Annotated in this window: 58 protein-coding genes, 1 tRNA gene, 1 riboswitch and 1 other annotated feature (1 of these 61 running past the window's edge); of the genes, 6 read left to right on the plus strand and 53 right to left on the minus strand. The window is 54.5% G+C overall.

Annotated features, from left to right (window positions below; translation table 11 throughout):
• Window positions 1–59: 59 nt before the first annotated feature.
• The 14 genes from BLT01_RS08230 to BLT01_RS08295 all read right to left on the minus strand — a co-directional run bounded on the left by BLT01_RS08230 (window position 60) and on the right by BLT01_RS08295 (window position 13489).
• Window positions 60–1049 (minus strand): nuclease-related domain-containing protein, encoded by a 990-nt coding sequence (locus BLT01_RS08230; protein WP_176765092.1) that lies wholly within the window; start codon window positions 1047–1049, stop codon window positions 60–62.
• A gap of 111 nt (window positions 1050–1160) precedes the next feature.
• Window positions 1161–1961: a septum site-determining protein MinD gene (minD, locus tag BLT01_RS08235; protein ID WP_092096959.1), complete on the minus strand. Its 801-nt coding sequence runs from the start codon at window positions 1959–1961 to the stop codon at window positions 1161–1163.
• 1 nt (window position 1962) lies between these two features.
• Window positions 1963–2634: a septum site-determining protein MinC gene (locus BLT01_RS08240; protein WP_092097195.1), complete on the minus strand. Its 672-nt coding sequence runs from the start codon at window positions 2632–2634 to the stop codon at window positions 1963–1965.
• 27 nt (window positions 2635–2661) lie between these two features.
• Window positions 2662–3186: a rod shape-determining protein MreD gene (mreD, locus tag BLT01_RS08245; RefSeq protein ID WP_092096962.1), complete on the minus strand. Its 525-nt coding sequence runs from the start codon at window positions 3184–3186 to the stop codon at window positions 2662–2664.
• Window positions 3183–4100, minus strand: a complete 918-nt coding sequence (gene mreC / locus BLT01_RS08250; protein WP_092096965.1) for a rod shape-determining protein MreC — start codon at window positions 4098–4100, stop codon at window positions 3183–3185. The genes mreD and mreC overlap by 4 nt, the downstream gene beginning before the upstream one ends.
• Window positions 4101–4118: 18 nt before the next feature.
• On the minus strand, window positions 4119–5135 hold the full coding sequence (locus BLT01_RS08255) for a rod shape-determining protein (RefSeq protein WP_092096968.1): 1017 nt from the start codon (window positions 5133–5135) through the stop codon (window positions 4119–4121).
• A gap of 372 nt (window positions 5136–5507) precedes the next feature.
• Complete coding sequence (radC, locus tag BLT01_RS08260; protein ID WP_092096971.1) at window positions 5508–6203, minus strand: RadC family protein; 696 nt, start codon at window positions 6201–6203, stop codon at window positions 5508–5510.
• The gene (locus tag BLT01_RS08265; RefSeq protein WP_092096974.1) at window positions 6200–6805 is read right to left on the minus strand and encodes a Maf family protein; all 606 of its coding nucleotides are present in this window, start codon (window positions 6803–6805) and stop codon (window positions 6200–6202) included. The genes radC and BLT01_RS08265 overlap by 4 nt, the downstream gene beginning before the upstream one ends.
• Window positions 6806–6898: 93 nt before the next feature.
• Window positions 6899–7561: a hypothetical protein gene (locus BLT01_RS08270; RefSeq protein ID WP_092096976.1), complete on the minus strand. Its 663-nt coding sequence runs from the start codon at window positions 7559–7561 to the stop codon at window positions 6899–6901.
• Between the two features lie 87 nt (window positions 7562–7648).
• Window positions 7649–8404 carry a prepilin peptidase gene (locus tag BLT01_RS08275; RefSeq protein ID WP_092096979.1) on the minus strand — a complete coding sequence of 252 codons (756 nt, stop codon included), beginning with the start codon at window positions 8402–8404 and terminating at the stop codon, window positions 7649–7651.
• 45 nt (window positions 8405–8449) lie between these two features.
• A complete protein-coding gene (locus tag BLT01_RS08280; RefSeq protein WP_092096982.1) occupies window positions 8450–8809 on the minus strand; it encodes a hypothetical protein in 360 nt (119 codons plus the stop codon).
• Entirely contained in the window at window positions 8799–10493 is a 1695-nt protein-coding gene (locus BLT01_RS08285; protein WP_092096984.1) for a GGDEF domain-containing protein, read from the minus strand. The genes BLT01_RS08280 and BLT01_RS08285 overlap by 11 nt, the downstream gene beginning before the upstream one ends.
• Window positions 10494–10511: 18 nt before the next feature.
• Window positions 10512–12215, minus strand: coding sequence for a GGDEF domain-containing protein (locus tag BLT01_RS08290; protein WP_176765093.1), 1704 nt, complete (start codon window positions 12213–12215; stop codon window positions 10512–10514).
• 89 nt (window positions 12216–12304) lie between these two features.
• Entirely contained in the window at window positions 12305–13489 is a 1185-nt protein-coding gene (locus BLT01_RS08295) for a bifunctional folylpolyglutamate synthase/dihydrofolate synthase (protein WP_176765094.1), read from the minus strand.
• 75 nt (window positions 13490–13564) lie between these two features.
• Between BLT01_RS08295 and BLT01_RS08300 the strand changes: the two genes are divergently transcribed.
• Both BLT01_RS08300 and BLT01_RS08305 read left to right on the plus strand, forming a co-directional pair.
• On the plus strand, window positions 13565–14431 hold the full coding sequence (locus BLT01_RS08300) for an ATP-grasp domain-containing protein (RefSeq protein ID WP_092096993.1): 867 nt from the start codon (window positions 13565–13567) through the stop codon (window positions 14429–14431).
• Window positions 14428–15225: an ATP-grasp domain-containing protein gene (locus BLT01_RS08305; protein ID WP_092096996.1), complete on the plus strand. Its 798-nt coding sequence runs from the start codon at window positions 14428–14430 to the stop codon at window positions 15223–15225. The genes BLT01_RS08300 and BLT01_RS08305 overlap by 4 nt, the downstream gene beginning before the upstream one ends.
• A 92-nt stretch (window positions 15226–15317) precedes the next feature.
• Here BLT01_RS08305 and BLT01_RS08310 read toward each other — a convergent pair whose 3' ends face one another.
• Together BLT01_RS08310 and BLT01_RS08315 are read right to left on the minus strand one after the other, a co-directional pair.
• On the minus strand, window positions 15318–16355 hold the full coding sequence (locus BLT01_RS08310) for a nuclease-related domain-containing protein (protein ID WP_092096999.1): 1038 nt from the start codon (window positions 16353–16355) through the stop codon (window positions 15318–15320).
• A 282-nt stretch (window positions 16356–16637) separates the two neighbouring features.
• Window positions 16638–19292, minus strand: coding sequence for a valine--tRNA ligase (locus BLT01_RS08315; protein WP_092097002.1), 2655 nt, complete (start codon window positions 19290–19292; stop codon window positions 16638–16640).
• Window positions 19293–19339: 47 nt separating this feature from the next.
• Window positions 19340–19561, minus strand: a binding site (T-box leader).
• Between the two features lie 64 nt (window positions 19562–19625).
• Between BLT01_RS08315 and BLT01_RS08320 the strand changes: the two genes are divergently transcribed.
• Window positions 19626–19817 carry a hypothetical protein gene (locus BLT01_RS08320; RefSeq protein ID WP_092097005.1) on the plus strand — a complete coding sequence of 64 codons (192 nt, stop codon included), beginning with the start codon at window positions 19626–19628 and terminating at the stop codon, window positions 19815–19817.
• Here the strand turns inward: BLT01_RS08320 and BLT01_RS08325 are convergent.
• The 16 genes from BLT01_RS08325 to BLT01_RS08400 form a co-directional block, all read right to left on the minus strand.
• A complete protein-coding gene (locus BLT01_RS08325) occupies window positions 19776–20519 on the minus strand; it encodes a hypothetical protein (protein WP_092097008.1) in 744 nt (247 codons plus the stop codon). The genes BLT01_RS08320 and BLT01_RS08325 overlap by 42 nt on opposite strands.
• A gap of 449 nt (window positions 20520–20968) precedes the next feature.
• A complete protein-coding gene (gene hemL, locus BLT01_RS08330; protein WP_092097010.1) occupies window positions 20969–22261 on the minus strand; it encodes a glutamate-1-semialdehyde 2,1-aminomutase in 1293 nt (430 codons plus the stop codon).
• 1 nt (window position 22262) lies between these two features.
• On the minus strand, window positions 22263–23243 hold the full coding sequence (gene hemB, locus BLT01_RS08335; protein ID WP_092097012.1) for a porphobilinogen synthase: 981 nt from the start codon (window positions 23241–23243) through the stop codon (window positions 22263–22265).
• Window positions 23240–24004 (minus strand): uroporphyrinogen-III synthase, encoded by a 765-nt coding sequence (locus BLT01_RS08340; RefSeq protein ID WP_092097014.1) that lies wholly within the window; start codon window positions 24002–24004, stop codon window positions 23240–23242. The genes hemB and BLT01_RS08340 overlap by 4 nt, the downstream gene beginning before the upstream one ends.
• Window positions 23997–24926, minus strand: a complete 930-nt coding sequence (gene hemC, locus BLT01_RS08345) for a hydroxymethylbilane synthase (protein WP_092097016.1) — start codon at window positions 24924–24926, stop codon at window positions 23997–23999. The genes BLT01_RS08340 and hemC overlap by 8 nt, the downstream gene beginning before the upstream one ends.
• A 22-nt stretch (window positions 24927–24948) precedes the next feature.
• The gene (locus BLT01_RS08350) at window positions 24949–25779 is read right to left on the minus strand and encodes a cytochrome c biogenesis protein (RefSeq protein ID WP_092097018.1); all 831 of its coding nucleotides are present in this window, start codon (window positions 25777–25779) and stop codon (window positions 24949–24951) included.
• 85 nt (window positions 25780–25864) lie between these two features.
• Window positions 25865–27226: a glutamyl-tRNA reductase gene (gene hemA, locus BLT01_RS08355; protein ID WP_092097020.1), complete on the minus strand. Its 1362-nt coding sequence runs from the start codon at window positions 27224–27226 to the stop codon at window positions 25865–25867.
• A gap of 406 nt (window positions 27227–27632) precedes the next feature.
• Complete coding sequence (gene yihA / locus BLT01_RS08360; protein ID WP_092097022.1) at window positions 27633–28217, minus strand: ribosome biogenesis GTP-binding protein YihA/YsxC; 585 nt, start codon at window positions 28215–28217, stop codon at window positions 27633–27635.
• Window positions 28214–30538, minus strand: a complete 2325-nt coding sequence (gene lon / locus BLT01_RS08365) for an endopeptidase La (RefSeq protein ID WP_092097024.1) — start codon at window positions 30536–30538, stop codon at window positions 28214–28216. The genes yihA and lon overlap by 4 nt, the downstream gene beginning before the upstream one ends.
• Window positions 30539–30661: 123 nt before the next feature.
• Complete coding sequence (gene clpX, locus BLT01_RS08370; RefSeq protein WP_092097026.1) at window positions 30662–31933, minus strand: ATP-dependent protease ATP-binding subunit ClpX; 1272 nt, start codon at window positions 31931–31933, stop codon at window positions 30662–30664.
• Between the two features lie 168 nt (window positions 31934–32101).
• On the minus strand, window positions 32102–33388 hold the full coding sequence (gene tig, locus BLT01_RS08375; protein WP_092097028.1) for a trigger factor: 1287 nt from the start codon (window positions 33386–33388) through the stop codon (window positions 32102–32104).
• Between the two features lie 101 nt (window positions 33389–33489).
• Window positions 33490–34467: a tetratricopeptide repeat protein gene (locus tag BLT01_RS08380; RefSeq protein WP_092097030.1), complete on the minus strand. Its 978-nt coding sequence runs from the start codon at window positions 34465–34467 to the stop codon at window positions 33490–33492.
• A 211-nt stretch (window positions 34468–34678) separates the two neighbouring features.
• Window positions 34679–35269, minus strand: a complete 591-nt coding sequence (locus BLT01_RS08385) for a biotin transporter BioY (RefSeq protein ID WP_092097032.1) — start codon at window positions 35267–35269, stop codon at window positions 34679–34681.
• On the minus strand, window positions 35266–36588 hold the full coding sequence (bioA, locus tag BLT01_RS08390; RefSeq protein WP_376739649.1) for an adenosylmethionine--8-amino-7-oxononanoate transaminase: 1323 nt from the start codon (window positions 36586–36588) through the stop codon (window positions 35266–35268). The genes BLT01_RS08385 and bioA overlap by 4 nt, the downstream gene beginning before the upstream one ends.
• Window positions 36589–36641: 53 nt before the next feature.
• Entirely contained in the window at window positions 36642–37331 is a 690-nt protein-coding gene (gene bioD, locus BLT01_RS08395; RefSeq protein WP_092097036.1) for a dethiobiotin synthase, read from the minus strand.
• 198 nt (window positions 37332–37529) lie between these two features.
• The gene (locus tag BLT01_RS08400; RefSeq protein WP_092097038.1) at window positions 37530–38684 is read right to left on the minus strand and encodes an IscS subfamily cysteine desulfurase; all 1155 of its coding nucleotides are present in this window, start codon (window positions 38682–38684) and stop codon (window positions 37530–37532) included.
• Between the two features lie 101 nt (window positions 38685–38785).
• Between BLT01_RS08400 and nadC the strand changes: the two genes are divergently transcribed.
• Together nadC and nadA are read left to right on the plus strand one after the other, a co-directional pair.
• Window positions 38786–39658: a carboxylating nicotinate-nucleotide diphosphorylase gene (gene nadC, locus BLT01_RS08405; RefSeq protein ID WP_092097041.1), complete on the plus strand. Its 873-nt coding sequence runs from the start codon at window positions 38786–38788 to the stop codon at window positions 39656–39658.
• Entirely contained in the window at window positions 39642–40748 is a 1107-nt protein-coding gene (nadA, locus tag BLT01_RS08410) for a quinolinate synthase NadA (protein ID WP_092097043.1), read from the plus strand. The genes nadC and nadA overlap by 17 nt, the downstream gene beginning before the upstream one ends.
• A gap of 74 nt (window positions 40749–40822) precedes the next feature.
• Here the strand turns inward: nadA and BLT01_RS08415 are convergent, their stop codons facing one another.
• From BLT01_RS08415 to BLT01_RS08475, 13 genes are all read right to left on the minus strand, one after another.
• Window positions 40823–41839: a ThiF family adenylyltransferase gene (locus BLT01_RS08415; protein ID WP_092097045.1), complete on the minus strand. Its 1017-nt coding sequence runs from the start codon at window positions 41837–41839 to the stop codon at window positions 40823–40825.
• Window positions 41836–42603 (minus strand): thiazole synthase, encoded by a 768-nt coding sequence (locus BLT01_RS08420; protein WP_092097047.1) that lies wholly within the window; start codon window positions 42601–42603, stop codon window positions 41836–41838. Before BLT01_RS08420 ends, BLT01_RS08415 begins: the two co-directional genes overlap by 4 nt.
• 4 nt (window positions 42604–42607) lie before the next feature.
• Window positions 42608–42814, minus strand: coding sequence for a sulfur carrier protein ThiS (gene thiS, locus BLT01_RS08425; protein ID WP_092097049.1), 207 nt, complete (start codon window positions 42812–42814; stop codon window positions 42608–42610).
• Window positions 42802–43425 (minus strand): thiamine phosphate synthase, encoded by a 624-nt coding sequence (locus BLT01_RS08430; RefSeq protein WP_092097051.1) that lies wholly within the window; start codon window positions 43423–43425, stop codon window positions 42802–42804. The genes thiS and BLT01_RS08430 overlap by 13 nt, the downstream gene beginning before the upstream one ends.
• Before the next feature lie 81 nt (window positions 43426–43506).
• A riboswitch (TPP riboswitch) is annotated at window positions 43507–43615 on the minus strand.
• Window positions 43616–43796: 181 nt separating this feature from the next.
• Window positions 43797–43870 (minus strand) — tRNA-Arg (locus BLT01_RS08435).
• Window positions 43871–43928: 58 nt separating this feature from the next.
• A complete protein-coding gene (locus BLT01_RS08440; protein WP_092097053.1) occupies window positions 43929–44450 on the minus strand; it encodes a metallophosphoesterase in 522 nt (173 codons plus the stop codon).
• The gene (locus tag BLT01_RS08445; RefSeq protein ID WP_092097056.1) at window positions 44447–45052 is read right to left on the minus strand and encodes an XTP/dITP diphosphatase; all 606 of its coding nucleotides are present in this window, start codon (window positions 45050–45052) and stop codon (window positions 44447–44449) included. Before BLT01_RS08445 ends, BLT01_RS08440 begins: the two co-directional genes overlap by 4 nt.
• 112 nt (window positions 45053–45164) lie before the next feature.
• On the minus strand, window positions 45165–45662 hold the full coding sequence (locus tag BLT01_RS08450) for a MarR family winged helix-turn-helix transcriptional regulator (protein ID WP_092097059.1): 498 nt from the start codon (window positions 45660–45662) through the stop codon (window positions 45165–45167).
• A 70-nt stretch (window positions 45663–45732) separates the two neighbouring features.
• Complete coding sequence (locus BLT01_RS08455; RefSeq protein ID WP_008301013.1) at window positions 45733–45957, minus strand: helix-turn-helix domain-containing protein; 225 nt, start codon at window positions 45955–45957, stop codon at window positions 45733–45735.
• An 84-nt stretch (window positions 45958–46041) separates the two neighbouring features.
• Window positions 46042–46503 carry an acyl-CoA thioesterase gene (locus tag BLT01_RS08460; protein WP_092097062.1) on the minus strand — a complete coding sequence of 154 codons (462 nt, stop codon included), beginning with the start codon at window positions 46501–46503 and terminating at the stop codon, window positions 46042–46044.
• A 201-nt stretch (window positions 46504–46704) separates the two neighbouring features.
• Window positions 46705–47505: a succinate dehydrogenase iron-sulfur subunit gene (gene sdhB / locus BLT01_RS08465; protein ID WP_092097066.1), complete on the minus strand. Its 801-nt coding sequence runs from the start codon at window positions 47503–47505 to the stop codon at window positions 46705–46707.
• A gap of 25 nt (window positions 47506–47530) precedes the next feature.
• Window positions 47531–49279 carry a succinate dehydrogenase flavoprotein subunit gene (sdhA, locus tag BLT01_RS08470; RefSeq protein WP_092097069.1) on the minus strand — a complete coding sequence of 583 codons (1749 nt, stop codon included), beginning with the start codon at window positions 49277–49279 and terminating at the stop codon, window positions 47531–47533.
• A gap of 53 nt (window positions 49280–49332) precedes the next feature.
• A complete protein-coding gene (locus tag BLT01_RS08475) occupies window positions 49333–49938 on the minus strand; it encodes a succinate dehydrogenase cytochrome b558 subunit (protein WP_092097072.1) in 606 nt (201 codons plus the stop codon).
• A 244-nt stretch (window positions 49939–50182) separates the two neighbouring features.
• On the opposite strand from BLT01_RS08475, the gene BLT01_RS08480 reads away from it, so the two are divergent.
• The gene (locus tag BLT01_RS08480) at window positions 50183–50599 is read left to right on the plus strand and encodes a DUF2507 domain-containing protein (protein ID WP_092097075.1); all 417 of its coding nucleotides are present in this window, start codon (window positions 50183–50185) and stop codon (window positions 50597–50599) included.
• Between the two features lie 58 nt (window positions 50600–50657).
• Here the strand turns inward: BLT01_RS08480 and BLT01_RS08485 are convergent, their stop codons facing one another.
• The 8 genes from BLT01_RS08485 to BLT01_RS08520 all read right to left on the minus strand — a co-directional run.
• A complete protein-coding gene (locus BLT01_RS08485) occupies window positions 50658–51029 on the minus strand; it encodes a DnaJ family domain-containing protein (RefSeq protein WP_092097078.1) in 372 nt (123 codons plus the stop codon).
• A 12-nt stretch (window positions 51030–51041) separates the two neighbouring features.
• A complete protein-coding gene (gene uvrC / locus BLT01_RS08490; RefSeq protein ID WP_092097081.1) occupies window positions 51042–52856 on the minus strand; it encodes an excinuclease ABC subunit UvrC in 1815 nt (604 codons plus the stop codon).
• A gap of 60 nt (window positions 52857–52916) precedes the next feature.
• Window positions 52917–53231 (minus strand): thioredoxin, encoded by a 315-nt coding sequence (trxA, locus tag BLT01_RS08495; RefSeq protein ID WP_092097083.1) that lies wholly within the window; start codon window positions 53229–53231, stop codon window positions 52917–52919.
• A 195-nt stretch (window positions 53232–53426) separates the two neighbouring features.
• Window positions 53427–54404 carry an electron transfer flavoprotein subunit alpha/FixB family protein gene (locus BLT01_RS08500; protein ID WP_092097086.1) on the minus strand — a complete coding sequence of 326 codons (978 nt, stop codon included), beginning with the start codon at window positions 54402–54404 and terminating at the stop codon, window positions 53427–53429.
• A 35-nt stretch (window positions 54405–54439) separates the two neighbouring features.
• On the minus strand, window positions 54440–55213 hold the full coding sequence (locus BLT01_RS08505) for an electron transfer flavoprotein subunit beta/FixA family protein (protein ID WP_092097089.1): 774 nt from the start codon (window positions 55211–55213) through the stop codon (window positions 54440–54442).
• A gap of 23 nt (window positions 55214–55236) precedes the next feature.
• Window positions 55237–56010: an enoyl-CoA hydratase gene (locus BLT01_RS08510; RefSeq protein ID WP_092097092.1), complete on the minus strand. Its 774-nt coding sequence runs from the start codon at window positions 56008–56010 to the stop codon at window positions 55237–55239.
• A gap of 16 nt (window positions 56011–56026) precedes the next feature.
• Window positions 56027–56614 carry a TetR/AcrR family transcriptional regulator gene (locus BLT01_RS08515; protein WP_092097095.1) on the minus strand — a complete coding sequence of 196 codons (588 nt, stop codon included), beginning with the start codon at window positions 56612–56614 and terminating at the stop codon, window positions 56027–56029.
• A 92-nt stretch (window positions 56615–56706) separates the two neighbouring features.
• A protein-coding gene (locus BLT01_RS08520; RefSeq protein ID WP_092097098.1) for a long-chain-fatty-acid--CoA ligase crosses the window boundary here: on the minus strand, window positions 56707–57671 show its 3' portion. Its footprint extends 733 nt past the window's final position; only the last 965 of its 1698 coding nucleotides appear in the window; its start codon lies off the right edge, out of view; the stop codon is at window positions 56707–56709.

Here is a 57671-nt window from a genome sequence, read left to right on the forward strand (position 1 = left end):
GGCGAACCCTTGAGGCAAATCCGAAGGCCATATTGCAAACGGCCGACCCTTGCAGCAGCTTACCTACGATAGAGTAGATGTTTGATAAAGGGTTCCAATAATGATAGATCTGACTTGACTCGATATTGTTTGTTTCTCTTGTTTTCATTTATGGTGGAGAATTTCTCTTGCAATAGGCGGTTTGCAAGGTAAATGTTTGGGAGTTTCATCAAATCCTTCAATATCTTACTGGTTACTACCTCCCCATAAATCACCCGATATTCCTGCAGTGTCGCAAGATGGGCGTCGGCGGAATCGGAATTACACTTTTTGCAGATCCATTTTCCGTGTCCGCGCTCCATCCCGATTTTAAAGCAGGATGGGCACCGGACACCGAAATCGATGTCATCGTCTGTAAGGTTGTACCATTTAAAATACTGGTCCTGTTTTTCCCGGGACAGAAGGCTGAGCGTATCCACGATAAACTGCAAGTCCGTCCGTTTTAATACGGCCCGGTTCTCCTTTTCCAGTTTCTCGATGTGTCCCGGCAGCCGGTCGACGGGGAATATGGGTTTACTGGCGGGGCCTTGGATAATCAGTCCGTTATAGCTTGCGAGCACGATGGCGCCGTGGACCCTCACCGGCAATTCAATGGATGCGAGAAAGCGTTCCGTCGCTGCAATCGAACGGTTCAGTTGGTCTTCGGGATTTCGCATGCCTTCGCGCACACCGTTTTTAATCCGGTAAAATTGTCCGGTGTCTTCGTCAAAGTAGAGTTCACCGGTCATGTTCTTGACTTCGACTGCCAACACGAATGCCGGGTGGAGCACCAGCGTATCCACCTGAACCCGCTTTCCGCCGGCCGGCACCATCACATCCTTGAGAACCATGGGCTTGTCCTTCAGCGTTGCCTCTTCCATATAAAAATCGGCTTTTTTCTCTCCGGCGTAACCGGCCAGACGCATGTCGAGGTCCTCTTTTATCCGTCCGTAAGACGGATGCCCGGTCCGCACCCTCGACTCAATAACGGCCATAGCGGCCAGCCGTTCCTGCACAACGCGCTTCCCCATCCCCATTGCCTCCTTTCATAATAAAAACCCCCATCCGCACGCCTAAACAGGCATGTGATGGGGGTCACATTGTCGAATTTTCTTCTATCCGCTCGATTTCCCGGGAAACGATCATTTCGAGAAAAGAGATTTCAACTTGCCGAAGAGCCCTTTTTTCTGTTCGTCCATGGACATGAGCGGCACCGACTCGCCAAGGATCCGGCGGGCGATGTTACGGTAGCCCGTCGCAGCGCGGTTGGCCGGATTGAGGACGACCGGCTCGCCTTTATTGGATGAAGAGATGACGTTCTCGTCATCCATGACGATGCCGAGGAGATCGATCGACAAGTGGGTCGTGATCTCGTTCACATCGAGCGCTTCGCCGGAGTCCATGAGATGGCGCTTGATCCGGTTGATGATCAGCTTGGGCGCTTCGATGCCCTCTTCCTGCTCCAACAGGCCGATGATCCGGTCGGCGTCGCGCACGGCGGAGATTTCCGGCGTGGTCACGACGATGGCTCGATCAGCACCCGCGACCGCGTTCTGGTAGCCTTGCTCGATGCCGGCCGGGCAGTCGATCAGGATGTAATCGTATTCGCGTTTCAGATCGGTGACGAGCTCCTTCATTTGCTCCGGCGATACAGCCAGCTTGTCCGCTGTCTGTGCCGCCGGGAGAAGGAACAGCCGGTCCTCAAAGCGCTTATCTTTCACAAGCGCCTGGTTGACACGGCAGCGTCCTTCCACCACATCGACAAGATCATAGATGATCCGGTTTTCAAGGCCGAGTACGACGTCCAGGTTCCGGAGGCCGATGTCCGTGTCAATCAGGCAGACTTTCTTGCCTTGAAGGGCCAATGCAGTTCCCAGGTTGGCGGTCGTCGTCGTCTTGCCGACGCCCCCCTTCCCCGATGTCACAACGATGGCTTCTCCCACATTAGCTTCCTCCCTTGAATGTAGATAAATTCGGCCTCAGGATGCGGAGCTCCTGAAGTCGGTCGATGGCGATGAAGCCGTTCCGGTGGATGTAGGCACATTCCATTTCCGGACGTTCGGACAGAATCGTCAGTTCATCTGTCATCGTCTCCACTTTATCGGCGATCATCAGATGCGTCGCTTCCAGCCAGGAAGCCGCGATGACCGCGTCAAGATTGCCCCCGGCGCCGGCATGGGCAATGCCCTTCAGCCGTCCGAGGACGAAAATATTTCCGTTCGCGATGGCCTTCCCGTTCGGATTCACGTCACCGATGATGACGAGATCTCCCTCTGCCTGCACAACCTGCCCGGAACGCACGATTCCGACGAACGTCTCGGACTGGTTTTCCTTGATGAGTCGATTGCACTCTTCCACCCGGATGACGTCGCCCTGAACTTTCGTTACTCGGAGATGGGGAGATTTCTGGACACAGTTGATGAGCTCCTTTACCTGCTCATCGGTACAGTACCGGTTGCCGAGGTGGAGCTGGATCTCCGTCGTCCCCTCGAGCGCTTCCTCCCGGACTTTCTGCTCCAATTCCGATAGCAGTTCGGAATAGGCGCATTGGTCGTCAAGGCGCAACACGAGGCCCGACTTCGTTCCTTTGATCATGACAAGCTGTTTTTTAGTCACTTGCGTCACCCCAATTCTCCTCCATGCTTACAACATACCTTCCCTCTTCTGGATGCTCCGCCGGTTGGCAAGCGATTTGAACACCCAGCCCAATAGGACGAGGAACACCGAGTTGGCAATCATCGTCGGCACGAGGCGTGTCGCGGCAAACTCTCCGAATGGCATCCCGATGAACCCGATCATCGTGAAGAAACCGTACAGCGCCGTTTCAAGCACTGCCACGAGGAGAAGCGTGATCAGCGTGACGACGATGATGTGCTGATGGATATGCCTGACGGCCCAGATGGCCAGCAGGCAGACGGCCGGGTACAGGAAGGCGTATAGACCAATAATATCAATGTGAAATAGATCGTACAAGAGTCCGAAAATGATTGCGTACATCAGGGCACGCTGCCGGTTGTAATACACCCCGACAAAGATCAGGAACATGATCAGAAACCGGGGGATCAGATAGTAGTACACCCCGCCGATTTCAACCGGCGAAAACAAGCCGAACACCGGTTCCAAATAGAATAAAACGACGGCGACAAATGGAATCAGGAGCCGCGTCATGACCCGTCCCCGTCTTTCCCGCCATCCGCCGTTTTATCCTTTGCCTCGTCCGTGTTGCCGGCATCAGAGCCGTCGACTTCCGTCGATTTCCGTTTTGCGACGATGACATGCTCCAGCATCGCAAAATCGGCAGCGGGCTTGATGTGTGCCTGCTTCGTCAGACCGAAGTCATCCGTCGTCACCTCTGTGATTTCCCCGATCAGAAGCCCTTTCGGGAAGATGCCGCCGAGACCGGAAGAAATGACTTTTTGGCCTTCCTTGATCTCGAATGAGGCATCGATCCTCCGGAGAATCAGCTCACGGCGCTCGGTATCATACCCTTCGATCAATCCGAACGCCTCCGTCTTTCCGACAACGAGCGCGGAAACCCGGTAAGCCGGGTCCTGCGTCGCAAGCAGCTGGACCGTGGACGTGAACGGCGTCGTCAGGATGACTTTTCCGATCAGGCCTTGGGACGTCATGACCGCCATGTTCTTTTCTATGCCGTGGGTTTCACCGCGGTCGATGACAATTTTCTCTTCCCACTGGTCGGGGTTTCTTGCCAAGACCGACGCGTGGATCGGTTCGAAGCCCCGGAGATCGTCCTCTTTGCCGACAATGTCCTTCAGCCGCTCATTCTCTTTTCGGACATCACTAAGTTCTGCCTGGACGGCTGCATACTCAACGAGCCGTTCGCGCAGGCGCTGGTTCTCCTCATAGGTGTTCAGAAGTGAATCCACATCGTCGATCAGGTCCGTTATGTAGTGCGCAGGCTTCGAAAACAACTGCTGTCCGAAGCCGACGACATCTTTCACGATCTGTTCGGGCAAGTTCGCATGATCGCGGTCCCTGAGCGAGAAGAAGATCAGGGCGACCAGTACGATGACACCGACGAGGAGAAGGATCAGCCGTTTGTTAGAGAAAAACTGCGGCATGCTGCCTTCACTCCCGTATTATCTGGCTTGCTGTTTCTTGATGACATCAAAGTTATCGAGCGCCTTGCCGGTGCCGATCGCCACACAGTCAAGCGGGTCTTCAGCGATGGAAACAGGCATGTTCGTTTCTTCTGCGATGACTCTGTCAAGATTGGCGAGAAGCGCGCCGCCGCCCGTGAGCACGATCCCGCGCTCCATGACGTCCGCGGACAGTTCAGGCGGTGTGTGCTCGAGGGTCTTTTTCACGCCGTCGATAATGGCCGTGATGGATTCCTTGAGCGCTTCCGCGATTTCTTCCGAAGAGATTTCGATTGTCTTCGGAAGGCCGGTCAGCAGGTCGCGTCCGCGAATCTCCATCTTTTCCGGCTTCTCGGTGACTGTGGCGGAGCCGATTTCGATTTTGATCTGTTCAGCCGTACGGTCACCGATTGTCAGATTGTAGGTTTTGCGGATATACGAAATGATTGCCTGGTCCATGGCGTCGCCGCCGACGCGGATCGATTCGCTCGTCACGATGCCTCCGAGCGAGATGACAGCCACTTCCGTCGTCCCGCCCCCAATATCGACGACCATGCTTCCTGTTGGTTCCCAAACTGGAAGACTCGCGCCGATGGCTGCCGCAAACGGCTCTTCGATCGTGAAGGCGTCTTTTGCGCCTGCCTGGCGGGAGGCGTCGATCACGGCACGCTGTTCGACCGATGTGATGCCGTATGGTACACAGATCATGACGTTCGGCTTTTTCCATGTGCCGCCTGATGCTTTTTGTGCTTCGCGCAGGTAATACTGGATCATGGCGGTCGTCGTATCGAAGTCCGCGATGACGCCGTCCTTCATCGGACGAGTGGCGACGATCGAGCCCGGTGTCCGGCCGATCATGTTTTTCGCGTCGTTCCCGACCGCGACAATCTCTCCTGTTTTGACGTTCTTCGCGACGACTGACGGTTCGCGGAGAACAATCCCCTTGCCTTTGATGAAAACCAGTGTATTTGCTGTGCCGAGGTCAATCCCGACATCTTTTGATCCGAGTCCAAACACGCTATTAATCTCCCTTTCTGCGCGGCCGTTAGTGTTGCCGGTTTGAAATCATACACATCATTATAACGGATAGCGCGAGAAAGTGACAATCTTATGTGAAGCTATTACGCATAATAGTTTAAAGTAAGTATATTCTTGCTTCGGTCAGGTTGCATGTGGGTTGATTTTCACTTCAGGCCCCCGTGTACCGCGGCCCGGCGCAAACCTCCGCAACTCCATCTGACAGGTCTCGCCTGACCGCCCTTCTCCCCAGGAAAGAGAAACTTCCCCGAATCCGCATCTCACGAAGGATTTCGAGGAGTCTCGGCCTTCCCCCAATGAAAAGCCGTCACAGCAGAACGCTCTTTCACAGCTCTCCGTGTTCCCAAGCCTTCAAATAAAGTCTCCTTCTTTCAGGCTGAGGAATTTATGGTCTCCGATGATGATGTGGTCGAGGAGATCGATGCCGACAATTCTGCCGGCTTCGGCGAGTCGTTTGGTGACTTCGATGTCTTCCGGGCTCGGGGCCGGGTTGCCGCTCGGGTGGTTATGGGCACAGATGATGGAGGCCGCGGAACGCTTGACCGCTTCCCGGAACACTTCCCTCGGATGGACGATCGAAGAGTTCAGGCTTCCGATAAAGATAGTCCGGCTGTGGAGCACTTCGTTTTTCACGTTCAGGAACAGCACGACGAAGTGCTCCTGGTTCAGGTTCGACATGTCCGGCATCAGGTAAGCCGCTGCGTCTTCTGGCGAGCGGATGACGTAGCGTTCCGTCGACTGCTTTCGGGTCAGACGCTTGCCGAGCTCGACCGCGGCCAACAGCTGTACCGCCTTCGCCTCTCCTATGCCTTTTACCGATGTCATTTCCTCAATTGTCGCATGCTGCATGTCCTGGATCCGGTCGAAAAAAGCCAGCACCCGGTTGGCAAGCTGGAGGACCGATTCCTGCCTGGTTCCGCTCCGGAGCAGAATCGCGATCAGTTCCTGGTTGGACAGGCTTTCGGCGCCCTGGTGAATCAGCCGCTCCCTCGGCCGGTCGGCGATATGGAGCTCGCTGATCTTCGGCACATACAGGTCCGTCGTCAAAGCCCGTCCCCCTTCCCGGCGGAGATCACTCCCATCTCATCCAGCACCTCGAACATATCTGCAATCGGGAGCCCGACAACGGCGTAATAGTCTCCCCTGATTCCCTTCACAAACAGGGCGCCGCCGGATTGGATGCCGTATGCACCGGCCTTGTCCATCGGGTCGCCGGAGTCCACATAGCGGTCGATCAACCAATGCGGGGCCTCCCGGAATTCGACGTCTGTGGTGACCGAGAATGTGCGCTCCAGTTCCCCGTCCGTCACGCAGACCCCCGTCGAGACGCTATGGACAGAACCGCAAAGCGACTCGAGAAATGCCTTCGCTTCTTCCCTGCCGGACGGCTTCCCGTACGCCCGTCCCTCCTGATGGACGACCGTGTCCGCTCCGATCACCACCGCTCCGGGTTCACGTTCCGCCACGTCCCGCGCCTTCAGCGCGGCTAGCCGTTCCGCATAATTTGCCGGGTTTTCCCTCTGACGGATCGGCGGTTCTTGCACTTGCGGTTTCCGGACAATGAACGGGATGCCCGCCACGCCCATGAGCTCGCTTCTTCTCGGCGATCCCGATGCGAGGACCACCTGACGGTTCGTCTTGAATTCCATTTGCCACTCCCCCTAAACGGTTTGTTCCCATCATAGCCGAGAGGGAGAAAATAGAGAAATCCGCACTTTCCAATTTCAAGCACGGAAACCGGCTTAAAATTCAATTTTGAGGCACTCGGCCGATTCGGAATAATGGCTGACCAGATGCAGCCTCATGATGGCCGGATCGTCCGTAATCCCCTTTACGGCGCCGACATTCTTTTTCCATCCTTCCGGCAGGGCCTCATCTTTCGTCTTATCATCAAAATTGAATTTTGACGCTTCCTGCGCAGTCAGCAAAACCGGCAGTTTCCCGCTTGTTTCCGAAGGGCACGCCGCCGCGTCAATCGTGAATGGCTTGATGAACGTGTCTTTCACGACGGAGGCCCTTGCCTCGGAGTCGGTCAGGTGGATCGACGACCAAAGATAGAACTTGTCCGCCACACGGACAATCGCGGCCTTGTCCAGCTGGGCCTGTGAAGAAAGGAACCCGGTTGCCGCATCGTAGCTTGAAAACATGCCATGCTGAATCGCGAAGAACATCGTTTTCCGGTTGCCCGTTGCTTCATCGCCTTCCTCTTTTTTCACGCCTTCCTTTGCCGGTTCCGCATCCGCAGGCACCGTTTCCCCGGCCTCCGGCGTTTCCGCGCCACCCGACTTCCCGTCTTCCGACATGACGATGAACCCGAACAGCAGCACGCCGCCGATCCCCATCAGGAAGCCGTGCAGCATGGCCATCGCGATCGCACCGCGTGAATACTTTTTCCGTAACCGCATGACACCACCCCTTTTAAGAGGAACGATACCATCCGGACGATAAAAAAGGACAAGACGGCTGTCGTCTTGTCCTTTAAATTTATCGGGTTAAACAAACAGGTTCAGATACCAGCCGACAATTTGATCGCCGTACAGATATGCGATTGTCGCACCGAACGCGATCGACGGACCGAACGGGACCGGCGTGCGCCGCCCCTTTCCCTGACGTTTCAGGAGGATAAAACCGGCAACCGCCCCCACCAGCGCAGCGATGAACAGCGACAGAAACGAATCCGCCAGGCCGAGAACGAGCCCGATGACGACATACAGCTTAATGTCCCCGCCGCCCATGCCGCCCTTCGAGACGATGGCGATAAACAGCAAGAGCGCCGGCATGACCAGTGCCGCAGCCGGCCCGTCCCACCAAGGATCCGTCGGCATGGCGATGCGAAGCAAGAAAACCGGGATGCCCAGTGCAAGGAGAATCTTGTCAGGGATGAGCATATAAGCGATATCCGAAACGGTGATGATGACAAGTAGTGACAGGAACAGCAACGCCACCAGCAGTTCGCCGGTAAATCCGAAGCGGAGATACGCCAGCGCAAAGGCGATGCCGGTCAGGAGCTCCATCACCGGGTACACCCAGTGGATCTTCAAGCCGCAGCCTCGGCATTTCCCCTTAAGGAACACAAACGAGAAAAACGGCACAAGGTCGGCCGCCGTCAGCCGCCGCCCGCAACCCGGGCAACGGGACGGCGGACGGACGATCGACTGCTTTTCCGGGACCCTGAGGCCGACCACATTATAAAACGACCCGAACACGAGTCCGTATATGAAAAACATCATCGCCCAAATCCAGTCCACAGTCAGTCCTCCTGTTCCGTTTCTTCCCCGAACGTAATCGGCTCGTCATCCTGCGCCTCCCCGTTTTTTTTCCTGCGGGCCGGTGAAAATTGACCGAATCGGTACACCTTCCGGCAGGTTCCCGATGACCATCTCGCCGGTCGAAAACGCCACATTCTGGATTTCCGTGCCGGATACCACTTCGGCCTTGCCGACCTGGAGCAGGACGATTTCTTCTGCCGGAAGGACCGGCACGCGGCGCTGGAGCGGAAGCGTGCTTGCCGGCCCGCTTCCCGATTCGCGGGAAGCCTGCTGCTGGAGAGACGACAGTACCTGTCGCTCGGTCTGCAGCGTCTGCCGGGACTGGATCCGCGTTTCATGCGCAGGCCTGAACAGTATAAAGTGCCCGGTCTCGTCACCTTCCATATACGCCTACCTTGTTTCTCCCTGATTGTTTTCCTCCGACGTAAAGGGCACGGTCGGCATTTCTGAGCAGGTCCATTGGATCGTCCGTGTCTTCGGGAACGCTTGCGACACTGAAGCTTGCGGTGATGCCCACGAACTCCTTTTGCCGTTCCGCCCCGAGATCCGGCCTGATTTCGAATATCGAGTGCTCGATGTACTTTCGGAGTGTTTCCGCGAACTCAACGGCTTCTTCCTTCCGCCATCCCGGCAGGAGAATGACAAATTCTTCTCCGCCGAAACGGGCAACCTGTCCTTTGCCTTCCGTGTTTTTCTCAAGGATTGCAGCGAGACTGATCAGAATATCATTCCCGCTCTGGTGGCCGTATGTATCGTTCAGCCTTTTGAAGTGGTCGATGTCCAGAATGATGAGCGACAGCCTGCTGAGGACGCCGCCGTTCACATTGCTTACCCGGCGCTCAAGTTCGCGCTCCAGCCATCCGTAGTTGCGCAGTCCCGTCAGAGGGCAGCGTTCACTGTACGAAGCGGCGGTCTCGAAATACCTCGCCTTTTCCAGCGACACGGTGAAGTGGGTGCACAAAAGGTCGAAAATCTGGCAATCCTCCCGATCAAACAGGTGGCGCCTGTAAGAACCTGCCACGACAAAACCGGTGAGCTGATTTTCTTCCGACAGTGGAGCGACCATAACGCTCTCGATCCCCTCGGGCAGCCGGAAAGGCAATGCCCTCTTCCATTCCGCTGCCGTGCCGAATACGGCTGCCCTCAGCCTGTCAAAACCGCTCCTGTTACTGTCCGTAATCAGAAGATGGCGCGGATTGTTGGTAAGCTTGTCTTCCTCCCATGCATTTGTAGCAAGGAACCGGCCTTCCGATGACTCAATCAGATAGACGGCATCCGCTTCTTTCACCTGCCGGATCCTGTGGATAAAAAGGCGGATCAGCTCCTCGCTGTTCAGCCGGCCCGCGAGCTCATAGCCTATCTTTGAGGCGGATTCGAGTCTCCGGTTCACGCTTTCGCTCGTGTTGTAGCGTGCCGCGAACAAAAGCGCGATAAAAAACGGAATCAGAATCGGAACAAGGCCTCCGGGGCCGTATGTTAGTTCAAGGAAGTAGGCGGCAATCCCGAACGGGTAGGTGACGAGAAGGGATGCCGCATCCCACAACGTTTCCCGTGACCGCAGGTTGTACGGCCTGCCGGACCATTTTGAGTCAGTCAGGAGGCAGAGGTGGTTAGTTGCAAGATAGGTTACCATGTACAACAGGCCGTAGCCTGCCACATGAGAGACGGACGTACTGCCGGTCACGCCCCCCGAGAGAAAGAACACCCCCGCCGCCATTACGGACGAGCAAAAGAAGATCAGCGAATTGATCATAAACCGATGGACAGGAGGCAGCACCGACTTGGAAAAGAAAACGGTCGCGAGCACAATCAGTTGTGAAACGAGCACTTCCGCCGCTGCGCCGAAGCGGAGAAAGATCGCGAACAGAAGCCACTGCTGGAACGAAACCGCAATGTTCCTGAACTCCAGCGGAAACAGACCGGTGACGAATGCAGCCCCTGCCATAATGGCGAAGGCGATCCAGTCATCGATATCCGGGCCGAACTGCCAAAGCAGGGCCATGCCGCCCGGCACGAGCAGCAGCCAGGCCATCGGCAGCAAAATCCGCTCCCCCTTCCCGATTTCCATCTTATTCACTCCCCGTCGTTATCCCGTATAGGCGGCGACCTTGTTCCGTCCGACCTGCTTGGCACCTGTGTATAGCGCCCGGTCGGCGTTACGGATCAGCTCCATCCCGCTCTCGCCGTCCGCTGGTGCCGTCGCCACCCCGATGCTGACAGTGACCGGAATCATTGCAGGCCCTGTTTCCCCGCCCGGCTCCACTGTAAATGCATGATTCTCGACCTCTGCTCGGAACGCTTCGGCAAAGGCGACGGACTCATCCTTTGCCACCCCCGGCATAAGGAGGATAAACTCTTCACCGCCGTAGCGGCTGGCTGTCCAGGAGGCGTCCGACCGTTCCTGCAGCAGCCGCGCAAATTCAACCAGCACCCTGTTTCCTCCGTGATGTCCGTGGATGTCATTGATGTTCTTGAAATGGTCGATGTCGAGCATCACACAGGAAAGCACATCCAGCCCCCCGCTGTTCACTTGTTCCATCAGCCGGTGAACTGCATTCTCCATGTACCGGTAGTTGTACAGCCCCGTCAGCGCGCATCGTTCGCTTTCCTGCACAGTCCTCAGAACATGCCGGGATTTTTCAAGGGCTACTGCCAAATAGGAGCCGAGCAATTCCAAAACACGGAGATGGTATTCTTCATAGGCGTATTGCCGCTTGCACATGACCCCGATGACGCCTTCGATCATTTGGTTGCGGACGATGTGGACGCCGATCAGGCTTTCCGCTTCAGGCTGATGAGAGCCATTCAGATAGGCTTCCCACTCATTCCGGCATCCGAAAAGACGGCCCTTTGAGGAATGATAGACCATCGAACCGATCCCCGTGTCCGCATCCATATGCAGCCACCCGGCAGAGGCTATTTCCCCGTTCCCCATGATTTTCAGAGGCTCAACCCGGCCGTTTCTGATGTCATACACATAAAGGAGATCCACGGGCAATAAATTGGGCATGCTCCGGACAAACAGATCCAGCACTTCCGGCTGAGTCAGTTTTCCGGACATACCGCGGCCAAGCTCAGCGGCTTTGGCCAGCATGTCATTGATCCGCTCCGTCGTATCGTACCGCCGCACCAGGAAAATGACACTAAAAAACGGGACAGCCATGATCGGCAAACCTGCCGGACCGATGGCGAGATACAGATAGTAACCGGACAGTGCATAAGGCAGGATGACAAGTGCCGCAACGAGGTCCTGCCTGATCCGCCGCAGCGGGAACCGATGCGGGTTTCCGATCAGCTTCCGATAAAGATGAAGGAAGCCGATCTTTCCGGCAGTATGGACGGCCAGGTAGACGGCAGCCGGCAACACAAAATCCGAAAAGCCGGTTTCCCTGATGCTGCCGCCGGACGCATAAAAAGCAGCACCGGAAACAACAGACAAAACAAAATACATCAGGGAATGGAGGAAAAAGCGTTGCAGCGGATCCGGACTTTTCCTGTTGCCGGGCACGGCTGCCAGCAGCGCCACTTGCATCATCACCGCTTCAACGAAAATCCCTCCAAGAAAAAATGCCGGGAGTGTCAGCCAGCCGACGAGTGTCAGGCGGGTCCCTTTTCGCAAGACAGGAAAGTACACAGCCGCCATGGCAAGCAGCGCGGCTGCCACGAGAACCGGGATGTTTCCGGAATCGAGCGGCACCCTGGTGCGCCAGAGCCATACAAAGCCTGCCGGAACCGCAAGCAGCCAGGCAACCAGAACAGCGAGCTGCGTCTGCCCTCTGAACTGAACCATCCCTCTCCTCCTCCCCAGGATCCGGATTTGCATTGATTACTTCATACTTTACCAAATCTTTGAAGTGGTGTCTTTCAATTTTCGAAAAATTATAGAAAACGGTGGCGGAGTTCCGAAAGAAGATAGAGGGAGCCGGTCACAATCAGCGGGGAGCCTTCCCGGAACCAACTGCTTTCTCCAATCTGTTCCGCTTTCATCGTTGCAGACGGAAGACAGGTGCACGCTGCAAGAAGGTGTGCGGGCGCAGCATCGGAATGGGCGAAGTCGATAAAAACAAATGATTGCGCGACCGGCTCGAGAATACGGATCACGCTCCGGTAATCTTTTCTCGCAAGCATGCCGACCATGAACCGGACCTTCTCTTCCCCGCCGAACTTTTCTCTGACCGTTCGGACGAGCGCTTCCGCAGCCGCCGGATTATGCGCACCGTCAAGGAAGACGCCTGGACTGATTTCTTCGAACCTCCCGGGGAGAAAAGCGGTTTCCGCTCCTGTTTTCAGCCTGGATGGATCGAGGCTGATTCCGGCCGCCTTCAGCGCTTCCACGGCAATCGCCAGGTTCGCTTGCTGGTGCGGTCCCGAAAGACCCGGCTGGATTCCGGGGATCGCGGTGAATTCTTTACCATAAACGGAGATCGGCACGCCGATCTCTTCGGCAATCCGGGTGACTTCATCCATTGCATCATCGGGGAGCGGTCCGATGATTCCCGGCACACCAGGCTTTAGGATCCCCGCCTTGTGCCAGGCGATTTCTCTAATGGTGCCGCCGAGAAATCCGATATGGTCCAGGCCGACCGATGTGATGACGGATGCTTCCGGCACGACGACATTTGTACTGTCGAAGCGCCCTCCCATACCGGCCTCGAGGAATACAAGATCCGGCTTGCAGTTGTTGAACAGGATAAATGCCGCGGCAGTGAGCAGCTCAAAATCCGTCATCATGCCGGACAGTCCCGCTTTCTTCATTTCTGCAAATGCCGTATCCGCCTCTTCTGCAGTGATCGGCCGGCCATCCAACCGGATCTGGTCGTGGAGGTCGGCCATCGCAGGAGACGTGAATGAACCCGTGCGGAGGCCGTGCGCGCGGGCAATCGATTCCATGAACGCAACCGTCGAACCCTTGCCGTTCGTCCCGGTGACATGGATAAAACGCGGGCCTTTTTCGGGATTACCCAGCCGAGCGAGCGCTCGCTCCATTGATTCCAGCCCCGGCCGGATCTCATCCGCGCTCATCAGTTCGTGCTTCTTTTGATACAAATCCAGTTTTGGAATCAAAGCCGTCTCCTCCATGTGGTAAACTTGTGATGAATTCATTTTAGCGTAGAGCGCGGTTTAAGTGGAGGAAGAGCGATGAAGAGTTGTTGGGTCATTTACAATGGCAGCCTCATATCGGATAAGTTCGCGGATCAGGCACATCTTGTCGCAGAAGCGGCGGAGCGCGCAGGAATCCGCACCGTAATCCGGAAAAACTATGAGGTCATGATGGATCTGCAGCAAGGCGTCGCGTCGCCGCCTTCGTTCGTCGTGTTCCTGGACAAAGACATTCTATTGGCCACGTGGCTGAAGGCTTCCGGAATCCCGGTGTTTAACGATCCTGAGGTGATCGAAACGTGCGACAACAAAGCGAAGCAGTATATCAGGCTGGCGCAGGCCGGCATTCCGATGCCGCGTACAGTGGTCGCACCGAAAGTCTATCCGAACTTCTCCATCTCGGGAACCGGATACTTCGAGCAGGTACTTGCCGACTTCGGGTTGCCGATGATCATCAAAGAGGGCCACGGTTCGTTCGGCGCGAAGGTGTACCTGATCGAGACGGAAAAAGCATTTTTCGAGAAAGTGGATTCTCTCCGCGGAGTCGACTTCGTGTTCCAGGAATTCGTGGCTTCCAGCCGCGGCCGGGACATTCGGGTCAATACGGTCGGCGGCCGGATCGTTGCGGCGATGTATCGGCACTCCGAGACCGACTTTCGGGCGAACATCACGAACGGGGGCGTCGCGGAGCCAATTGAGCTGAATGATGAACAGCAGCAGATTGCCCTGGATGCGGCACGGGCGGTCGGTGCGGAATTCGCGGGAGTCGATTTACTGTTTGGACCGGATGGACGGACGCTCGTCTGTGAGGTCAATGCCGCCGCACATATCCGCAACATTTATAACGTGACCGCCATCAACGTGGCCGACGCGATGATCGAATACATACTGGGGACACTTCAATGAAGCATGGTGTTGTTTATTACCGCCCGGAAGAGGCCGCCAGAAATGTCGGCTTCATCAAGCTTCTGAAGCTCGCGGCCGAACGCGCGGGCCTTTTGCTGACCCTGTCGATGTACCCGGACGACTTGACGCCGGACTCCGACTTTATCATCTTCCGGGAGCGGAACGCGAAACTCGCACGGGAACTCGAAAACTCCGGCCACCGGTTATTTAATCGTGCGAAAATCAACCAGATTGCCAATGACAAGTACGCCACCTACCAGCTGGCGACGTTCATGGGGGTCCCCGCGGTCCCAAGCCGCCTTGTCGATAGCCCGGACGAACTGGACAGTTATCCCGCAGTGCTGAAGACCGTCGATGGCCACGGAGGTGTCGAAGTCGCCCGCGTCCTCGACGAAATGGAGGCCGGCTGGTTTTTCACCCGCTTCATGGACCGCCGCATCATCGGTCAGCCCTTTATCGAATCGGGCGCAGCCGACGTCCGTCTGTTCATGGTCGGCAACGAGCTTGCCGGCGCTGTCAAACGGACCGGAAGCACCGGATTCAAATCCAACTACACCCTCGGTGGCCGCGTCGACCCTTATAGGCCGACCGCAGACATGGTCCGCGCCGCCCAGCGCCTCACCAGGGCGCTGAAAAGCGACTATATCGGCGTCGACTTCCTCCTCCTCCCCGACGGTGGATTCCTACTCAACGAAATCGAGGACCCCGTCGGCGCCCGGTCACTATACGAAACAAGCGACGTCAACATCGCCGATGTCCTCATGCAGCATATTAAGAATAAGCTGAACGAATAATCCCCCGGCGGGCGCGGCCGGGGGATTTTGAGTGTGGGGGGATTTGTGCGATGGTGATCTTTCAGCGATGGTTGGTGATCTTTCGCCTTTGCTTAATGATCTTTCGCTGCCGGTTGATGATCTTTCAACGATCCGTATTGATCTTTCGTTTGACGATTGTGTTCCAGCCATGTCTGGACAGCATCCAAAACGATTGAAGTACTCACCAGCTTTTTATAATCCGCTGCGTATGCCGAAGCCTTTCCAGCCCCAACTTTTTTCAAAGGCAAACCTTCAGCTACGCTGCGAGCCGCTTTATGAGTTTTCAGACCGAACAACTTCATGATTTCTGCAGAAGTAATGGTGTTGCGCAGAAGCAAGAACCACGCAAGCAACGTCAGAATATAGGGTTTGTACTCAATATGGCCGCATCTGATGCATTTCCAACTTCTCTCCGAATGTCTTTTTAGGGAACTGCTGCAGTCAAAACAAATGGGGGTGATGATAAAGTCTTTGATCTTGAGCGGGAAAGGCAGATAAGGAATGTAATGGCTAATCATAGCATCGGCAATCTGATTTAATTCCCGGTCATTGATCATAGGCTGTTGTCCTATATGATGACGGATAAGATTTCGGGTCTCCCGCAGTTTGAAAACAGGCATTCCACTCTTGATTTCTTCAATGATGGGGTTGTTGGCAAAAACGACCACTCCGTAAACAGGTGAACGAAATCCTGCCATCGTCAGCCATTGCAAGAGATTCTGCCGCTGATCCTGCATTTGGGCAACCGGGCAATCGTAAACAGCCAAGGTCCGACCCTCTTCATCCACTTTCCTCAATTCCGCCGGTCCGGAATGAAAACGTAATCTGCCACCGATCTGCTTGCATTCAAGCAATAGGATACCGCTGTTTGACAGGAATGCCAGATCCATCTGAAATCGGCTCCCGCCAAAAAGTGAAAGGCTGATGTTTCTTAAAAGAACAGCATGAGCTGGCCATGCAACTGACTGTATAGCTTCAGCGACTTTCCTTTCTCCTGCCGCCCCGGCACGCAGATTTCTGAGTGTTTGCTCTGTCTCAGCCCGTTTCGGTTCATAGGCCGGAAGCCGTTCAATCGCTTGCTCAAGAGCGAATAAAATTACATTCCCCACCCGCTTTCCTTATTTCCCATGAGCTTAGCACGTTTTTTGACAACTTGGAATGAATTGGTTGATCTTTGATTTTTTGCGCTTTTAAGGATCCAAAATTGAACTTTGAACGCTTTTACGGTGAATGATCAATATACCCGTGCGAGTGATCATCTCCAACTCGGGAAATATCAATAAGATCCTGGGAACTATCAACAAGCCGGCCCGAAAGATCATGACCGGCCGCACCCCCTGCTCCCCGAAGAGCCCCCGCCGGTCCAACCCGGCGGGGGCTCTTCATCCTGTTCAGATCTCTTTTAATTCAGCAATGCGTTTTTGCACGGCGTCGTATTTTTCTTGGTAGTCTTTCTGCTTGGCACGTTCTTCTTCGACGACGGCGGCAGGAGCTTTGGAGACGAAGCGCTCGTTCGAGAGTTTGCCTTCGACACGTTTCAGCTCACCTTGCCACTTTCCGAGCTCTTTCTCAAGCCGTGCGAGTTCTTCCTCGATGTTGATGAGGCCTTCGAGCGGCATGAAGAGCTCGGCGCCGGTGACGACGGCGGACATGGATTTCTCCGGTGCGGCCAGGTCGCGGCTGATGTCGAGTGTTTCCGGATTGCAGAAGCGCTCGAGGTAGGCGCGGTTGTTCTCCAATGCGGCCTGTGTTGCGTCGTCATGAGTGCGGATTGCGAGCGCGACTTTCTTGCTCATCGGCGTGTTCACTTCGGCGCGGACATTGCGTACCGCCTTGATGACGTCCATGAGGTGTTTCATGTCGCCTGCGCGCTGTTTATCGGACAGTGAAGGATCAGCGACCGGCCACTTCGCGGTGACGATCGACTCGCCTTCATGCGGCAGGCTCTGCCAGATTTCTTCCGTGATAAATGGCATGAACGGGTGAAGCAGGCGCATCGTGTTGTCGAGGACGTATGCAAGGATCGAGCGGGTCGTCTTTTTGGCCGCTTCGTCTTCCCCGTACAGCGGCAGCTTCGCCATCTCGATGTACCAGTCACAGAAGTCATCCCAGATGAAGTTGTACAGCGCGCGGCCCACTTCGCCGAATTCGTATTTATCAGCAAGCTTGGTGACCGTCTCGATCGTTTCGTTCAGACGGGTCAGGATCCATGCATCTGCAGCGGACTTCTTCCCGCTCAGGTCGATTTCCTCGTACTTCAGCCCATCCATGTTCATCAATGCAAACCGGGAGGCGTTCCAGATTTTGTTCGCGAAGTTCCAGACGGATTCCACTTTCTCATTCGAGAAGCGCAGGTCCTGTCCGGGCGACGAGCCGGTCGCGAGGAAGTACCGCAGCGAGTCCGCGCCGTACTGGTCGATGACGTCCATCGGATCGACACCGTTGCCGAGCGACTTGGACATTTTGCGGCCGTCTTCCGCGCGGACGAGTCCATGGATCAATACGTCATCAAACGGACGCTTGCCGGTGAATTCGAGTCCCTGGAAAATCATCCGGGATACCCAGAAAAAGATGATGTCATAGCCCGTCACAAGTACATCGGTCGGGTAGTAGCGCTTGAACAGCTCGTTGTCCTCATCCGGCCAGTTCAGTGTCGAAAACGGCCAGAGGGCGGACGAGAACCAGGTATCGAGGACGTCTTCGTCCTGTTTCCAGTTTTCCGCGTCTGCCGGCGCTTCCATTCCGACATACACTTCGCCGGTTTCCTTGTGATACCAGGCCGGGATCTGGTGCCCCCACCAGAGCTGGCGGGAGATGCACCAGTCGCGGATATTCTCCATCCAGTTCAGGTACGTCTTCTCGAAACGCTCCGGAACGAAGCTGACTTTGTCCTCGCCCTTCTGAAGCTCGACCGCGCCTTCGGCAAGCGGCTCCATCTTGACGAACCATTGAGTGGACAAATACGGTTCAACGACCGCTCCGCTCCGCTCGGAATGACCGACGGAGTGCATATGCTCTTCGATTTCAAAGAGGACACCCATCTCCTGCAGATCCTTGACGATTTGCTTGCGGCACTCAAAGCGGTCCATGCCCTGGTACTTGCCGGCACGTTCGTTCATCGACCCGTCCTCGTTCATGACAAGAACGCGCTCCAGATTGTGGCGGTTGCCGATCTCAAAGTCGTTAGGATCGTGTGCAGGCGTGATTTTCACGGCACCGCTCCCGAAGTCCATCTCGACGTAGTCGTCCGCTACAATCGGGATTTCGCGGCCAACAATCGGCAACTTGACCGTTTTGCCGATCAGATGCTTGTAGCGTTCATCATCCGGATGGACAGCGACCGCCGTATCCCCGAGCATCGTCTCGGGACGTGTCGTCGCAATTTCAATCGACCCCGTGCCATCAGCGAGCGGGTACCGCATATGATAGAAGGCACCCTGTACGTCTTTATAGATGACTTCGATGTCAGAGAGGGCTGTCTTCGTCTGGGGATCCCAGTTGATGATGTATTCGCCGCGATAGATCAGGCCTTTTTCATACAGCTTGACGAAAACCGTGCGCACCGCTTCAGACAGGCCCTGATCCAGTGTGAACCGCTCGCGGGAATAGTCGAGGCCGAGACCGAGCTTTGCCCACTGCTCGCGGATATGGCCGGCATATTCCTCTTTCCATTTCCATGACTCTTCAAGAAACGTTTCCCGTCCGAGATCATAGCGGCTCTTTCCTTCTTCGCGAAGCTTTCCTTCGACCTTCGCCTGTGTCGCGATTCCGGCGTGGTCCATCCCCGGCAGCCAGAGCGCATCATAACCCTGCATGCGCTTCATGCGGATCAGGATGTCCTGCAGCGTCGTATCCCAGGCGTGGCCGAGGTGGAGCTTGCCCGTGACGTTCGGCGGCGGAATCACGATCGTGTACGGCTCCTTGCCGCTTTCCGGCTGCGCTTCAAAGAACTTGCCGTTGACCCACCATTCATACCTGCCGCGCTCGATCGACTGCGGATCGTACTTTGTCGGCAGGGACGTTTCCTGCTGTCCGTTCTGTTCCATCTCTGGTTCCTCCTTTGTTTCCGGGAAATCAAAAAACCCTCCGTCCTATAAAGGACGAAGGGCTGACTTCGCGGTACCACCTTTAGTTCCGGCACGCAAAACAAGAGCGCCGGCGCTCGAAACGATAACGGTCGTCTGACCGGCACTCCGCTACTCGGTTCGCGGAGGCTGCTCACGGGCGACTTCGGACGGCGCTGACGGGAGCTCTCACCAGCCGCTCCCTCTCTCCGGACAACTTCCATCCTACTCTTCCCGCTCACTGCATCGTTATCCATTTCGTTCATTGTACAAAACCGGCATCCCCCCGTCAATACGAAAGGAGGTGTTCCCTACTTGAAAAAGAAATACAATCCTTGGCTGCTGCCGCCCTGCCTGCGGAAAATACGCTTTTACTGCAAGGCAATCATCATCCCGATTTGCTGTTTCCAGCTGATCCGCACGCTGTTCGTGCCAACCACGGGTGATTTCCTGCTGCTCATCGTGTTAATCGGCCTCTGCGTCGCGTTTCACAAGGATTTTATATGATGGATAGGAAAAGACCGTATACGTATCTTCAAGGCCCGCGATGAATGCCCTGACCTCATCCGGGCTATTTTGCGATGCCTCTTCCCCGTTCGGCTGCGGTGCCTTTTCCGCAGTTACGGCAGCGGTCACCGGCTGCCTGCGCTCTGGCTCGGCGGAAGCGCGTACTGAAGAGGATTCGGTTTCCTCGCGTACGGCAAGTTGCGGTGACCGGTGGCTGCTGCTTTCCGTACGGGAGGACGATTCATCCTTTAACTCCAGCACTTCGGCCTTCGGAGGTGATTCGTCCGCTTCATCTGATTCGTCATCCATGTTATCCCCGTATAGACAGTCGACCTTCCACGTCACACACAATGCGCCGTCTTCATTCACATGAGCCCGCACATCCTGCGTTTTGATTGAAGCGCCCTGCCCCGTCTCTGACGGAAGATCAATATAAAGCGGGACTGCATATTCGAAATATCCTGTCTCCCCATCCATATCAATTTCCTCGATCATCGTCGCACCCTCCGGGTCGGGGCTGCCCCCCTCCCCGTCAAATACCGCCATGCAAGTCAAGTGATAAATACCGGTCAGCCGGTACGCATTTTCCGTATGCTCGTCCGTGTACTGGGGCGTCACATTCACCGATTCCGCACGCACCGGCTCCCCGCAACCCTGCGGAAAGCGGAACGTCTGCTCCATTGTCCATGCCGACATCGCCATCTGCCTCTCCTCCTCTGTATGTTCGCGCATAAACCAATATATGCTTCGGAATGCACCAATATGGCGGAGGCTTGTGAAGTATTTTGAAAAGACAAGGATGGGAAGTTGAGGAGAAACCGTGATTTGCAATCTGACTGCGGGAATTTCAGCATGGAACCCTGATTTGAAAAAGGACTCCCGGTTTGCACTATGGAACCCCGATTTGAAACAAGGCGTCTCCATTTGCACTATAAAACCTCGATTTGAAACATGGAGCCGCCATTTGTCCTATGGAGCCACGATTTGAATCATGGAGCTGCCATTTGCACTATGGCTCCCCAATTTGAAACATGGAGCCGCCATTTGGGACCCCGCCTTGTGCCTCCAGCGGCAATACGAAATGGAAGTACACTATAAATATCCGTACACCAAAAAACCGCCCCCCCCTAAAGGGACGGTCATTTACGAATTTATCGCTTCAGCTGCCTAAATACTTTGTGGAATGCTTCTACCGTGCGGTCGATATGCTCCTCGGTGTGAGCGGTGGAAATGAAGACGCCCTCAAACTGGGACGGCGGCAGATAAATGCCTTCTTCCGCCATCATCGCGTAGTACTTGCCGAACAGCTCAAGATCGGCAGTCTTGGCGCTTTCAAAATCGGTGACGTCCTCGTTTGTGAGGAAGTAGCCGATCATCGAGCCGGCGCGGTTGACGGTGTGCGGAATATTGTTTTCTTCCGCAGCTTCACGGAAGCCGGCTTCCAGGCGATCGCCGAGTGCTTTGAAGTGATCGTACGATTCAGGAGTCAGCTTGCTGAGCGTCGCAATCCCTGCCGCCATCGCGAGCGGGTTTCCGGATAACGTTCCGGCCTGATAGATCGGGCCGGCTGGTGCGACCTGCTCCATGATTTCTCGCCTGCCGCCGAATGCGCCGACAGGCAGGCCGCCGCCGATGACCTTGCCGAGGCAGGTCAGATCAGGCATGACGTCGAACAGTCCCTGGCCGCTGTTGTAGCCGACACGGAAGCCGGTCATGACTTCGTCGAAGATGAGGAGAGAGCCATGCTGCTCGGTCACTTCGCGCAGGCCTTCCAGGAATCCTTCATTCGGAGGCACAACACCCATGTTGCCCGCAACCGGCTCGACAATCACCGCGGCGATGTCTTCGCCATAGTTATCGAATGCCTGGCGGACGGCGTCCAAGTCATTGTAAGCCACAGTGATCGTGTTGCCCGCGATCGAAGCCGGGACACCCGGGCTATCAGGCAGACCGAGTGTGGCCACGCCGGAGCCCGCCTTGATGAGGAGTGAGTCGCCGTGGCCATGGTAGCAGCCTTCAAACTTCAGGATTTTGTCACGTCCGGTCACGCCGCGGGCCACGCGGAGCGCACTCATCGTCGCTTCCGTGCCGGATGAGACCATTCGGACCATTTCAATCGACGGAACGCGCTTGATGACGATCTTCGCCAGCTCGTTTTCGGCCAGTGTTGATGCGCCGAAGCTGGATCCTTTTCCGGCCTGTTCCCGGATCGCCGAGACGACATCGTCATCTGCATGGCCGTGGATCAGCGGTCCCCAGGAAAGAACATAGTCGATATAGTCGTTGCCGTCGATATCCCTGATGACGGCGCCTTTTCCGCTTTCCATGAAAATCGGATCCATGTCGACGGCCTTGAACGCGCGGACCGGCGAGTTGACGCCGCCCGGCATCAGATTAATCGCTTCAGAAAAAGCGTTTTTCGAGTTCTCATACGATCGGGCCAATTCAGTTCCCCTCCATGTACCGTACCGCGTCTTTCGCGAAGTACGTAATAATCATGTCGGCGCCTGCGCGCTTCATCGATGTCAGTGTCTCCATGACGATTTTTTCCTCGTCGACCCAGCCGTTCTGTGCGGCGGCCTTGATCATTGAATATTCGCCGCTCACGTTGTAGGCGACGACCGGCATGCCGGAGAAGTCTTTGACTTCGCGCATGATGTCCATGTACGACAGCGACGGCTTCACAATCAGCATGTCCGCGCCTTCCTCGATGTCCGACTGAGCTTCGCGGATCGCTTCGAGGCGGTTTGCAGAGTCCATCTGATACGTTTTCCGGTCGCCGAATTGCGGAGTGCTCCCGGCTGCCTCGCGGAATGGGCCATAGTAGGCGGACGCATACTTGACTGCATAGGACATGATCGGCACATGCTCAAAGCCCGCTTCGTCCAGCGCATGGCGGATCACCGTGACAAAGCCGTCCATCATGTTCGATGGAGCGATAATATCCGCTCCGGCTTTCGCTTGGCTGACGGCCGTGCGGGCAAGAAGGTTGAGCGACGGATCGTTCAGGATCCGGCCCTCCTCGATCAGGCCGCAGTGACCATGGTCGGTATACTCGCACAGGCAAGTGTCGGCAACGACGAGCAGATCCGGATGGCGCTCTTTGATCAGACGCGTCGCCTCCTGGACAATGCCGTGGTCGTGATAGGCTTCAGTGCCTTCTGCGTCTTTGTGCTCGGGTACACCGAACAGAAGGACCGCCGGAATGCCGAGCGATACAACTTCATCCACTTCAGCACCGAGGTGGTCGAGCGACAGGTTGAATACCCCCGGCATCGAACCGACTTCCGTGCGGATGTCTTTTCCTTCCGCCACGAAAATCGGGTAAATCAGATCTTCCTTGTTCAGGACGGTTTCACGTACCATCGAACGCAGCGCCCCTGAATTACGGAGGCGGCGGTGACGTGCAAACTGAAGTTGGTTCATGACATTCCTTCCTTTCGGTTGCCTAATTCCCGGACGAGGTCGAGCAACGTGTACCGTTCGGGTTTGACATGGACTTCTGCACCCGCTTCAAGCAGGGCCTCTTCGGTTACATGGCCGATTGCGCCGATTGTGAAGCCGGTCCAGCCGGTTTCCGCGGCAATCTGTTCCGAGAACACCCGGACGGCGGACGGGCTGGCAAACAGCACGGCGGTCTTCCCGCCCTGTTTAAGCAGATCCTTGACACCGAGGATCCCTTCCAAGTCGTCCACTGTCTCGTAAACGGTCCATTCATCGACTTCGTTCGGAAGCCCTTCTTTAATTGTTTCCTTCGCGAGGTCGCCTTTCAGGAACAGGCAGCGATCCGCTTCATCGGAGAAAGCGGGGAATTCATCCACAAAGTGCTCCGCGCTGAACGTGGACGGGATGAAGTCGGCCTTGAGCCCGATGTCTTCAAGCGCCTTGGCCGTCTCGCTTCCGACCGCCGCGATCTTGACCGGGATGTCCGAGGGTGCCAGGCCGACCTGCTCCATTTTGCGGCCGAAATAGCGCACCGCATTCGCGCTCGTGAAGATCAGCCACTCATAGGAGGCGCATGTCTGCATCCTCAGCGAATCAGTCGGAACCACTTTCTCCACAGTCTTGATGAGCGGAAGAATGATAGGAGTGCCGCCCTGCAACTGGACGGAAGCGACCGCTTCCTTCGCCTTTGGGGTTCCGGTGAAAATCACCGTCATCCCTGAAAGAGGGTGCTTATCACTCATCAAGTTCCGCCTTCACTTTCCGGAGGACTTCGTCGGCACCCTGTTCTTTCAGCATGCGTGCCGCCTCCTTTCCGGCATTGACCGGATCGGTGTCCATGACGGTGGCCCGGAATACGTCTTCCGCGTCAGGCGATGCCACAAAGCCTGTCATCCGGATTTGTCCGCCGTCCACGACCGCATGGCCGCCGATCGGAACCTGGCAGCTTCCGTCCATTTCGGACAGGAATGTGCGTTCCGCAGTGACGGCCAGTTGCGTTGTCGGCTCGGTGATTTTCGCAAGTTCGCGCAAAAGCTCCTCATCGTCCGCACGGCATTCGATGCCGAGTGCGCCCTGGCCGACAGCCGGGATGCATTGCTCCGTCTCCAGGTAATGGGTGACGAGCTCTTTTTCCCAGCCCATCCGGTTCAGGCCTGCCGCCGCCAGAATGATGGCATCGTACTCCCCTTCGCGCAGCTTTCTAAGCCGGGTCTCGATGTTGCCGCGGATCCACTTGACCTCGAGATCCGGCCGCATCATGAGCAGCTGGGAACTGCGGCGGAGGCTGGATGTCCCGACAACCGACCCTTCCGGAAGGTCTTCGAGTCGGACGTGGCCATTTGCAATGTAGGCGTCACGCGCGTCTTCGCGCTCCGGCACACATCCGACCACCAGGCCTTCCTGTAGCACAGCGGGCATGTCCTTCATCGAATGCACGGCAAAATCGATCTCTTTGTCGATGAGCGCCTGCTCGATCTCTTTGACGAACAAGCCTTTGCCTCCGACTTTCGAGAGCATGACATCCAGGATCTTGTCGCCCTTCGTCACGATTTCTTTCACTTCGAATTCAAATGGCGCGCCTGCCGCCTCCATCTGATCGATAAACCAGTTGGTTTGTGTAAGTGCCAGATTGGAACGTCTTGAACCGACAATAATCTTTCTCAAAAAGAACCCACCCTTTCAAGTATCAGTACCAGAAATGAAATACGGATAACCTGCTGATCAGCAGGAAATTCACAATCACCGCAAGAAATGCCAGAATATGGCCCCATGCGATATCAGGACCGTTCAGCCTGCCGCGGTTCTGCATCACAAGCAGCACACAGTAGATGACGAGCAGCAGGAACGACCCGATGATTTTCGGGTCCCAAAGAGGAAACGGCCCTGCAGCGATCACTGCCCACTGGAGCCCGAGAATCAGGCTGACCAACAAGACAGGCACACCGATCACCACCGAGATCGTCATCGCCCGTCTTGCCTGGTCAAGTGACGGCAGCCTGCCCCACTGTCCGTCCCATTTTTTCTTTTTCAGCGAACGATACAGCAGCAGATAGAGGATCGCAAAAACGAATGACAGTGAAAAAGCTGTATAAGAGATGATTGCGAATGTGATGTGGATAAACAGCAATTCCGAGATCAGAGCCTCTCCGACCGCACTGCCGGGTGTTGCCGCTTCACCAAATGCCGTGATGACAACTGCCGCAAAGCCGATTACATTCAGGAAGAACACGGCAAAATCCGCTTTCCTGAACATATGGACGACGAGCGACATCGTTATTAGCAGCCACGCGTAAAAATTGATGCCTTCCGAAAGGCTGAGCACCGGAAAACGTTGCTCTTCCAAGATGTTTCCGATAAGGAACATCGTCTGCATGATCCAAGCAGCGGAGAGCGTATAGAAGGCCGCCTTCCTCGCCTTCGGCTGGCTGTTCAGGAAGTCGATAAAATAAAACACGAGGCTGGCCGCATAGAGGACGACCATAACCTCATGCAGTCTCATCAGTCCGATTTCGGTCATTGAAACCCTCTGCTTTCTTATTAAAAAAGAGCGTTTCCGCGTCTATAGTGTATCACATAGATGCGGAAACGCCCTTTAAAAACAATCAGTGAGCCGGCGATGGTTTCATAGCGGCAAGGTTGGCTTCCTTTGCCCGCTTTTCCTTCGAACGGGAGGCCGTTTCGGCACGCTCCGTTTCCACGGCTTCTTCGATTCCGAAGATTTTCTGGAACAGTTCAAGCTGGCGCGCGGCATCCGGGGATCCCGCGATTTCCTTGGCCTGCAGGATCGGTTCCTTCAGCATCTGGTTGATGATCGATTTTGTATGCTTGCTGAGGACTTTCTTTTCCCGCTCGGTCAGATCCGGCATTTTATTGAAGATGCTTTCCATCGTTTCTTCCTGGATGGTGAGCGCCTTTTTGCGGAGAGCCGAGATGACCGGAACAACGCCGAGCGTCGCCAGCCAGTCATCGAACGAGAGAATTTCCGCTTCGACCATTTCCATGATCTTGCCGGCTGCCCTGCGGCGTTCGGCCAGGTTGGCTTCGACAATCCCGTTCAGGTCGTCAATATCATACAGGAATACGTTCGGCAAGTCGCCGATTCGGGGATCGAGATCCCGCGGAACTGCGATATCGACCATGAAGAGCGGCTTGCCTTTCCTGAACTTCTCAACGTCTTCCATCGTGCTGTGGTCAAGGATGAAGTCTTTCGCCCCGGTGGAACTGATCACGATATCCGCTTCAAGCAGCGTGCACTGGAGCTCGTTCATCGGTTTGGCGATGCCATTGAACTTCTCGGCCATTTCTTCCGCCTTGCTGAGCGTCCGGTTAAGCACCGTCACTTTTCCGACTCCGCTCCCGTGCAGGTTCTTGGCGGCAAGTTCGCCCATTTTCCCCGCGCCCACAATGGCGACATGCTTGCGGTTCAGCGAGCCGAAAATCTTCTTGCCGAGTTCAACCGCGGCATATGAGACGGAAACGGCGTTATCGCCGATTTCCGTTTCGGAGTGGCCGCGTTTGGCAAGGGTGATCACCCGCTTGAACAGCTCGTTAAACACCGTGCCGGTCGTGCCGTTTTCCTGGCCGATCAGGAAGCTGGAACGGACCTGGCCCAGGATCTGTGTTTCTCCGAGTACCATCGAGTCAAGGCCGGCAGCGACCCTGAACAGGTGCCGGACCGCCTCGTCCTGTTCTTCGATGTTCAGATACGGTTCAATCTCGCTGATTTCCATGCCGAACCACTTGGCCAGGAAGCGCTTGACATAGTATCGGACGGTGTGGAGCTGATCCCCGACGGCATAGATCTCGGTGCGGTTGCATGTCGAGATGATGACGTTCTCCAGGATGCTTTTTTCTTTCTGCAGCGCCTGCATGGCAGCGGGAAGGTCGGACTCCGGGAAGCTGAGCCGTTCCCTGAGCTCGACAGGCGCCGTCCGGTGGTTTACACCGACGACAATCGTATACATAAAGGTGTCACACCTCTCACGTTCATTCATTTCACGGCTCCCATTATACCACGCCCCGGCCGGGTCTGGCCGGCACAATTGTGAACAAGCCTTGAAAGCCACATTATAATAATTACAAATTAAGTATAACAAATGACGGCCGGTGAATCAAAGGGCGCGCCTGATGTAAATATAGGATATGTCTGTTTATCGACGTCCGGCTTCAGGATGAAACCATACCGGCTCCGCCCTGTTCCCCAACTTGCGCGTTAATGTACCAATGTATGCGGTCATGGACATACACATACATGGACACCCGGGATGGTGAACCTCCGGAATCTTCGGGATTTTCGCTTCGGGCCCTCGCTCCCCCTGCACGAAAAGCAGCGCCATCCCCACACGGGACCGGCGCCGCTTCCCTCCAATTTTACTTCATTCGTTCTTCAATCACGGCCCATGCTTCTTCTTTCCCCTGACCGGTCTCGGAGGAGAACAGAATCAGTGGGTCACTTTCTTCAAGGTCGAGGGCTTCCTTGATGATTTTCCGGTGTTTCTGCAGCTTGCTTCTCGGAATCTTGTCGGCCTTTGTGGCAACGATGATGGTCGGCAGGTTGTAGTGCTTCAGGAAATCATACATGAGAATGTCGTCCTCTGTTGGCGGGTGTCTGAGGTCGACCAGCTGGATGACGGACTTGAGCTGCTCACGCCCCGTAATATACCGCTCGATCATCCTGCCCCAGGCTTCCCGTTCCGACTTGGATACTTTCGCGTAGCCATAGCCGGGAACATCGACAAAATAGAAGGACTCCTCGATCTTATAGAAATTCAGGGTCTGGGTCTTTCCCGGCTTGGATGATGTGCGGGCGAGGCTTTTGCGGCCGATCATCTTATTGATGAATGATGATTTTCCGACATTTGAGCGTCCTGCCAGCGCGAATTCGGGGTATCCTTCATCGGGATACTGTTCCGGTTTGACCGCGCTGATGGTGATTTCTGCATGGTTCACTTTCATTTGCGTTCCTCCTCCAGTGCGATCTGCAGCACTTCCGTCACATTGTTGACCGGATGGAACGTCAGCTCTTCACGGACTGTTTCAGGGATGTCTTCGATATCCCGTTCGTTGTCCGCAGGGATGATGATGGTCGTCAGTCCTGCGCGGTGCGCACTTAGCGTCTTTTCTTTCAGGCCGCCGATCGGAAGGACTCGGCCGCGGAGCGTGATCTCGCCCGTCATGCCGACTTCCCGCAGAACGGGGCGTTTTGTCAGTGCCGACACGAGCGCAGTGGCGATCGTGATGCCGGCGGAAGGTCCGTCCTTTGGAACGGCCCCTTCCGGTACGTGGATGTGGATGTCTGTGTCTTCATGGAAAGCCGGATGGATGCCAAGCTCCTCTGCGTGGGAGCGAACGTAGGAAAGCGCCGTCTGGGCAGATTCCTTCATGACATCACCGAGCTTGCCGGTCAGGATCAGCTGACCCTTGCCGGAGGAAAGGGAAACTTCGATCTGGAGGGTATCACCGCCGACCGACGTATACGCCAAGCCTGTTGCGGCACCAATCTGATTTTCCTGCTCGGCCATGCCGTAACGGAACTTCGGTTTCCCGAGCATGTCCGTGATGACCTGCGGTGTTACCTGGACCCGTTTATTTTTTCCGGAGACGATCCGCTTCACCGCTTTTCGGGCGATGGCGGCAATCTGCCGCTCAAGTGAACGGACACCGGCTTCGCGTGTGTAGTAGCGGATCAGGTAGCGGAATGCTTCGTCCGAGATGCGCAGCTGCGCTTTCGTGAGACCGTGGTGCTCGAGCTGTTTCGGATACAGGTGATTTTTCGCGATCAGCTGTTTTTCAAGCTCTGTATAGCCCGGAATCGTGATGATTTCCATACGGTCACGAAGCGGACCCGGAATCTGGCTGAGATCATTCGCCGTGGCGATAAACATCACTTTCGACAAATCGTAGGTTTCTTCAATGTAATGATCACTGAAATTATGGTTCTGTTCGGGATCGAGCACCTCGAGCATCGCAGAAGACGGATCCCCCCGGAAGTCGTTTGACATCTTGTCGATTTCATCAAGAAGGAAGACCGGATTGACCGTACCTGCTTTCCGCATCCCCTGGATGATCCGGCCTGGCATTGCACCGACATAAGTCCGCCGGTGGCCGCGGATTTCAGATTCGTCCCTTACCCCGCCAAGAGAAATGCGCACGAACTTTCGCCCGAGTGATTCCGCAATGGAGCGGGCAAGAGAGGTTTTTCCGACGCCCGGGGGTCCGGACAGGCACAGGATCGGGCCGCGAAGCGAACCGGTCATTTGCTGGACGGCCAGGTATTCGAGAATACGTTCCTTGACCTGTTCCAGGCCGTCATGGTCCCGGTTCAGGATTCGTTCGGCGCGGTTCAGATCGAGGCGGTCGTCCGTTTCCTCGTTCCACGGTAGCACGAGCAGCCAGTCGATGTAGCTCCGGATCACACCGCTTTCCGCAGCAGCGGCAGGAAGGCGTTCGTAGCGATCCAACTCGCGCAAAGCCGCTGTCAGAGCATGCTTCGGCATGCCTGACTCCAGAATCCGTTCACGCAATTCGGCCGCTTCCCCGCCTTTGCCGTCCGCGTCTCCGAGTTCCGTCTGGATCGCCTTCATCTGTTCTCTTAGGTAAAACTCTTTTTGCGTCTTTTCCATCGCTTCCTTGACGCGCTTGTTGATTTTCTGTTCCAGGCTGAGCACTTCCTGCTCATTGAGAAGCCGGCTGATCAGCCATTCAATCCGTTCCTTGACATCGAACAGCTCCAGGACTTCCTGCTTGGCGGCGACTTTCAGCGGCAGATTTGCCGCGACCATGTCGGCAAGCCGTCCGGGGTCGGATATATCCGCCACTGATTCATAGGTTTCCTCGGTAACTTTCTTCGAGAGCTTGGAGTATTTCTTGAACTGTTCGAGCAATGTCCGCATTAGGGCCTCGTGCTCGATGTCAGCTTCCACATCGGGTTCGACCACCTCGATGTCGGCCGTCGAATACGATTCCCCATCGTCCAATGCGATAAGGTTCGCGCGATCCAGCCCTTCGATCAGCACTCTCATCGTGCCGTTCGGGAGCTTGACCGTCTGCTTCACTTCCGCGAGCGTCCCGACGCCGTACAGTTCTTCAAAACTCGGCTGTTCGACGGAGATATCACGCTGGGAAATGAGGAAAATTTTATTTTCCTCCACGATGGCCTGTTCGATCGCCGCCATTGACCGTTCGCGGCCGACGTCGATATGAAGCACCATTTTTGGGAACACCAGCATCCCGCGCAAAGGCAGGTATGGGATGCGGTCCATTTTAGTTGTCGGCATTCGGAGTCACCTCCATGTATTCATGTCCGTTTCCGGACAGGTTAAAACGCATCGGTTGCGAAAAGAGCCGGCATCCGCCCGTGCCGTTCAGACGGCAGAAGGATGCCGGCTCTTCCTGTTGGATCAAGCCGATGTCTTTTCGTTATCAGACCCGTTTTCGATCGGATCGCCGTTCTCGTCCAGAAGAATCGGGGTCGCGCCGTCTGTGACGGATTCCTTCGTGATGATGCAATCCAGCACATCTTCACGGGAAGGAAGGTCATACATGACATCGAGCATGATTTTCTCGATGATTGACCGGAGTCCCCGGGCGCCTGTTTTGCGCTCGATCGCCTCTGCAGCGATGGCACGGAGTGCGTCCTCTTCAAAGGTCAGGCGGACACCGTCCAGCTCGAGCATCTTCTGGTACTGCTTGACGACCGCGTTTTTCGGTCCTGTAAGAATCTGGACAAGCGTGTCTTCATCCAGCTGTTCCAGGCTCGCGAGTACAGGCAGGCGACCGATAAACTCCGGAATCAGGCCAAAGCGGAGCAAGTCCTCTGGGATCAGGCGGGAAAGAAGGGACTCTTCTTCATTCGCATTTTCCTTTTCGGAACCGAAACCGATGACTTTCTTGCCGATCCGGCGCTTGATGATGTCTTCGATCCCATCGAATGCGCCGCCCACGATGAACAGGACGTTCGTCGTATCAATCTGGATGAATTCCTGATGCGGGTGCTTGCGTCCGCCTTGGGGAGGAACACTTGCAACGGTGCCCTCAAGAATCTTCAGAAGTGCCTGCTGGACACCTTCTCCCGAAACATCACGTGTAATGGACGGATTCTCGGACTTTCGGGCAACCTTATCAATTTCGTCGATATAGATGATGCCTCTCTCGGCTCGTTCAACATCATAGTCTGCGGATTGGATCAGTTTCAGCAGAATGTTTTCAACGTCTTCGCCGACATAGCCGGCTTCTGTCAGGGACGTGGCGTCCGCCATGGCGAACGGCACATCCAGAATGCGTGCCAATGTCTGGGCGAGGAGAGTCTTACCGCTCCCTGTTGGCCCGATCAGCACAATATTGGATTTCGCCAGTTCCACATCATCAATCTTGGAGTTGGAATTGACGCGCTTGTAGTGGTTGTATACCGCGACGGATAGTGCCTTTTTCGCACGGTCCTGACCGATTACATATTCGTCGAGGATTGCCTGGATATCGCGCGGTTTCGGGACATCCTTCAGCTCGAATCCTTCTTCGGTGCCGACTTCCTCTTCGACGATTTCGGAGCAGAGCTCGATGCATTCGTCACAGATATAAACACCCGGACCTGCAACCAGCTTGCGGACCTGTTCCTGTGGTTTGCCGCAGAAGGAGCAGTTCAGGTTTTCATTTTCATCGTTGAATTTAAACAAAGTCGTTCACCCCTATTCAAGTGACAATCTTACAAGATTGCCTAATCATTGGCAAACATTTCGTTCCGGGCCCGCCTCGCAAAAAAAGCTTTTCAAAAGTATGAAAGAAGGCGCTGGAGTCAACCGGCGCCTGATTCTTTCATTTTCCGCCTTGAAGGCTGAAGTGGATTATTCGCTGATTTTTGCGTTTTCGACGAGGAACTCGATCGTTTTCTTGAGTCGGATATCATTCTCGAGCATTTCCGTGCCGCCGAGGATCTGCTTGATCTGCTCGGTGTCCATGTTGAACTGGCCGGACATCGTCTGGAGCTCTTCCTGGATATCTTCATCAGAAACGGTGATGCCTTCCGCTTCCGCGATGGATTCAAGGACAAGGGATACACGTACGCGTGTTTCCGCATCTTCCTTCATCTGAGCGCGGAGTGCTGCTTCGTCCTGGCCTGAGAACTGGTAGTACAGGTCGAGCGTCATGCCCTGCTGCTGAAGACGCTGGCCAAACTCCTGCACCATGCGGTCGACTTCGCCTTCGACCATCACTTCAGGGATGTCGATGTCCGCGTTTTTCGCAGCCTGTTCAACCAAATCGTCACGAAGCGCCGCTTCGGAAGCATCTTTTTTCTCCTGGGCAGTCTGTTCCTTAAGCTTGCTGCGCAGCGCATCCAGGCTCTCGACTTCGCTGTCGATTTCTTTGGCAAACTCATCGTCGAGTTCAGGAAGCTCACGTGCTTTCACTTCGTGTACCGTCACTTTGAACGTTGCCGGCTTGCCCGCGAGCTCTGCTGCATGGTATTCCTCAGGGAAGGAAATTTCCACATCTTTGGAATCGCCCGCTTTTACGCCGACCAGCTGCTCTTCGAAGCCCGGGATGAAGCTGCCGGACCCGAGTTCAAGCTCGTAGCCTTCCGCTTTTCCGCCTTCGAATGGTTCGCCGTCTGTGAACCCTTCGAAATCGATGACAACCGTGTCGCCCTCTGCTGCCGGCTCGTCTTCTTTAATGACGAATTCGGCATTGCCCTGGCGGCGGTCGTTCAGCTGCTCCTCGATTTCTTCGTCAGTGACGGCTGTGTCCTGGCGCTCAACTTCAAGGCCTTTGTATTCGCCGAGCTTGACTTCAGGCTTGACCGTGACGTTCGCCTTGAAGACGACCGGCTTGCCCTTCTCGATTTCTTCAACATCGATTTCCGGTTGTGCAACCGGAGAGATTCCTGCTTCGTCGATTGCATTTGTGTATGCTTCAGGCAGGACGGCATCGATGGCATCCTGATAGAGGGATTCTACGCCAAACATTTGCTCAAAGATTTTGCGTGGAACTTTACCTTTGCGGAAGCCGGGTACGTTCACTTGCTTGACGACCTTTTTGAATGCCTGATCCAGGCCCTTGTTGAATGTTTCTACAGGGACTTCAAACGTGAGGAGCCCTTGGTTCCCTTCTTGCTTTTCCCAATTAACTGCCATGATTACATACCTCCAGACGATATAATTCGCTTATCAGCGCTTGTGTTCACTGGTTTGACAACTTTCTCAGTATAGCACAGATGTGTCCATATTCAAGAATTTCATAGCTGTCTGCCGTTATGGAACAGTTCAATCTTGTTGATGAGGTCGATGACCGGGTGCGCGCCGGCATCGGTGCCGTCAAACAGACTTTCGATGTATGTATGATACGCGTCGGCAACTTCCTCTGCGGAGAAACCCGGCCATTCGAAAGGATAGGCGGCGAACTTGTAGGTGCGCAGAAGCTGGGCGGCAATCTGCTCTTTGGAAGGATCCTGCGCAAATTGCTCTATCAGGTGCGCTTCCACCTCACCGGCCTTTCGCATTTCCTCAAGTCCCGGAAGCCGTGCCGGAACAATGGTTTCCTCCATCCCGAACTTCCTGACTGTCACTGGGGAAGAATAACCGATGCCGGCAAGAAGTACAAGGGAATAGGTGATCAAGAGAGGCGATGCATCCTCATGGGCTGCCAGAGCTGCCAGGAATTCGCCCCACGACGGAAGTTCCTGATCCGGCACGGTCGAAAGGCGGCTATGCTGTTCCCCCTCCGGAAGGGAAAGGAACTCATCCAGGCCGGGCGGTTCCTCGGGTATCTCAGGCGGCTCGTCGTATCGGTCCATCAGCCTGCGGTTGAGCCCCTGCAGATAAAGGAACTTTTCCCGTCTGTCCGTCGGGATGACTCCTTCATCGAGCAGCGCGGAGATCGTGTCTTCCACTTCGTCGTAATCCCTGAGCTGGATGCAGACAGAAAGATAGAGCTCCATCGCCTCGATATAGTTTGCTGGGCCTGCCTGCAAAAACCGGGTGGCCGCTTCTTTGGCCTCCGCGTACTCCCGCAGTTCGTACAAGGCGACGGTCAACGCCCCAAGAAGGCGTGCATTTCCCGATTCGTAGGCGAGGGCCTGGCGGATGAGCGGAGCCGCCTCGTCATACCGCTCTTCGGATACTGCACGCAATCCGGCATCCAACAGCCGTTCGAAGGTGCCCGGCATGACGATGACTTTGCCTTGTTTTCTTAGCTGTCGCCTCTTCCTGCGCATCCGTCCCACTCCCTCTCTATCCATCCATAATAGCATAGCCGGCCCCCGCTGTGCATATGCATTTTGGTCCGAATCAACACCGGATGCATGACTGTTCCCTGTATGATCGGTTCATCCTCCGTTCAACAATTAAAAAGCCTGATCCCCCTTATTGTGAAAGGAGTCAGGCTTTGGTTGGTTGTAAACATGCTTCTCGGGATTTGTTCTCCGGTCAGCCGATCCGGTCCTGCATCTGCACGTCTGGCCGGAAGAGCCGCCGGGCCGCGATTATCCGGCGCAGTCGAATAGCCATCAATCCTGCCGCCACGGAAATAATCAGGTCACCGCCGATACCGTACACGAAACCGACCATAACGACATGGGACCAGCTTGTTTCAATTCCCATCCAGGTGTTTAACGCCAAATACAAATAACTGACCCCGGCTATGTAAATAATGGCCACTCCGACCAGGTTGGCAGCGATAAAGGAATGTGCCTTCGGATTTTTGGACCGCTCCGTCATCCGGCCGACAACAAATGCTGCAAGAGTAAAACCGATCAGATAGCCGAAAGTTGGCTGCAGCACATAGCCGATCCCGCCGCCCTGAGTAAAAACAGGCAGCCCCGCAAGTCCGGAAAAGACATAGACCAGCTGGCTTTGCACCCCTCTCCTGCTTCCGAGTAAACTCCCTGCAAGAAAAACAAAAAGGATCTGCAATGAAAACGGAACAAACGGCAACGGAATTTTGATGAAAGCCCCGACAGCGGTCAACGAGGCGAAAAGCGAGACAACAGCCAAGGTGTAGGAACGGTTTGCCTTCAAGCCTCCACCACCCCCACATTGTCCGGGCTTTTATCGAAGTAGACTTGCATCGCCTCATTTGCAATTTTTAGCATCCGGTCGATTTCCCTTTCGGAAATGACATAGGGAGGCATGAAGTAAAGCACATTGCCGAGTGGCCTGAGGAGCAGCCCTTTTTCCAGCGCTATCCGATAGATTTGGTAACCTGCGCGCTTTTCGGCAGGGATGGGCTTGTTCGTAGCCTTTTCCATGACCAACTCAATGGCCCCCACCATTCCGGTCTGTCTGTACTCGCCCACATGAGACTGGTGGACAAACAGTTCCGTAGCTCGTTTTCTCATATACGCCGCCTTTTCCTGAATCTGGCCGATGTATCTTTCGTCCTCGAAGATCCGGAGCACTTCCAGCGCGACACTGCAGGCCAGAGGATTCCCCGTGTAACTGTGGGAGTGCAAAAAGGCTTTCATCGTCTGGTAGTCATCATAAAACGCGTCATAGACTTCATCCGTTGTCATCACGACGGATAACGGCAAATAGCCGCCCGTCAGGCCTTTGGACAGGCACATAAAATCCGGAGAGATGCCGGCCTGTTCACAGGCAAACATCGTCCCCGTCCGCCCAAAGCCTACCGCGACTTCGTCAGCAATCAGGTGGACGTCATATCGCGAGCAAAGCTGCCTCAACTTTTTCAGGTAACCCGGAGGGTACATCTTCATGCCGGCTGCTGCTTGGATCAGCGGTTCAATAATTACTGCAGCGAGCTCTTCATGATGGTCCGTGAGCTTTTCTTCAATAAAGGAAATGCAGGGTGTATCGCAACTTCCGGGCTCTTCCTGGAACGGACACCTGAAACAGTCCGGCCCTTCGGCTCTAATCGTATTCAGCAACAGCGGCTGAAAGACTTCATTGTATAATCCGACTCCCCCGACGGAAAGTGCGCCGAGTGTTTCTCCGTGATACGCATTGTTCAACGCGAGGAAACGTGTTTTATTCGGTTTGTTTTTCTGCTTGTGGTATTGAAAACTCATTTTCAGTGCAATCTCGACCGCGGAAGAACCGTTGTCCGCGAAAAATGCTTTACTCAGACCCTCAGGCGTGAATTCCACAAGTTTTTCCGCCAATAACACTGCCGGTTCATGCGTGAAATTCGCGAAAATCACATGTTCCAGCCGGCCTGCCTGCTCGGCGAGCGCGGCACTGATCCGTTCATTCGCATGCCCGAATAAGTTCACCCACCAGGAAGAAACCGCATCTATGTATTCCTTGCCATTCTCATCATACAGATAAATGCCTTTCCCGCTTTTGATGACAATGGGCGGGAATTCTTCGTAATCCTTCATTTGCGAACACGGATGCCAAACATGCTTTAAATCCCTTTTTTGAAGATCGGATGTCATAGAACGCTCATCTCCCCGAATAACGGATCAGCCAACCCCGGGTCCAGTTTCTCCAACTCTCTTGCCTCAGACAATTTCGGCAAAGTGACTGAATGTAATCCGGTAAGCCGGCAAATCGTCGCTCTGTTATCTTTCTCAAGTTCAGTTCCTTCGAAACCATTGAAGACGATTCCGATAATCGGAATGCCGCATGCCCGCAATGCCTCAACTGTCAGCAGCGTGTGATTGATGGTTCCAAGCGACGTGCGTGTCACCAGCACGACAGGCAATTTAGAATCCTTGACCAGGTGCTGGAAACAATATCCACGCTTTTCATCGAGCGGAACATATAGACCACCGGCCCCTTCGCAGATGACATGGTCGTATTGGGATGTCAGCCGCTTGATTTGCCGCAGGATGCGCTCTCCCTCAATCGTCTGCCCTTCCAGACGGGCGGCATAATGAGGCGACGCGGGGGTCGGAAAAGAGTAAGTATTCACCTGCCTCCCGTCCAGCTCCGTCTGACTGAATTGACGGTAAAAATATGTATCCCCGTAATATGGAGTTCCGTCATCGATCATCCCCGTTTGGACCGGCTTATAGGGAATCGCAGTTCCCTTGCTTTGGAAATAACGCATCAGCCAAGTTGTGACAAACGTTTTTCCCACATTCGTATCCGTCCCGATCACCCAAAAACCGAGCGCCATCTTGATCCCCCCCTCATTTGCGTTAACCATTACAGTTTACAGGTTAACACAAAAGAGTTCTTTCTGTGAATAGCTTAAAAGACCTTTTCAGCAGAAAAAACCTGAATCTCCGGCGCGCAAATGCACCTCGACTCAGGAGTGTTGATCAAGTTTAAGCGATTCCTTTTTCTTTTCTGCCGGCAGTTCCGGCAGGCGGATTTATACTTGCCTACTGGATATCGGGTTAACCCGATACATTGAAGCAATCTTGACCAGCTCATCCGCTAATTGTAGGACACTTTCTTCGGTCGTCCCTTTTCCAAACGAGATCCGGATAAATTCCTTGGCCTGTTGTCCGGCGATTCCCATGGCAGTCATTGTTTTGGCAGCATGCTGCATGCCTGCTTGGCAGGCGGAGCCGGTAGATACGGCAAATCCTCTTCTATTCAGCTCCAGCATGACAAGTTGCCCTTCCAGTTGTTTCACTCCGAGCCCGATGATCTGAGGAAGCTGGCTTTCCCTGCTGGCCCCTTCGTATATCGTAAATCGTTCAGCAGTGCCTTCGAGTCGCCCCAGAAAAGCACGCCTCAGGGTCAGGTAATCTGCCCGTTCTTCTTTGATACAGTCTGCTGCAGCAGTTACAAATGCAGCGATGCCCGGCACATTCAGAGTGCCTCCCCTGAACCCCGACTCCTGGATCAAGCCGGGGAAGACAGGGACTAACCGGTGTCTGGGGTTGATGTAGACCGCTCCGACCCCTTTTGGCCCATACACCTTATGGCTCGAGAATGTCATGGCATCAATCCATCTGACGATGGGCCGGACGTCAATTTTCCCTAATGACTGGACACAATCACAGTGTAAAAGAATATTCTTCCTTTCGATCCGCTCAGCTATCTTTTTGATGGGCTGGATGGTGCCGATCTCGGGATTCACATGTTGGACGGAAATCAGAATCGTTTCATCCCCGATTGCCCGATCCAATTTGCCGAGGTCAATCACGCCGGTTTCCGTAAAAGGAATCACAGTGACACAGAAACCATCCGTCTTCAGGTACTCCATAGCGGAATCGACGGAAGGATGTTCGCCCGCTGTCACAATGAGGTGATTGCCATAATGACGACGGGCTTTTGCCAGCGAGATGATCGAAAGAAGATTACTTTCCGTCCCGCCTGACGTGAAATAAATCCCCCTGGCGTCTGCACCTATCTGAAGCGCCAAGTCTTCCCTTGCATGGTCGAGGATGTATTTTGCCTCTCCGCCAGAGTCATGCAGGCTGCTCGCATTCCCGAAACATCTGACGGAAAGTTGATTGAACACATCCAATGACTGTTTCGAAATGGGCGTGCTGGCTGCAAAGTCAAAGTATCTCATGATGGCATCCCCCCTATTATGCTAGATTCATCTTGTCACATTGGTTTACATGTGTAAAGATACCTGTATACCAAAAATAAGAGCAAAGGAGGCAACAGGCAATGAATCTCATCAAACTGCGCGGCATGTTAGAGCAGTTCTACATAGAAGATATCGGGGACGGAGACCTATCCTCCGAATCCTTGTTTCCGGAAGAACTGATCGGCCGCCTGGAAATCAAAGCCAAACAGGAAGGCATCTTTTGCGGCGCACACGTGGTCCGGGAAGGACTGGCTGTGATCGATCCCACCATCGAAGTGAAGTTGGATGTCGGGGATGGTGAGGCCATTGCAGCCGGAGATCGGATTGCGGTTGCAAACGGACCTATTATCAGTCTATTGAAAAGCGAACGGGTTATCTTGAACCTTTTGCAAAGAATGAGCGGGATTGCGACGGAGACACATCAGATGGTCCGCAAGTTGGAAGGCACATCTGCCCGCGTCTGCGATACGCGGAAGACGATGCCCGGATTGCGGATGCTGGACAAATACGCAGTCAGGACAGGAGGCGGAGTCAATCATCGCCGGGGATTATTCGATGCCGTCATGCTGAAGGATAATCATATTGCGTTTGCAGGCGGTTCGATTAAAGCGGCGGTGGAAACCGTAAGGGCTGCGGTCGGACAGACAGTCAAAATCGAAGTGGAAATCGAAAACCCGGAACAATTAAAAGAAGCGATTGCCGCTGAAGCTGACATCATCATGTTCGATAATTGTTCCCCCGAAACGATCAGAGATTGGATCGGACTTGTTCCCGAGTCGATCACGACGGAAGCATCCGGCAACATCACAGCTGAAAACATCCGCCAATTTGCCGAAACGGGTGTCGACTTTATTTCTTTGGGAATAATCACTCATTCCGTTCATGCCCTGGATTTCAGCGCGGCGGTAACAATCGTGGAAAAATGGAGGAACCCACATGTCATTCTTGAGTGAACTCGTAAACAATACAAGCGGATTACTGCCTGATGAGTACAGGCAAATGAGCACGGAAGAGATGGAGAGCCGAATCCGTGCAATCAAAAAGAAAATGGGCAGCAAACTGTTTATGCCCGGACACCACTATCAAAAAGATGAAGTGATCCAGTTTGCCGATGCCACCGGGGACTCTCTTCAGCTGGCTCAACTTTGTGCAGAGAACGAAGCTGAACATATCGTATTTTGCGGCGTCCACTTTATGGCGGAAACGGCAGACATCCTTACAAGCCGGGATCAAACCGTTTATCTGCCGGATATGAGGGCCGGCTGCTCCATGGCGGATATGGCAGACATCTATCAAACGGAACGTGCATGGTCCGCTTTAAACGGATTATTCGGTGACACCATCGTGCCGTTGACGTATGTCAACTCCACAGCAGCGATAAAAGCCTTTGTCGGAAGACATAACGGAGCGACAGTGACGTCTTCAAACGCACGTACCATGGTGGAGTGGGCGCTGACGTTAAGAGAACGCATTTTGTTTTTGCCTGATCAGCATCTTGGGAGAAACACCGCATTTGATGTCGGAATCCCACTGGAACAGATGGCTGTGTGGAATCCGATCACGGATGAGCTTGAATACGAAGGTCCGTTGGAGGAGATTAAAGTGATTTTGTGGAAAGGGCATTGCTCCGTCCACGAAAACTTCACAGTGCAGAATATAGCCGAAGTACGGGAACGTGATCCGGTAATGCGCATTATCGTGCATCCGGAATGTTCCCGGGAGGTCGTTGAATTATCAGATGAGGCAGGATCGACCAAATACATAATCGATGCGATTGAAAAGGCGGAACCAGGAAGCAAATGGGCAGTCGGAACAGAAATGAATTTGGTGAACCGCCTGATCGCCCATCATCCTGATAAAGAAATCATCTCTCTGAACCCGCACATGTGTCCGTGCCTCACGATGAATCGGATTGATTTGCCGCACTTATTATGGAGTCTTGAGGGCATTGAGAAGGGCGCAGGAATGAATCAGATCAAAGTGGACGGACAAACATCAGCCGATGCGCATATGGCGCTTGATCGGATGCTGGAAAGAGCATGAACAACCATCAGCAAAACGCAAAAAGCCGGCAAGGGACCTTCCCTCTGCCCGGCTTTTTAAATCTGTATGTCTGTTTATCCGACCAGCTCCGATGCAATCTTCTCTGCGGTCGTAATGCTTTTCGTGCCATGGACCAGCATCCTGCCGTCATGGAACAAAACAATGCGGTGACCGTGATACTCGCATGCCACGAGATAAGGGTTATGGACAAGATTGGAGACCACCTTCCTGACCGACTGCACGAATAAAGGCAGTTCCAATCTTTTGTTTCGCGGCCAGCTCAACTGGACGGTGTCCCTGCCGCAAAGTACCGCCGGCCGGATGGAAGAGCCAAGTGTGAGAAAAGGGTAACTTGCATGTTCGGAACAGCTTGGACAGTCGCTCTTTTTCAATCCGCTTACGTCAATGGACGACCGCTCCCCTGTCCACATATCGGCAGACTCGAGCTTCGGCTCCATTTCGCCCGTGGCCAGGTACTTGAGCACCCCGGCTGCTTGCCTGGCGGCTGTTGTCACCACGGCCGGGCTGATGATGCCTGCCGTATCGCATGTCATTGTCTGCGCCGGCAACGTTTCCAACAGGCAGTGCAGGCAAGGCTGCTGTGTCTGAACGCCGAACGGAAACGTCAGGCCATAGCTGCCTACGCATGCTCCCATGAAAAAAGGAAGGCCCATCTTACATGCCGCATCATTGGCCAGCAGCCTGGTTTCCATATTGTCCGTCGCATCCAACAGCACATCGTGCCCCGCGATCAGGCTCTGTATGTTTTCCGCCGTCACATCCGTTACGATGCCGCAGATCCGGACGTCGCTGTTGATGGCAGTCAGCCTTCTTTCCGCGCAAATGGCTTTTGGCAATCGTTCAGCGACATCCTGTTCCGTGTAAAGTTGCTGACGGTGCAGATTCGACCATTCCACATAATCCCTGTCGACAATCGTGACTTTTCCGACTCCGGCACGAACAAGCATTTCCGCCCCCGATGAACCCAGAGCCCCCGCCCCCAAAATAAAGACTGCCGACTTTCCCAACCGTTCCTGTCCGTTTTTCCCGATCGGCATAAATAACTCCTGCCGGGAGTATTTGGAACTCAATTTGGAACAAGCCCTTCCATCGGACTGCTGGCGACGCCATAGTCCCTTACCGGCATCCGCCCCGCTTCAAACCCGAGCCTGCCTGCCTCTATCGCGAGTTTCATCGCCTTTGCCATCTTGACCGGATCTGCGGCTTCAGACACAGCCGTGTTCAATAAGATCCCATCAGCGCCCAGTTCCATTGCATATGCCGCGTCTTTCGGCGAACCGATCCCTGCGTCGATGATGACCGGAACATCGGATTGTTCGATGATCAATGACAAATTGAGCGGATTGATCAGTCCGCGGCCCGAACCGATCGGTGAAGCACCGGGCATGACAGCATGAGCCCCCAATTCGCATAACCTTCGGGCCAGGACCACATCATCCGACGTATAAGGGAGCACAATGAAGCCTTCTTCCAGCAGCATTTCTGAGGCTCTGAGTGTCTCAATCGGGTCAGGCAGCAAAGAACGGTCACAGCCGATGATTTCGACCTTTACCATATCGCAAAGCCCTGATGCTTTAGCCAGCTTGGCGATTCTTACTGCTTCCTCCGCAGTTTTGGCGCCTGCTGTATTCGGCAGCAATGTATAAGCTGACAGGTCCAGCTGCTCCAGAAAGTTGGGCTGCGACGGCTCGAAAATGTTCATTCTCCTCACTGCGAATGTCAGGATTTCCGTTCCTGACACTTTGACTGCTTCTTTCTGGATTTCAAAAGAAGGGTATTTTCCCGTTCCTAGCAGAAGTCTTGAACGAAAGGTTCGGTTTCCGATGGTGATCATATGGTCATCCTCCTCCTACAAAATGGATAATTTCAATCTGGTCTTTATCGTTGACGGGCTCTTCATAAGCCCCTTTTGGCACAATCGACTGGTTTTTTTCAATCACGGCGATACGGTCGCTTAAGTCCAGGTGGTCCAACAATTGCCTGACCGTTCCTACGCCTTTTGGCACTTCATACTTTTTTCCGTTCAGCTTGATCACTTTCTCCATGTGGATTCCACCTTTCCGCGGAACAATTGATCCCTGTAGGGAGCAACCGCTTCCTCCGCAGTGCTTTCACTGAAAATGGCCGACATCAGCGCGATACCAGCCAGGTCCGATTTTTCCAGAAGTGGCAGATGCTCGGGCCGGATTCCGCCGATTGCATAAATCGGGATCGGGATCGCCTGTACCATCCTGAAAAGTTCATCAGTCCCCCTCGGGACCTTGCCCTGTTTTGATGCGGTCTGAAACAGATGGCCGTAGAGCAGCCAGTCGGCTCCGTGTGTATAGGCCATTTCCGCTTCCGCGAGAGAATGGACGGAACGGCCGAAGAGAAGTGAAGGGTATTGAAGTTTCAATTGGCCCAGCGGCAAACCGTAGCCGGGAATCTGGACGCGCCGGATTCCGGTCATCACCGCGATATCCGGACGGTTATGAACAATGATTTTTTCTTCATCGCAGCCGGCTTCCTTCAGCCGGCGGATCGCTTCAACGATCTCCTTGTCCGTTTTCGTGGTTTCTCTCAGAATGAATGCATCAATCGCCGGCTCGACAAGAAGCAAAACATCCACAAGTTCCGGGATTCCCATCCTGCCGTTTGTCACCGCCCAAATCTCCATCGCGCCTCTCCTTTCGCCATAACGAAAAAGACCGCCTTCCCGTAAGGAAGCGGTCTTGGAATTGCCGATACAAGAGCATAGCAAAAAGAGACGCCACTTCCCTACGCAAGTCCAAACCTGATCAGGTGATAAGGGTTTCGGAGTCACACTCGTCTCTCAGTCCTTTATAAGGATTCCCCTAATGGTCGCAACGTTATGAAATTTATAATGCATGAGTAGCATAACACATTATCGGAAAAATGAATACCTTCACTTGCTCCTTGGACTTTGCTGCCGGACAAAAAAGCTTCCCGGCGCCAGAAGGCCGTAACATGGTACGGTCATCTGAACGACAGGAAGCTTGTATCAGGGGCAGACTTGCCCTTCTATTACGTCCCAGGAGGGATTCGAACCCCCGACCGACAGCTTAGAAGGCTGTTGCTCTATCCTGCTGAGCTACTGGGACAAGGCAACCATGCGGCTGCACAAGACAAAGATAATTATAGGTTCCCCGGTCCCCAAAGTCAACGGCTTTTCGGAAAATCAGGGAAATCAGCCGAATCCGCCTCTGTCGCATCTGTGTTCAAGAAACGAACGGACACACCTGCCGCCGTTTTTTCGATCACCGCGTAGGTGGCCGGACGGCCGGGCGGCGGCCTGTGCGTACTCCCCGGGTTCACAAACAAGATTCCTTCGTGAACTTCGGCCCCGTAAAGATGGGTGTGGCCGAACAGGACGATATCCGCCCCGGCCTCCTCTGCCCTGTATCGAAGAGGCAGCAGGCCCGTCTTCACTTGGTCCAGATGGCCATGTGTCACAAGGACCCGAAAACTGCCCGCCGACAGCATCAGGTACTCGGGCAGCCCGTCCGGGTCGCAGTTGCCTTTTACAGCGACCATCTCTCCAAGAAGTGCATCTTCCGCCGAAAGCTCGCTGTCTCCGCAATGGATAAGGTAATCCGATTCCGACTGCTCGTCCTTGAACTGCCGGATCGTCTCCTTGTCGCCGTGCGAATCACTCATCACCGCAATGCGCCAGTTTGTCATTGGTTTTCCCCGAACAGTTCTCCCGCCTGTTCCTCAAGGCTCCTGATCGCTTCCCCCCGGTGGGACACGACCGCTTTCTCCTCAGGGGTCAGTTGCGCCATTGTCCGTTCTTCCCTGGGAACGTAAAAGACGGGATCATAGCCGAAGCCGTTTTCCCCTGCAGGTGTCCTCAGAATGCGCCCTTCGCATGTCCCCTCGAAAAACTGCGTTTCGGCTCCTGGTGCAGCGATGGCGAGCACACACACAAATCGGGCAGTGCGTTCCTCGTCCGGCACACCGGATAGATCCGCAAGCAGCTTTTCAATATTGCGCTCGTCCGTTGCCCCTTCGCCGCTGTAGCGCGCGGAATAGACACCCGGTTTTCCGTCCAACGCATCCACCGCAAGTCCGCTGTCATCGGCAATCACCATTTTCCCAAGCCTTTTTGACACCGTCTCTGCTTTCAGTGCCGCATTTTCCCTGAATGTCGTGCCCGTTTCCTCGATTTCCAAGTCAGGCGCCACATCGAACAGGGTGAGAACCTTGATGCCATAGGGCGACAAAAGTGCCTCAAAGTCTTTCGCCTTGCCCCGGTTTTTCGTTGCAATGATCACTTCATTCATCTGTACCTTCTCCTTCCGCCCGGCAATTGCCGTCTCATCGTATCATAACCGTTTCAGGACGGCGAAAAACCCGAAGCGCTTCCTGCTCCGGGCTTCAACAGCCAGCCAATGGTCATTTCTCGGCATTCTTCAGTTCCATCCTTCTCTTCCTGCCTTCCTTCATGCCGCTGTGCAGTTTGGACAGCATTTCGGAAAGCCGGACGACTTCTTCCGCTGAAAAATCGGACAGCACAGCCTGAAGGTCCTTCTGCCGCTTCCTGATGACCTCCTGGATGATGCGCTCCCCGTCCTCGAGAAGATGGATCCGGACGACCCGCCTATCCTGTTCGTCACGCACCCGCTTTACAAGACGGTTTTTTTCCATTCTGTCAACGAGGTCAGTCGTCGTCGAAAAGGCCAGGTACATCTTATTGGATAAGTCGCCGATCGTCATGTCGCCCAGTTCGAGCAACCATTGCAGTGCCACGAACTGTGGCGGAGTGATCGGATAATTGTCGAGAATCTCCCGTCCGCTCTGTTTGATCAGTCCAGAGATGTGACGCAGCTCCTTTTCGACGAAGGCGATGTCTTCCCCGTTATGCTGCAGGTCCTCTCCGTTCAAGCCAGCCATTAACTCACCACTCCCGAAACCGTTTGAATAGTTATATTGTGAACGGTTTCGTGCGGAATGGCAAGTTTATTTAGTCAAGCGAGAGTTCCGATAGCCGGAGAAGCTCGACGATTGCCTGAGCGCGTCCGGATACCCCAAGTTTCTGAATGGTGTTCGAAATATGATTCCGGACGGTCTTTTCGCTGATTCCCAGCCTGGCTGCAATTTCTTTCGTTGTCTGATCTTTCACCAGCAGCTGGAAAATTTCTCTTTCCCTTCCGGTAAGCAATGAACGATGATGCAGCTCATCCGCCACGTAGCGCCCCTCCCCTCAACTCTTCATCGTAGAGTATGAAGGAACGGGTCCGGCGGTGACGGCATTTGCCCGGCATTCAAAGGTTTATGACGAGAAAGCCGACGCGGCACCGATTGCATCCAGCGCTTTGTCCGACCAAGGAAGCGGCTTTCCGGTCTTCCGGCTCACCTGGACAATCGTCCCCCTCCCGGTAAATGCCGGCTCTCCGTCATGGCCGGTGGCAAGGTAATGGATATCCAGCGAAGTGCTCCCGACTCTTTCCGTTTTCACGTGAATATCAAGCTGTTCATCAAAGAACACTTGTTTCAGATAATCGCACTGAAGATCGGCAACGACCGTGATGGACCCTTCGTTTTCATCCATCCAGTTTTCCATCAGGCCAAGGTGTTTCAGGTATTCGATCCTTGCATGTTCAAAATAAGTGAAGTTGACCGTATTGTTCAGATGCCCGAACATATCCGTTTCGGAAAACCGGACCGTGACCGGTACTGAAAAATTGAATCCCTTTTTCCATTCTTCAAAATCTCCGATGTATGTTGCCCTCATGACCATTCCTCCCCCGTCCGCTTAAAATGAATGACTATTCATTCTTTTATCATAACAGAAACAACGGTCATTGAGAAGACGCGCGGGCATGTTCTTACTGTATCAATCATCCGGCTCGATTGACACGGCAGGCCATGAAGCTCGAAGCACAAAAAATCCCCCTCAAGCCGTACAGGCCGGTTTGGGGGGATGGGCGCATCATCAATCGACCATGTGGTCGGAACCGAAGAAGCGCTTGAAGGAGTATACGGATGCTGCACGGTTCATTGCAGCGATCGATGTGGTAAGCGGAATGCCTTTCGGGCAAGCGACGACGCAGTTTTGCGAGTTGCCGCACTCTTGGAGTCCGCCATCCTGCATCAGAGCATCCAGACGCTCGTCACGGTTCATCGCACCTGTCGGGTGCGTGTTGAACAGACGGACCTGGGAAATCAGCGCAGGGCCGATAAAGTTCGTCTTATCGTTGACGTTCGGGCATGCTTCGAGGCAAACGCCGCAAGTCATGCACTTGGAAAGTTCATAAGCCCACTGGCGCTTGCGCTCAGGCATGCGCGGTCCTTCGCCGAGGTCATACGTACCGTCGATCGGAACCCATGCCTTGACTTTTTTGAGCGAGTCGAACATGACTTCACGGTCGACGACCAGGTCGCGGACAACCGGGAAGGTGCGCATCGGCTCAAGCGTGATCGGCTGGGTCAGCTGGTCGACAAGCGCCGTACAAGATTGGCGCGGGCGGCCGTTGATGACCATTGAACAGGCACCGCAGACTTCCTCGAGACAGTTCATTTCCCATTGGATCGGGGAAGTCTTCTTGCCTTCCGAGTTCACCGGATTCCGCCGGATTTCCATAAGCGCCGAAATGACGTTCATGTTCTGGCGGTATGGGACATCAAACGTTTCCCAGTAAGGGCTCGACTCCGGGCTATCCTGACGCTGGATCTTAAAGCGGACAGTCTTTGTGGCAGTCGCCTCATTCCGTTCCTTTACAGCAGTTTCAGCCATTTTTATGCGTCTCCTTTCTCAGAGATCAGTGCTTCGATGTATAGTCGCGTTTACGCGGCTTGATCAGGGAAACATCGACATCGGCGTAGTCGAACTTCGGTGCGGATACACCGTCAAACGATGCCATCGTCGTCTTCAGCCACTGCTCGTCGTTCCGCTCAGGGAAGTCCGGCTTATAGTGCGCGCCGCGGCTTTCGTCCCGGTTGAGGGCGCCGAGCGTGATGACACGTGCCAGGTAAAGCATGTTCTTCAGCTGGCGGGTAAATGCCGCACCCTGGTTGGACCAGCGGGACGTGTCGTTGACGTTGATGTTTTCGTAGCGCTCGAGGAGTTCCTGGATCTTGTAATCCGTTTCCTGAAGCTTGTCGTTGTAGCGAACGACCGTGACGTTATCCGTCATGACCTCGCCGAGTTCCTTGTGAAGGACATACGCATTTTCCGTGCCGTCCATCTTCAGGATGCTGTCCCACTTCTGCTCTTCGGATTTGACGACGCCGTCGAAGAGCGTGGACGACAGGTCCTCGGCATGTTTTTCGAGGCCTTCCATGTACTTGACCGCGTTCGGGCCGGCAACCATGCCGCCGTAGATCGCGGACAGGAGGGAGTTCGCACCGAGGCGGTTTGCGCCGTGCATGGAGTAATCCGCTTCACCCGCTGCGAAGAGCCCGGGGATGTTCGTCATCTGATCGTAGTCGACCCAGAGGCCGCCCATCGAATAGTGAACCGCAGGGAAAATCTTCATCGGCACTTTGCGTGGATCGTCGCCTGTGAACTTCTCATAGATTTCGATGATGCCGCCGAGCTTGATGTCCAGCTCGCGGGAATCCTTATGGGAAAGATCCAGGTAAACCATGTTCTCGCCGTTGACGCCGAGTTTCTGGTTGACACAAACATCGAAGATTTCACGTGTCGCGATGTCACGCGGCACGAGGTTCCCGTATGCCGGATATTTTTCTTCGAGGAAGTACCACGGTTTGCCGTCCTTGTATGTCCAGACACGTCCGCCTTCGCCGCGTGCCGATTCAGACATCAGACGGAGCTTATCATCACCAGGGATTGCCGTCGGGTGAATCTGGATGAATTCACCGTTCGCGTAGATCGCGCCCTGCTGATAAGCGGTCGCCGCGGCTGAACCTGTGTTGATGACGGAGTTTGTCGACTTGCCGAAGATGATTCCGGGACCGCCGGTCGCCAGGATGACGGCATCCGAACGGAACGTCTTGATTTCCATCGTTTTCAGGTTTTGCGCCGAAATTCCGCGGCAGACGCCTTCATCGTCGAGTACGACTCCGAGGAACTCCCAGTTTTCATACTTCTTGACGAGTCCTTCGACTTCAAAGCGCCGGACTTGCTCGTCCAGTGCGTAAAGAAGCTGCTGGCCGGTCGTCGCGCCGGCAAAAGCCGTGCGGTGGTGGAGCGTTCCGCCGAAGCGGCGGAAGTCAAGCAGGCCTTCCGGGGTCCGGTTGAACATGACGCCCATCCGGTCCATCAGGTGGATGATTCCGGGCGCTGCTTCGGCCATCGCCTTGACAGGAGGCTGGTTCGCCAGGAAGTCGCCGCCGTAAACAGTGTCATCAAAGTGGATCATCGGGGAATCGCCTTCCCCTTTCGTGTTGACCGCACCGTTGATGCCGCCTTGTGCGCAGACGGAGTGGGAACGCTTTACAGGGACCAGGGAAAACAATTCGACGGGCGTGCCGGCTTCGGCAGCCTTAATCGTCGCCATCAGGCCGGCTAGGCCGCCGCCGACGACGATCAACTTGCTTTTCGCCATTCTATCTTTCACTCCTCAGTTAGATCAAAGTAGGTGGCACGGGATGCCAATCATTACACGAATGCAAAGATGGCACGAATGCCGATCACGGACAGGACGAGGAACAGCCCCATCATGACATACGTGGAGAGGCGCTGCGAACGCGGGGATTGAGTGATGCCCCACGTGACGAGGAACGACCAGAAGCCATTCGCAAAGTGGAACGTCGCAGAGATGACGCCGAGCACGTAGAATGCGACCATAAACGGATTGGCAAGGATGTCAGCCATCATGTCGAAGTTGACATCAGCGCCGAGCGCCTTCTGGATACGGGTCTGCCAGATGTGCCAAGCGATGAAGACCACAAGGATCACACCCGTGATACGCTGGAGAAGGAACATCCAGTTGCGGTATGTACCGTAGCGGTTCGTGTTCGGCTTGGCAGTGAACGCGATATAAAGGCCGAAAAATGCGTGGAACATGAGCGGGATGTAGATGACAATCCACTCAAGCCAGAGAACGAAAGGCAGATTGCCCATGAAGTCCGACGCTTTGTTGAATGCCTCTACCCCCTGCGTTGCAAAGTGGTTGATGATGAGGTGCTGCGTCAAGAACAGGCCGATCGGGATGATCCCAAGCAGCGAGTGCAGCCGGCGCAAGCCAAAATCTGAGTCTCTCATGAAATCTTTTACCCCCCTTAGTACTGACAAACAGGCAGGCAAGGAAGCCCCCGCCTGCCGGCGGAAGCGTACATTGACTGCATATTTAATCATGTTTACAATATTTAAGACATGACCATTGTACTCCTGAAACAAATTGAAATCAAGGCGACGGTCACATTTTCGACAAAAGCCGCATAAGCGGTTCCCGGGCAGCTAAAAAGGCTTCCGGTCAAGTTTTTCAATGGAAGAGGCGAACGTAAAAATGGAGACAAAACCGGAAAAAGCAGGAGCGGAAAGCGCGATGCCGACAAAGTTCGGCTATGCCCTTTTCCGCGATTATATCCTTCCATCCGTCCTTGGCAGGCATGAGGAGGAAATCCTATACTGGGCCGGCAAAGAACTGGCAGCCGAATTTCCGCTTTTTGATATGGACGAGACAGCCGGTTTTTTCATGGAAGCAGGCTGGGGGACGCTCACATGTGAATCAGCCGGCAAAAGAGAGAGAGTCTATGTGCTTGAGACAGAGACAGAACAGGCCAAAAAAGGTCGGCGCTGCTACTCTGTCGAAGCCGGTTTCCTTGCAGGGCAGTATCAGAAAATCCATAACCGGGTATCTGAATGCCGGCCGGAACCGGACTGCCGCCAGGGCGTTGTCAAACTGACACTTGCCTGGGAATAAAGTGACCACGATCGGCCGTGTGACGGAAACCCGTTGCGCGGCCGATTGTTGTTTTGGCTCAGTCCCATTTCAGGCGATCATTGATTTGCCGGCTGTATTGCCTGAACGAAGAACTGTTGGTCCGCACGCCTTTTTTCGACAGCAGGCTGTTCATTTTCCTCATTTGCTGATTGTAAGCCTGCTCCAGCTCGGTTTTCTCATCTTCGGGCGCATTCTTGAGCCGGCTGCCCAATTCGGTCATTTCCTTCTGCACGAACACCGCCTCATCGTCGTACCCGCTGTTTTTCAGGATTCTGACTGCCATGCGGATGTCAGCCGGAACATGTTCCAGCTCGTCTTTCGGCAGCGGCTTTCCCGCGCCCGGAAGATTGTTGAACTTTCCTTCCTCACGCGCCTTAAGGATGGCTTCCTCGACAATTCTCCAGTTCATCCCGCTCCTCCTTTATTCACCGATTCCGGATGATTTTTCTTCCTTCGCTTTGTTCTGGTCCTTGAAGTATTGCTCCACCGTTTCCGCGACGGATTGCGGAAGCCCCGCTTCCTTCAATTCCTCCACACCGGCGGCGCGGATTTTCTTGACAGAACCGAAGTGACGGAGCAGCTGGTTTTTCCGCTTTGCTCCGACGCCCGGAATTCCGTCAAGCGAAGATGTGAGAGACTTTGCTCCCCTCCGTTGCCTGTGGAAGGTGATTGCAAACCGGTGAACCTCGTCCTGTATCCGCTGCAGCAGATAAAAGGCTTCGCCGGTGCGCTTTAGGGGCACGACTTCCGGCGGATCCCCGTATAAAAGCAACGCGGTCTGGTGCTTGTCGTCCTTTGCAAGACCCGCGACCGGGATATCAAGTCCGAGTTCGTCTTCGATCACTTCCTTGGCTGCGCTGATCTGCCCCTTTCCTCCGTCGATCAGGACAAGATCCGGAAGCGGCAGATTATCCTTGAGCACCCGGACGTATCTTCTTCGGACGACTTCCCTCATCGCCCCGTAGTCGTCATGGCGGGCAGCCGCTTTCGTCTTGTATTTCCGATAGCCTTTTTTCTCGGGCCGGCCATCGACGAATGTCACCATTCCGGAGACCGCCTCGGCTCCGAACGTATGTGAGTTGTCGAAAGCTTCGATGCGGAGCGGCGCCGAAATGCCCATCGCTTCGCCGAGCTGTTCGCAGGCGCCGACTGTCCGCTGCTCCCTGCGTTCGATCAGCTGGAACTTCTCGGAAAGTGCAATCCGCGCATTTTTCTCGGCAAGTTTCACCATATCCTTTTTCTGGCCTCGCTGCGGCACCGAAACCTTCGCATCGAGCAGCTGGCTGACGATCTCAAGGTCCGTCCCTTCGGGAAAGAAGATTTCCTTCGGCTGCAGATGCTCCGGTTTGTCATAGAAGGATCCGATATACGTCAGGAATTCCTCATCCGGGTCCCGGTAGATCGGAAAAAGAGACACGTCCCGTTCAATCAGTTTGCCCTGTCGGATAAAAAATACCTGGACACACATCCAGCCTTTGTCGACCGCGTAGCCGAAAACATCCCGGTCAGTCATATCGGTCGTTGTCATTTTCTGTTTCTCCATCACAGCTTCGATATTCGAGATTTGGTCGCGGTATTCCTTAGCGCGCTCGAACTCCAGCTTCTCCGCCGCTTCTTCCATCTTCCGTGACAGATCTTCCTTGACTTCCTTGTACCCGCCGTTCAGGAACCGGGTGATGCCTGCCGTCATTTCCCGGTAAGTCTCCGGCGTCACCTCGTTGACGCACGGTGCCAGACACTGCCCGAGATGATAATACAGACACACCCGGTCGGGAAGCGTATTGCATTTCCGGAGCGGATAAATCCGGTCGAGCAGTTTCTTCGTTTCCTGTGCCGCATAGGCATTCGGATAAGGTCCAAAGTACTTCCCCTTATCTTTCTTCACTTTCCGCGTCACCAGGAGGCGCGGATGACGCTCTGCGGTCAGCTTGATATACGGATAGGTTTTGTCATCTTTGAGCATGATATTGTATTTCGGATCATGCTTCTTGATCAGGTTCAGCTCAAGGATGAGCGCTTCGATATCGGATGATGTGACGAAGTATTCAAAGTCCTCTATCTCACTCACAAGCCGCTGGGTCTTGGCATCATGCGAGCCGGTGAAATAAGAGCGAACCCGGTTCTTGAGCACTTTCGCCTTTCCGACGTAGATGATGGTGCCCTGCCGGTCCTTCATGAGGTAGCATCCCGGTTGGTCGGGCAAAATCGCCAGTTTCTGGCGGATCGTTTCATTCATATGGATTCACCTGCCAAAAAAACCGGGCACCTATGAGGGACCCGGTCAGCGTTCTTTTCGTTACGCGTATTGCTCGATAAACTGGACAAGCTTTTCTTTCGGATTGAAGCCGACCACTTTGTCGACGATTTCACCGTCTTTAAAGAGGACGAGCGTCGGGATCGACATGATGCCGTATTTTCCGGCTGTCTGCTGGTTTTCGTCGACGTCGACTTTGACGATCTGTACCTTGTCGCCGATTTCTGCATCGACTTCTTCAAGGACCGGCGCAATCATTTTGCATGGGCCGCACCATGTTGCCCAAAAGTCGACAAGGACGAGCCCATCGGATACTTTGCTTTGGAAATCTTGATCTGTTGCATGTTGAATAGCCATTTGATTACCTCCTCATGTTTAACCACTCTTGGGTCATTATAGCACCTGCCCGAGTGGCCGGCGAATGTTCTGCTTGCCGGTCAACCACATGCCGGGATGCCGTTCTTTAGTTGTTTACCCGCTCTGCGGAAATCTATCCTGTCTCTTCAGGCAACAGTAACGGGGCCGCCCTTTTTACGGACAGCCCCGGTGTGATCATGCGTTGACTTTTAGCTGCTTGATCTCTTCGATCATCATCGGGATGATTTCGAAAAGGTCACCGACAATACCGTAGTCCGCCACTTTGAAAATATTGGCTTCAGGGTCTTTGTTGATCGCGACGATCACTTTGGAGTTGGACATGCCGGCAAGGTGCTGGATGGCGCCGGAAATGCCTGCCGCGATGTAAAGGTCCGGCGTGACGACCTTTCCGGTCTGGCCGATCTGAAGCGAGTAGTCACAGTAGTCGGCATCGCACGCACCGCGGGATGCGCCAATTGCGCCCCCAAGCAGGTCCGCGAGTTCCTTGAGCGGCTCGAAGCCTTCAGGTCCCTTGACACCGCGTCCTCCTGCCACGATGACTTTCGCCTCGGACATGTCGACGCCATCGGTCGCCTTCGTAACGACATCTTTCACCACGGAGCGCAGGTTCTGTATATCCGCACTCAGTGACGAAACATCGCCGGAGCGGCCGGCGTCTTGTGCAAGCGGCTCGATATTGTTCGGGCGGACCGTAAAGAATACAGGTCCTTCGTTGATCTTGACCTTCTCGAAAGCCTTGCCGGAATAGATCGGGCGGATAAAGACGGCATCATCGTCTTCACCTTCGATTTCCGTCACATCAGAGACAAGCCCGCTCTGGAGCTTCGCCGCGATTTTTGGTGAAAGGTCTTTGCCGAGGGCCGTGTGGCCGAAGACGATCGCTTCCGGCTCTTCCTGTTCGTGGACAGCCATGAATGCCTGCCCGAATCCGTCGGATGTGTAGTACTTGAGATGCGGATGCTCAACCGCTACAACGCGGTCCGCTCCGTACTGGATCAATTCCTGGCCGAGGTCTTGGACGGAATCCCCGATCAGGACTCCGACGATTTCTCCCCCGCCGGAAATTTTCTTCGCCGCCGCAATGGCTTCAAACGAGACGTTTCGCAGTGCGCCGTCGCGTACTTCCCCTAGAACAATTACTTTTTTGGACATAGTTTACCCCTCCTGTATCGAATGTGCCGGTCGGCTCAGATGACTTTCGCTTCGGTGCGGAGCAGCTGGACGAGTTCCTTTACCTGATCCTGGAGGTCACCCTCAAGAACGCGGCCTGCCTGTTTTTCAGGCGGAAGGAAGACATCCACACGCTCAACCTTCACTTCCAGATCGTCTTCCTCTAGATCGATGTCGTCGAGCTCGAGCTCTTCAAGCGGCTTCTTTTTCGCTTTCATGATCCCCGGAAGGGACGGATAACGAGGGTCGTTCAGGCCTTGCTGGGCCGTAATGAGTAGCGGCATCTGGGCCTCGATCGTTTCGGAGTCGCCTTCGACATCACGGACGACGGTTGCCTGATCGCCATCAATCTTCAGCTCAGTGATCGTCGTGACACAGTTGATGCCGAGCAGTTCCGCCACACGCGGGCCGACTTGGCCGGAGCCGCCGTCGATCGCCACGTTGCCGGCGAGAATAAGATCCGCATCTTTATCATTCAGATATTCCGCGATGATTGTCGCTGCACCGAACTCGTCCAGTTCATCAAGGTCATCCTCGGTATTGATGAGAACCGCCTTGTCAGCCCCCATTGCGAGTGCAGTACGCAACTGCTTTTCCGCTTCTTCGGAACCGATCGTCAGGACGGTCACTTCCCCGCCGTGCTCGTCCCGTACGCGGATTGCTTCTTCCACTGCGTATTCATCGTACGGGTTGATGATGAATTCTGCGCCATCCTCCGCGATTCCACCGTTTTGGACGGAGATTTTCTCTTCTGTATCGAATGTGCGTTTTACCAGTGCGTAAATGTTCATCTTGCCATCCTCCCCTTCGTGTCTTACTTTCCTTGGAATACAGGTTTGCGTTTCTCGAGAAATGCGGAGATTCCTTCTTTTGCGTCCTGTGATGCGAAAACCTCACCGAACGACGCCGCTTCGGCCTTGACTCCTTCATGGAAGCCGGCATGCTTGCCGTACTGAAGCATGCGGAGTGCGGCGCGGACCGATACCGGACTTTTATCCGCTATTTTGCGCGCGACGGAGAGCGTTTCTTCGAGCAATTCTTCCTCGCCGAATGCACGGTTGGCCAATCCTGCAGAGACGGCCTCTTCGCCCGTTATCGGTTCCGAAGTCAGCATCATCTCGGCCGCTTTTGCCGGACCGACATAGCGGGGCAGCCGCTGTGTTCCGGCAAACCCAGGAATGAGCCCGAGCTGTAGTTCCGGAAGACCCAGCTTGGCGCCTGCCGTAACAAAGCGCATGTGGCAGGCCATGGCGAGCTCGAGTCCTCCGCCTAGAGCAGCGCCATGGATTGCCGCTATGACCGGTTTCGGGAAGTTCTCGAGACGTCCGAACACTTCCTGGCCGCTGCCGGCAAGCTTGCTGAAACCGGCGGCATCCGGAACTTCCGTGAATTCCTTGATGTCTGCTCCTGCGGAGAAGAACCGTCCTTCACCATGCAGAACGACCACACGCACCTCATCATCGTTTTCGACCTGGTTCAGGAGTTCATTCACTTCTTTGATCAGACCTTGTGAAAGCGCATTCGCCGGCGGCCGGTTTATAGAGGCCAGTGCGATGCCGTCTTCCTTGTTCACCTTCAAGAATTCCAATGTCTACCCATCCCCCTTACGTGGCTTTCATGCCTTTCATGAGCAGCCTATGTACATCCGGCGCTAGTTTAATTAAATCATATTTCTGATCATTCATCACCCATGAGGTGGAAATTTCATCAACGGTTCCGAATACCATCTGCCGCGCAAGCCGGATGTCCATACTTTTTTCGAATTCACCGCGCTCAATTCCTTCTTGAAGAATGCGATCCAGCATAGCCAGATAATCTTTCAGGACTTCGTTGATTTTCAGCCTCAGTTCTTTGTTGGACTGGCGCAGTTCCAGCTGGGTGACGATCGCCAGGTGACGGTCCGCATAAAGTACGTTGAAATGGTTATCAATCATCCGGTACAATTTTTCTTCGGAGGACATCTCGCTGTCCTCCATAACAGGCCGGAGATTGTCCATGAACAGCGCCATTTTCTCACGGAACACTGAGACGAGAATATCTTCTTTGTTCTTAAAATACAGATAGATTGTTCCGTCGGCCACCCCCGCCTGTTTGGCAATCTTCGAAACCTGGGCCTGGTGATACCCATTTTCCGCAATGGCAATCACGGCCGCATCCACAATCTGTCCGTACTTCGGCTTATTCCGATTCAATGGGTTCACCACCAAAATAAAAAAAGAAATATGAATGATGGTTCATTCATATTTCTATATTATTCTCTATTTGATTGGCTGTCAAGCGCTGTTCAGGAGATGACCTTTTCCTGTTCCATCTTCTTTTTTTCTTCATCGACCAGAGAACGCCTCAATATCTTTCCGACCGCCGTTTTAGGCAGTTCATCGCGAAACTCGTAAAGTTTCGGAACTTTGTATGCAGCAAGGCTCTTCCGGCAATGCTCGTTCAGCTCTTGTTCCGTCAGATCTGTGCCTTGCTTCCGGACAATATACGCCTTGACCGTCTCTCCGCGGTAGGGGTCAGGCACACCGGCAACGATACATTCTGCCACTGCCGGGTGTTCGTACAGCACTTCCTCGATTTCCCTGGGATATACATTATATCCGCTCGCAATGATCATGTCCTTTTTGCGGTCGACCACATAGAAGTATCCATCCTCATCCATATACCCCAGATCCCCTGTGAGCAGCCAGCCGTCTTTGATGGTGGCAGCCGTTTCTTCAGGGCGGTTCCAGTACCCCTTCATGACCTGAGGGCCTCTCACTGCAATTTCTCCGACTTCTCCCTGCTCCACCAGTTCCGTCGTGCCAGTCCTGAAGATTGCGGCTTCCGTGTCGGGCCAAGGAAGACCAACCGAACCCTCTTTCCTTTTCCCGTCCCAGATCAAATTGGAATGCGTCACCGGTGATGATTCAGACAGGCCGTAGCCCTCGACCAGTTTACCTTTCGTGATTTTCTCAAACTGCATCTGGATGTCCACCGGCAGCGGAGCCGAACCGCTCAGGCATGCTTTAATGGAAGACAAATCATAGTTGCCGATGTCGGGATGATTCAGCAAGCCGATATAAATGGTCGGCGCACCCGGGAAGAGTGTTGGCGACTGCTTATCAATCAGTTTCAGCACGGTTTCCGGATCGAATTTCGGCACGAGCACCATTTTGTTCCCCTGGCTGACCGACAACACCAGAACGGTCGTCATCCCGTAAACATGGAAGAACGGAAGAATTCCGAGAACCACTTCTTCGCCCGGTTCGC

Origin of the sequence: Bhargavaea beijingensis (assembly GCF_900101985.1) — a bacterium.
Lineage (GTDB): Bacteria > Bacillota > Bacilli > Bacillales_A > Planococcaceae > Bhargavaea > Bhargavaea beijingensis.

Bases quoted from the DNA above. Each gene is read 5' to 3' on its own strand.
- BLT01_RS08420 (WP_092097047.1), bottom strand. From the start codon at position 42,603: ATGATCACCATCGGAAACCGAACCTTTCGTTCAAGACTTCTGCTAGGA.
- hemA (WP_092097020.1), bottom strand. From the start codon at position 27,226: ATGTATACGATTGTCGTCGGTGTAAACCACCGGACGGCGCCTGTCGAG.
- lon (WP_092097024.1), bottom strand. From the start codon at position 30,538: ATGCCGACAACTAAAATGGACCGCATCCCATACCTGCCTTTGCGCGGG.
- BLT01_RS08300 (WP_092096993.1), top strand. From the start codon at position 13,565: ATGAAGAGTTGTTGGGTCATTTACAATGGCAGCCTCATATCGGATAAG.
- BLT01_RS08230 (WP_176765092.1), bottom strand. From the start codon at position 1,049: ATGGGGAAGCGCGTTGTGCAGGAACGGCTGGCCGCTATGGCCGTTATT.
- BLT01_RS08290 (WP_176765093.1), bottom strand. From the start codon at position 12,215: ATGGTTCAGTTCAGAGGGCAGACGCAGCTCGCTGTTCTGGTTGCCTGG.
- BLT01_RS08280 (WP_092096982.1), bottom strand. From the start codon at position 8,809: ATGGAAGGTGACGAGACCGGGCACTTTATACTGTTCAGGCCTGCGCAT.
- BLT01_RS08440 (WP_092097053.1), bottom strand. From the start codon at position 44,450: ATGACAAACTGGCGCATTGCGGTGATGAGTGATTCGCACGGCGACAAG.
- sdhA (WP_092097069.1), bottom strand. From the start codon at position 49,279: ATGGCGAAAAGCAAGTTGATCGTCGTCGGCGGCGGCCTAGCCGGCCTG.
- BLT01_RS08285 (WP_092096984.1), bottom strand. From the start codon at position 10,493: ATGGAAATCGGGAAGGGGGAGCGGATTTTGCTGCCGATGGCCTGGCTG.
- uvrC (WP_092097081.1), bottom strand. From the start codon at position 52,856: ATGAATGAAACGATCCGCCAGAAACTGGCGATTTTGCCCGACCAACCG.
- BLT01_RS08325 (WP_092097008.1), bottom strand. From the start codon at position 20,519: ATGGCGATGTCGGCATGGACAATGGAGCAGACGTTCCGCTTTCCGCAG.
- BLT01_RS08480 (WP_092097075.1), top strand. From the start codon at position 50,183: ATGGAGACAAAACCGGAAAAAGCAGGAGCGGAAAGCGCGATGCCGACA.
- BLT01_RS08305 (WP_092096996.1), top strand. From the start codon at position 14,428: ATGAAGCATGGTGTTGTTTATTACCGCCCGGAAGAGGCCGCCAGAAAT.
- trxA (WP_092097083.1), bottom strand. From the start codon at position 53,231: ATGGCTATTCAACATGCAACAGATCAAGATTTCCAAAGCAAAGTATCC.
- BLT01_RS08475 (WP_092097072.1), bottom strand. From the start codon at position 49,938: ATGAGAGACTCAGATTTTGGCTTGCGCCGGCTGCACTCGCTGCTTGGG.
- BLT01_RS08500 (WP_092097086.1), bottom strand. From the start codon at position 54,404: ATGTCCAAAAAAGTAATTGTTCTAGGGGAAGTACGCGACGGCGCACTG.
- BLT01_RS08450 (WP_092097059.1), bottom strand. From the start codon at position 45,662: ATGGCTGGCTTGAACGGAGAGGACCTGCAGCATAACGGGGAAGACATC.
- BLT01_RS08265 (WP_092096974.1), bottom strand. From the start codon at position 6,805: ATGGAATTCAAGACGAACCGTCAGGTGGTCCTCGCATCGGGATCGCCG.
- BLT01_RS08505 (WP_092097089.1), bottom strand. From the start codon at position 55,213: ATGAACATTTACGCACTGGTAAAACGCACATTCGATACAGAAGAGAAA.
- yihA (WP_092097022.1), bottom strand. From the start codon at position 28,217: ATGAAAGTGAACCATGCAGAAATCACCATCAGCGCGGTCAAACCGGAA.
- BLT01_RS08380 (WP_092097030.1), bottom strand. From the start codon at position 34,467: ATGCGCAGGAAGAGGCGACAGCTAAGAAAACAAGGCAAAGTCATCGTC.
- nadC (WP_092097041.1), top strand. From the start codon at position 38,786: ATGAATCTCATCAAACTGCGCGGCATGTTAGAGCAGTTCTACATAGAA.
- BLT01_RS08270 (WP_092096976.1), bottom strand. From the start codon at position 7,561: ATGCGGTTACGGAAAAAGTATTCACGCGGTGCGATCGCGATGGCCATG.
- BLT01_RS08315 (WP_092097002.1), bottom strand. From the start codon at position 19,292: ATGGAACAGAACGGACAGCAGGAAACGTCCCTGCCGACAAAGTACGAT.
- hemB (WP_092097012.1), bottom strand. From the start codon at position 23,243: ATGAACCAACTTCAGTTTGCACGTCACCGCCGCCTCCGTAATTCAGGG.
- BLT01_RS08460 (WP_092097062.1), bottom strand. From the start codon at position 46,503: ATGAGGGCAACATACATCGGAGATTTTGAAGAATGGAAAAAGGGATTC.
- mreD (WP_092096962.1), bottom strand. From the start codon at position 3,186: ATGACGCGGCTCCTGATTCCATTTGTCGCCGTCGTTTTATTCTATTTG.
- BLT01_RS08430 (WP_092097051.1), bottom strand. From the start codon at position 43,425: ATGGAGATTTGGGCGGTGACAAACGGCAGGATGGGAATCCCGGAACTT.
- thiS (WP_092097049.1), bottom strand. From the start codon at position 42,814: ATGGAGAAAGTGATCAAGCTGAACGGAAAAAAGTATGAAGTGCCAAAA.
- bioD (WP_092097036.1), bottom strand. From the start codon at position 37,331: ATGGCGCTCGGTTTTTGGGTGATCGGGACGGATACGAATGTGGGAAAA.
- sdhB (WP_092097066.1), bottom strand. From the start codon at position 47,505: ATGGCTGAAACTGCTGTAAAGGAACGGAATGAGGCGACTGCCACAAAG.
- BLT01_RS08445 (WP_092097056.1), bottom strand. From the start codon at position 45,052: ATGAATGAAGTGATCATTGCAACGAAAAACCGGGGCAAGGCGAAAGAC.
- BLT01_RS08400 (WP_092097038.1), bottom strand. From the start codon at position 38,684: ATGAGATACTTTGACTTTGCAGCCAGCACGCCCATTTCGAAACAGTCA.
- nadA (WP_092097043.1), top strand. From the start codon at position 39,642: ATGTCATTCTTGAGTGAACTCGTAAACAATACAAGCGGATTACTGCCT.
- BLT01_RS08340 (WP_092097014.1), bottom strand. From the start codon at position 24,004: ATGAGTGATAAGCACCCTCTTTCAGGGATGACGGTGATTTTCACCGGA.
- BLT01_RS08350 (WP_092097018.1), bottom strand. From the start codon at position 25,779: ATGACCGAAATCGGACTGATGAGACTGCATGAGGTTATGGTCGTCCTC.
- tig (WP_092097028.1), bottom strand. From the start codon at position 33,388: ATGGCAGTTAATTGGGAAAAGCAAGAAGGGAACCAAGGGCTCCTCACG.
- mreC (WP_092096965.1), bottom strand. From the start codon at position 4,100: ATGCCGCAGTTTTTCTCTAACAAACGGCTGATCCTTCTCCTCGTCGGT.
- bioA (WP_376739649.1), bottom strand. From the start codon at position 36,588: ATGAAGGATTACGAAGAATTCCCGCCCATTGTCATCAAAAGCGGGAAA.
- BLT01_RS08485 (WP_092097078.1), bottom strand. From the start codon at position 51,029: ATGAACTGGAGAATTGTCGAGGAAGCCATCCTTAAGGCGCGTGAGGAA.